We start from the raw sequence: 42,972 nt of genomic DNA, 5'->3' as shown, positions 1-42,972 counted from the left end.
GTTCATTCGTTGAATACCTTATGTTTGATTTCAAGAGAAAACTCCCCCTAAAGTAGTTTACTTTTTTAAGTGTCTACTTTAGGGGGAGCATATCATGGATGAATACGGGTTTTACTTATAATACTTTAATGTTTAGATCTTACCACCAGTTGTTAGCGTTACGGAATTGGATTGCTGCATCGACTGAACCATAACGCTTTTTAGCGTAGTTAAGCATACCAGAAGTCTGTTCTGCAACAGAACCAGTACCCCATGATTCTTTCGTTTGGCCTAATCCTTGGTAACCGTTCGGGCTTACTGCATTTGGATTACCGCTTGATTCTGGTAATACGATTGAGTTCCACATAGCTTCAGTGCCGCCGGCAGCTAAGAATTGTGATTTAGTTGATCCGCCAGTTGACTGCTGTGTTTTTTCAGCTGGTGCAGGTGATGCTGCTGCAGGCTGTTCAACTTCTTCTACTGCTGGAGCTGCTGCTTGTGTATTTTGTGCTGGCGCTTGTACTTCTTCAGTGTAGTTGCTGTATTGAACATTTTGTGTTTCTTCCTGTACTGCAGGTGCTGATTTTTCTACTGCTTGTGTTTGTGCCTGTGCTTCACCAGTTCCGCTGTATGCCCATGAGTAGTTAGTACCATCTGACTCGAAGTCGTAGTTAAAGTTTCCGTGGTTGAAGTTATAGTCGTAAGCACCTTCGTGTACTGCAGATGCATTTAATACTTCCGGATTGTTTTGAGCTGTGTGAGCAAGTTCTGCTTTATCTATAGAAGAAGCTTCTGCGTCCTGACCTGCAGCAACTCCTGTTACGCCTAAACCTAATGCTAATGTCGTAGCTAAAATTGTTTTCTTCATAAAATTTTCTTCCTCCAAAATATATATTATAAAAAGTAATTTTTTTCTCTCTAAAGCAAACCAAACTTTTATAAAGTCTTTGTTTTCCAAGACAGTTATCAATGTAACACACATATATTTTACATGTGTTACAGCTCAATAATAATAAAGTTACATTTAATATTTGGAATGTAATAATGACATCTGACTGTATTATTTCTGACTATTACCATTGAATCGACACATTTATGTAATATAAACATATAATTGTCATACTAAAAAGCCTGATCAGCTGAATTTTATTGACCAGGCTTTTATTTGTAAGTTTATTCTATACGCGTATTTTCCAGTTCTTCATAGTCTGTCAGATAGTATCGGCCATCCTGCTCAATCAAATTATAGCGGGCGTAGACTTCGAAAATACCATTAGTATTTATATGTGAGTATGTTCGGTAAGCATAGATATTGATACTGCCGTCAAGATTCTCCACTTCAGAATTGATAAAAACGGAATAAGTCATATGATTGCTGAAGTTTCCGGACGCTTTATTTGCAAACAAGGCGTGATAACCTGCTGAGTCAGGCTGGTAAAAGCTGAGTGCTGTCTCGTCATGGTTATTAAAAAATGCCGGCAATGAAAACAGATACTGGTGAACAAATTCCGACGGGTCGGAGATATCCTCCGGCATTTTTTCTGAACGCGGGAGGATTGAATAATTCACCGGGTCAGATTCTCCGTATTTTGCTTCAAAGGAATATTTGACGGCACAAGGCAGACAGTCGCTCCCGGGAGCTTCCGGCAGTGTGCTGTCAGCAACAAGGTCTCTGTATGCCTTAAACTGATCTTCAGGAGGAACGTTTTCGCATTCTGCCAGCTGGGTCATAATACAATGCTCAGCAGCAGTGTAATTTTCTTTAGACTCTTCATTATCAGCAGTATCTTCACTGTCCCTTGGCTGAGATTCTTCTTCCTCTGGCGGCTCTTCTGTTTCCAAATCTTGTTCTTCTGATTCTGCCGTTTCTTTTGAAGGTTTGGATACAGCATCTTCTGATGTATTGTTTTCCGGATCTTCCCCTGTCTTATCACCACTGCTGCACGCAGTTAAAACGACTGAGATTATTATGAATAACGGTATCATCCACTGTTTCATTAGATGCATCCTCCCTTCAGGATTATCTTGTCGGATTAAAAAAACTTCTTATTATAAAATATGCCCGAACCGGAGTGCTGGTAAACTAACCAGTGCAGACATAAGTTGTTTTATCCTATTAATCTGAATAAGCGTAGTGTTTTTCATTCCATTCTGAAACATCGGTTTCCAGAGGAATGTTTTCACTGCGGCGTTTTTTTGCTGAAACAAAGAATAAAATAGTAATCAGTACAGTAATTACAGCGCTGATTGCTAAAGAAATATCCATCGGAAGATTTAATCCGATAGGTGCGTTCACAATATATGTAGACACTGTCATCGTCATAAAGATAGCCGGCACGGCTGCAATCCAGTAGTTGCGTCTGCCGATGAACAGATACATTGCACCAATCCACAAAGCAATCATTGCAGTTGACTGGTTTGCCCAGTTAAAATACCGCCATAATAGCGTAAAGTCCATATTTGTCAGTATGATTGAAATGATAAATATCGGTGCTGCAATCCAAATTCTGCTCATTATTTTCTTTTGCGGCACGCGGATATAGTCTGCGATAATCATTCTGGCACTTCTAAATGCAGTGTCTCCGGAAGTAATGGGAAGAACTATTACACCTAGAACTGCGAATGTTCCAATAATCGGACCTAGCATCATCGTTGAAATTTCATTAACGATACCACCGGTACCGATTGTTGCTATCAGTTCATTCAAGGTAACCGGACCGTCAAAAAGACTCATAGCTGCGGCTGCCCAAATCATAGCAATGATACCTTCTGCAATCATCATGCCGTAGAAAATTCTGCGGCCCTGATTTTCGTTTTTTGTTGTTCTGGAAATAATCGGTGTTTGAGTAGCATGGAAGCCTGACAACGCCCCGCATGAAATCGTTAGGAACAGAAGCGGAAAGATTGCTGCGCCTTCCGGATGAGTGTTTGTAAACGACAGTTCTGGAACCGGCGCCTGGTTCCAGACGAGAGCAATCCCGATTCCCACAGTACTGAATAACAACAGTGCGCCTATGTAAGGATAGATTGTTCCGATAATTTTATTGATTGGCAGTATAGTCGCCAGCAAATAATAGATGAAAATTAAGACGACAAATACTACAGCAGGTACTGCTCCATTAACAAGATCGTAAAGTAAATCTGCAGGTGAAGCGACAAATACTGTACCGACGAGAAGCAGCAGCAGAATCGAAAAAGCATTAACAACATGTTTCATTGCTTTTCCTAAAAATTTTCCGGCAAGTTCCGGCAAGTGAGCCCCATTATTGCGTATAGAAATCATACCCGTCAGGTAATCGTGGACACCGCCGGCAAATATACAGCCGAGTACAATCCAGATAAATGCCACCGGCCCGTAAAGTGCTCCCATAATAGGACCAAATATTGGCCCCACTCCGGCAATACTGATTAATTGTATCAGCGCATTTTTATTTTTATGCATTGGCAGATAGTCGACCCCATCATGTTCTGTATAAGCTGGTGTCGCCCGAAGTTCTTTTGGCTGAAAAACTTTTTCGACAAACTTTCCATAAGTAAAATATCCTATTAATAACAGAGCGATTGCTCCTAAAAATGTAATCATTCTGCTCCCCCTATTTCTGAATGCGTTTTCATCATTATAGCTTACAAAATATACAAACAATTTTGGGAAGTTTCAGCTATCGTGTCGAAACAAGGGGTTCAAATGCAAAATAAGCGCTGTAACAGGTCTTTATTATAATTCTATGTGGTCACGGAGAGACTTTACATAATTTCGGCTAACCGGTATTTGAACATCTGTGCCTTCTAAGGTGAGCTGAAAAGCTCCGTTAAACCAGGGTGTCATTTCTGTAATTACTTCAGTATTAACGAGATAGCTCTTATGGACACGGAAAAATGAATGCGAAAGAAGACGGGATTCCAGCTCTTTTAACGTCTTTCTGCTGCTGAAGACTCCTTTAGACGAGACAACCGCTGTCGTATTGTTCTCCCGCGAAACAAACAGAACTTCAGCAGGGTTGAGATAAGTGATAGACTCTTCTCCTCCGACCGCGAGCTTGCCGCGGGCAGGTTCCCGTTTAAAGTCAAGCAGTTCAGAAACATGTGCAATTGCTTCTGCTAACTCCGTTTCATCAACCGGTTTTAGTAAATAATCAACAGCTTGAACTTTAAAGGCTTCAACAGCATACTCTGAATAAGCAGTTGTAAATATAATCAGCGGCGGGTTCTTCATCTTTTTCAATGTGGCAGCAAGCTCTATACCGCTCATTTCTGGCATATCGATATCGAGGAGCAGCAAGTCAAGCTCGTCAGCAATTATTTTTGCCAAAGCTTCCCGCCCGGTCGCAGCTTCTCCCGAAACTTGTATAGCCGGGTGTGTTCCGAGCAAATATTTTAATTCTTCACGGCTGTATTTTTCATCATCTGCCACGAGTGTTTTTATTATTTGATTCATTATTGAACGAGTCCTTTCAAAGACGTTAGGAAATTTTAGGTATGTTGAAATATACCGCCATACCATCATCCGGCCGGGACTTAAAATGGAGACCGCTGTCGCTGCCGAAAGTCATTTGAAGTCTTTTATTAATATTATATAAGGCAATCCCATTACCTTCTGTACTGCTGCTGACGTCTGCGGCTAAATTCACAAGTCTATTCTCGCGAACACCTGAACCATTATCTTTTATACACAAAGATATATTATCTTTATGGTCCCGGACGGTAATACTCAATTTACACTGATCAATTTTTCCTTTAAAACCGTGCTTAACTGCATTTTCGATAATAGGCTGGAGGGTTAAAGCCGGTAATTTATTATGCAGACAGCTGTCGTCTATATGATAGGAAACTGCAATTCTGTCTTCAAACCGTATTTGTTCTATCGACAAATACGCTTTTATATGCTCAACTTCGTTTTCCAGCGTTTTCAAAGACGCAGTTGTTGAATGCAGGTTCTGCCGTATAAATTTAGATAAAGATCTCAGAGCAGTTCTCGCTTTTTCAGGATTGATGCGAATTAGTGAAATAACAGTATTTAAAGTGTTAAAAAGAAAATGCGGGTTAATCTGGGCCTGCAGAATATTGATTTCAGCATCTTTAGCAAGATTATAGAGCTTGTCTGCCTCTGCCAGTTCAAGTTGGCTGCTCAACAGATTCGCAAGTCCGGATAATGTTTCTTTTTCTATAGATGTTACATCTTTTTGCGAATAAAAATAGAATCTCAAGGTGCCGATGACGGTGTCACGGCTCTTTAAAGATTCGATTACAGCTGCATTGCTGCTGCTGCCGATATGTGAAAGCTGATTTTCCGCATCATCAATTGTTGCGCCTTTAAGATTAAGCTCCTGATAAAGAATTGTACATACTTTATCAGCAGACTGCGGGGTTAAACCCGATTTTAAATGCATAAGTGTCTGTTCGGCAATGCGCAGTACTTTTTGTGATTGCAAAGCTGCGGCCTTTTCTTCTTCTTTTGCTACGCTTTTAATAATCAGGAGAAAAAGTGCGCAGCCAATTCCATTTGCTAGAATCATCGGCAGTGCGATGTGCTGAACAAGTACCAGTGCTTCCGTGTAAGGACGTGCTAAAAGAACAATTAAAGCCATCTGCAGCATTTCTGCACCGGCGCCGATTAGAAATACCAGCAGCGGTTTAGCTGTAATTTCCGGATTTTTAGTGCGAATCCAGGCTGCTGAAATACCGGCTGCAATGGTAGCGATACCGCAGGGAAATGCAGTGAAGCCCCCGAGCAGCATACGATGTCCCCCGGCAATCAGTCCGGCTGCAGTTCCCACTTTATATCCTCCGAACAGGCCGCCGAGCACAACGCCGATAACGCGGAAGTTAGCGATCGCTTCATGATTGAAAATATCTGTTTTTAAACGCTGCAGGAGGAAGGGTTCCGCCTGAAAAGTCACGCCGGAATAGGTGCCAATAATACCGAAAGCGCCAAAAAATATAATTGCTTTATACTGCTGCTTTCGGGACAGGGCAGCCGATGAAATCATATCTCTGAAAAAGCGCAGACGAGTTGCTATAAAGGCAAGCATGACAATTAATCCAAGTCTCTCGAGCATGATCAGCATGAGTTCGTACATCTGTATCTCCACATTTCTGTAATAGTATCATTATAATTATAGCAAATGGCAAAATATGAAGAGTACTTGTTATAAAACTGATAAAAATACCCCGCAAGCTGAATTAAGTTCAGCTTGCGGGGCAGACACTTTTAATTACAGGTCTCTCTCATCGACACCTGCTTCTTTTTGTTCCTGATACTCCCGTTCTTCTTTTTTAATATACTCTTCCATACGTTTGGAATTTGGAGTAATGGTCAGACCGAGATATTTTCTTTCTTCATTTGCATCTTTGTAGAATGAAATCATCATCATAATAATTACAAAACTGAAAGGCAGTGCTGCAATTATCGCTGCAGACTGCAGAGCTTCGAGTCCTGAGTCTCCGCCTGATAATAGCAGTATAAAAGCAATAGCTGACAAGCTGATGCCCCACACGACCTTAATACTTGCTGCAGGGCGAAGTGAACCATGTGATGTCTGCATGCTGAGTACAAAGGTTGCGGAGTCCGCTGACGTAATAAAGAAAGATGATACTAAAATAATCGCCAGAGTCGACAGAGGAACGCTCAGCGGCATCTCATTAAAAATAGCGAACAGCTGAGTTTCCGGGCCGAATTCAACCAGTGACGGCACCTTGCTCGCAACTTCAATGCCGGTAACACCAAATACAGTAAACCAGATAATACCGATAGAGGTCGGCACAATAAGCAGGCCTAAAACAAATTCACGTACTGTCCGGCCTTTGGATACCCTTGCGATAAAAATGCCGACAAAGGGACTCCAGCTGAGCCACCACGCCCAATAGTAAATAGTCCATGACTGGAGCCAGTCGTTTTTCTGATTGTTTAAAGGAGCTGCATCCAGCGTTCTCGATATAAATGTATTGATGTACTCGCCGGCAGCTGTCGGCAGCATATTCAGGATAAGGAGCGTCGGTCCCAGTATAAGAATAGTCAGCAGCAGGACAGCAGCGAGAAGCGTATTCAAATTGCTCAGGTATTTGACGCCTTTACTTAAACCGCTCCAGGCGCTGCCGAGAAACAATACAGTGACGACGGTGATGATAAGTCCCTGGATACTGATGCTAATCGGGACACCAAACAGGTAATTCAGGCCGCCGTTGATTTGAGTCGTGCCGACACCTAAAGATACAGCGACTCCGACCGCAGTTGCAAATACAGTCAGGACATCTATAAGTATTCCGACTGGTCCGTCTACTTTATCTCCAAGTATTGGACGTAAAGTTTTTGACAGAAGTCCTGATTCACCTTTTCTGAACTGAAAGTAAGCCAAGGCAAGTGCAACAGCACCATACATTCCCCAAGCATGTGCACCAAAGTGAAATATGGTTGCTCTGATTGCTTCCATTGTCGCTTCCTCTGTTTCGGGATCGGCAGTTGCCGGTGCGAAAAAGTGGGCGATCGGTTCTGATGTACTGTAGAATATCATCCCGATACCCATGCCTGCACTGAACAGCATCATCAGCCATGAACGTGTACTGAATTCAGGCTTGTGGTGCGGTTTTCCGAGTTTTAATTTGCCAATTGGACTGAAGATAAGAAAAATACAAAAGAATAAAGTAACGGAGGTGATTATCATGTAATACCATCCGAAGTAATTACTTACCCAGTCTGCTATGAAGCCTGCCACCGACCCGAATCCTTTTGGATTTATGGCGCCGATAACTACAAGTGTGCCGACTATCAGCACAGAATATATAAATACTTTCGATAATTTTTTACTGGCTGGATCTGAAGAATCCTTCATTAATGTGCTCCTTAATATTTTTAGGATGCGGATTATTCATCCGCGATTCCTTTTCTTTTAAATAAATAACCTATTGATAATATCAAACTTACACATCGAGTGCAATTTGAATATGAAAACAGCCGCATTTTCTGTAATGCGGCTGTTATAAAATTTAATTGTTAGCTGCTTTTTTATTACCGATTGACTGAGCCATGCCGGACAGGTAATACGAGTCTTCCACTGTACGGGTCCGCAGCACGGAGAACATTACAGCGAGGCTGAACGTTGTCCCTGCGCCGAGTCCTGCAAATATAAGCGCGGGAATGATGAGAAAAGTCGGCATAAATGCTATGCCAAACAAGCCGATAAAGAAAAAAAGCCCGCTCGGTCAGCGGGCTGAACTTTTAGTTTTCAAATTTGGCCATTTTATTCGCTTTTTCTTCATACTTAGGGAATTTATCTTTCAGCCATAATACTAACAATACGAGCAGATAAGCACCTGCAGCTATTGCTAGCAGGATATACATTATTGTGCTGAATTCCATGTTAAATGCCTGGCCGAAAATCGCATCTTTAAAGCTGGACACGACGAATGCCATCGGCAGGAATTCATAAAGCGTTTGATAGAAATTGTTTGCGGTTTCTATCGGGAAAGTTCCGCCGCTTGATGATAACTGTACAATCAGCAGCACGATTCCGAGGAATTTTCCGAAGTTGCCGAATATCATTACCAGCAATCCTATAATGGAAATGGAAACGAGAGACCATACAAGCATCGCAAAGTAAAATCTCCAGTGGCTGGCAATCTCAATCTGCATTACCCAGACAATTGCAGCATACAGCAGAGTTGTAATGATTACCGAGTGAGATAAAAACAGCAGACCGCGGCTGAGCCACTGGCTGAATACATTTTTCTTATTTTCGAATATTTTATTCATCGGATATACAACATTAAATGTAATAGCTCCGATATACAGGCTGACTGCAATAATTAACGGTGCAAAACTCTGCGCATAGTTTTGTGTATCCACCATGGACTCAATATCCAGGTTAACAGGACTTGCAATCGCTTCTGCTCCCTCATCACTGAAAACAATATTCTGCTCTTCTATTTCCGCAAGCAGCTCGTTAAATCTGGTATCAACCTCTGTAAGTGCTTCTGCCAATTCGCTGGAGCCTGCTTTCAACTCGCTGATACCGCCGTTCATTTGCCCAATACCTGAATTCAATTCAGAAGCCCCGCCAGCAAGCTGTGTGCTGGCTTCATTTAACTGGCCTGCTCCATTTTCAAGTTCTGACTGTGCACCTTGGACCGTCTGTGCGTAATTTCCAAGCATTGGTGCCAGCTGAGTGATCTGTCCTGTAAATTGCTGTTCACCATTATACAGTGTTCCTGCTCCCTCGCTGACTTGTGAAGCGCCGCTTTCAAGGTTGTCTGCGCCTTGTTTTAACTGCGCTGAGCTGTCCTCGAGCTGGCCAAGTCCATCGTCAAGTGTGACTGCACCGTTCTTCAGCTCAGCAATGGCATCTTGTGCTTCATCACTCTGGTCGGACAAACTGCCGAGTTCGCTAATCAATGTTTTGGTATATGTTTCTGTAATTTCTTTTTGAACTGTTTCGACTAAGACTGAACCGACTTGTTCAGACATAATTGAACCGATGAAATTGAATCCCGGATTTGTCTTTAGTTTAAGGTTTACATTTTCCGGTGATTCGCTTAAGAAGGTCATGGCATTATCAGAAGCATCTGCAGGGATTTCCAGATATCCGTATGATTCTCCGCTTTTAATTGCTTCTTCTGCTTTTTCCAGAGTGGAAAATTGCCAGTCCAGCTGGTCGTTATCTTTCAGCTCAGCTTCGATTTCTTTTCCGAGCTCTATATCCTCATTGCCTGCATCTTCATTTACTATATGGAACTGCATATCGCCTGTGCGGTCATATGGGTCCCACATTGCACCAAGAAATGTCAATGCATATATAACCGGAAATAATGAAATGAATGCAAGAGATACTAATAACAACGGTTTTTTAAATACAAATTTAAAATCCTGTAACATTTAATCATCCTTCATTTTTTTTGTGTTAAAGTTATCGTACACGATGTACAATAAACCATTATAAGGCGATTAAATTATTCTTCAATGGTTGATATATCCATGTTTGTAGGATAACCGACACATTTAAAAGAAAGGTTGTTTATTTTTGAAAAAAGATTTAAGAGTACAGAAAACATTAAACGCAATTGACAGTGCCATCATTACCCTGCTTGAGAAAAAGCCGTTCGAAAGCATTACTATCCAGGACATCAGTTCAGAAGCTATGATTAACCGCGGAACATTTTATACTTATTATAAAGATAAATACGAACTGATAGAGAGTTATCAAAATTCGATGATGACGGATATTGAACAGCTGCTCTACAAAAATATTACAGGCAGCAGTTTTAAAGATGTGGATGAGAATGATCTTAACAATACTATTTTGAAGATGTTCCAGTATCTTAAAGATAACCGCAGACGCGTGCTCGTTATTGCTAACAGTCTTGGCAGTGGAGAACTTGCGAAATATTTTTCACAGCATATGTTTGACTTTTATAAGGTGAAAAGCAGAGAATTCGGTGTTGAACTGGATTCTGAAATATTTACTGATTATTTGATTACTTACATCACGAACGCCCATATCGGTGTACTTTTAAAATGGCTCAAAGGCGGCTGTGAAGAGTCAATTGAAGAGATGGCAATGTTTATTGAAACATTTACGATAAATGGTGTATTCAAAACCGTGGGAATCTGATATGCTAATTTGAATACTTTTGCGGAAGGTAAAATGTGTAAGTATTGAAACCAAGGGAATATTAATAAATGAAGCGTAAAAATTGATATAAAACATAATTAATATTAAAGGATGTGTAAGCATGTATAAAAAGATATTACTGCCCTATGATTTTGGGAATTCGTTTGAAAATGTACCAGGCCAGCTGGCGAAAATGACGGAGAACAGTGAAGGTGCGATTATAACGATTTTTAACGTTATAACTGAAAATGAGATGTCCAGTGATGTAAAATTCAACGGCAAGCGGTTCAATCAAATAAAAGAAGATAAAATTAAAGAAATGAAGCCTTTTACAGACGAATTGGAAAAACGCGATCTGGAATATGAAGTCCGTTTTGAAGTTGGCCGTGTTATCAACGAACTGTTAACTGAAATTAACAACCATGATTATGAAGTGGTAGTAATGAGCAACAAACGTTCTAAAAGGGATATTAAACATGTCCTTGGTCATGTAACTCATAAGGTCGCAAAACGCGTCAATACACCTGTGATGATTATCAAATAACAAAAAATGCCTGCTTACCGGTCGAGTAAGCAGGCATTTTTTAATTATCTGTAATTCTTTCTCCAGTATCGAAATCAAAGAAATGTCCTTTATCCATATCAAAGGCAAAGGTCATTGTGTCGCCGGGTTTATTTTGGTTACGCGCATCTACCCTTGCTACAATCTCTTCTCCTTCAAGTTCGGAGTAAATCATGAATTCCGAACCAAGCAGTTCATTCACCCTGACTTTTATATCGAACAGTGATGCTTCTTCCGGCTTAGAAAGCTGCTGATACTCCTGAACATTCTCAGGGCGGATGCCAAATTTAATTTTCTTGTCTGTATACCCATGCTCTTTCAGTATATGCTTGTCAGCTTCCGCAACCTTAATATTTGTATTGCCGATTTTTAAACGTTCCCCGTCGAATATACCATCGAATATATTCATAGAGGGTGAGCCAATAAATTGAGCAACAAATAAGTTGTTTGGCGTATTATAAACTTCCTGAGGTGCACCCACCTGCATAATTTCACCATTATTAAGAATAACAATTCTCGTTGCCATGGTCAGTGCTTCGGTCTGATCGTGGGTCACATAAACAGTCGTCGTTTTAAGGCGCTGGTGCAGCTTCATAATCTCGGCTCTCATCTGCACGCGCAATTTAGCATCCAGGTTCGACAAGGGTTCATCCATTAAGAAAACATCCGCTTCTCTGACAATAGCACGTCCGAGCGCAACACGCTGTCTTTGTCCTCCGGACAGTGCTTTCGGTTTTCTGTGCAGATATTCTGTCAGTCCGAGTATATCCGCTGCTTCTTCGACCTTTTGTTTGATTTCCTGTTTCGGCCGTTTTTTAATCTTCAGACCAAAGGCTATATTATCGTATACGGTCATATGCGGGTATAAAGCATAATTTTGAAAAACCATGGCAATGTCGCGGTTCTTAGGTGCTATCCCGTTCATTTTTTTATCATTGATATAAAATTCACCGTCAGTAATCTCTTCCAGCCCTGCCATCATTCGGAGAGTAGTAGATTTTCCGCAGCCTGAAGGACCGACAAATACGATAAACTCCCCTTCTTCTATGTCCAGATTAAAATCTTTGACGACGACAGGTCCAGAACTGTCATATTGTTTTTTTATATTTTTCAAATGTAATTGAGCCATAATTTTTCTCCTTAAATGTAGTTATTTTTCTTCTCTGTCTCCGAGAATATTAGAGCCTTGTATAAAGTATTTCTGAAAAAAGAAGAATAATATGATGACTGGTGCCAGGATCAGCAGTGATCCGACCATGAGGTAATTCCATTGTGTCGTTGACTGTTCCTGGAACACCTGCAGACCGAGCTGTAAAGTATATAATGACTCGTCGTTTAAGTATAACAGCGGACCGAGGAAGTCATTCCAGACGCCGTTGAATGAAAATATTGCCACTGTAAACAGCGCAGGTTTAACCATCGGCAGCGCAATTTTAAAGAAGATTTGAAAATGGTTGGCGCCTTCCAGTTTTGCTGCTTCGATATAAGTATCCGGCACGCCTTTAAAAAACTGTCTTAAAAGGAAGATGTTAAAAGCACTTCCAAGCAAGTGCGGAATGATTAACGGATAATATGTGTTCACGAGTCCGATTTTAGCAAATATTACATATTGCGGAATTAAAGTAACAAAACCGGGCAGCATCATCGTGGATAAAACGATAATAAACAGTGCTTTTCTGCCTTTGAACTTTATCTTGGCAAAACCGTAAGCGATAAAAGCATTAACAAATACATTAGCCAAGACGACTATAACCGTGATGACGGATGTATTAAGAAAGTATGTGCCAAAAGGAATGACATTAAATATTTCTATAAAATTGGAAAATTGTATGTCGTCGGGTATAAATGAAAACTCCCCCCGGTAAATCTCATCCATTGATTTTAAAGAAATGGAGAGCATCCAAAATAAGGGTGCCATCATAAAGAGGCTGCCGGCAATCAGCAGCAGGAAGTTAAATCCACGCCAAAATTTCATATTTTTAGAATCATACATAATCAATCATCCTCATAGTGAACCCAGTATTTTGCAAACCTAAAGTTAATCAATGTCAGAATCAGCACGATGATAAACAGGATCCAGGACATTGCCATGGCATAACCCATATCGAACACATTAAATGCTTTAATCCACATATGCAGGTTAAAAAACAGCAATGAATTCTCGGGAGATCCAGCACTGTCGGAGCTCATAATGTATGCTTCCTGGAAAATCTGAAACGAACCGATGGTACTTGTAATGACGTCAAAAAAAATAATGGGACTGATCATCGGCAAGGTCACTTTAAAAAACATCTGGACTCTGGATGCGCCTTCCATGACTGCTGCTTCGTATAATGTTTTAGAAATACCCTGCATGGCAGAAAGGTATAAAAGCATCGCTCCGCCTGCACTCCAGAGTTTCATGAGAATCAATGAAGGTTTTGCCCATCCTGCATCAAACAGCCAGTTGGGACCGCTGATACCGAACAAGCTGAGGAAGCTGTTGATAAGCCCTGTGGAGGGGTCTAACAGCTGCATCCATAAAAGGTAGACACCGACCCCGGACAAGATGGCAGGCAGGTAAAAGACTGTCCTGAAAAATTTCATTCCCGGTAAGTTCTGATTAACAAGCACAGATATAAAAATAGCGGCAATCGTCGTTAACGGTACTGAAAATATTACGAAATACAGTGTGTTGTAGAGAGAAGTCCAGAACAGACTGTCATGCAGAAACATTTCCTCGTAATTTTGGAAGCTTACAAAGTCCATCGTTGAAGTCACATTATAGTTGGTAAAACTTCCGTACAGAGAGAAAAGCATCGGCCCGAGAATCAGACCTAAAAACCCGATTATCCAAAACAGGTAAATAGTTTTCATGATATTATAAGTGAATTAAGGGTATAATATTGCAAAAGTATAACGTTTGGCTTTAATATTAAATTAAATGAGGAATGTAACAGAGTTGTTTTTAATATTAGAAAGGATGTGTTTTTTTGTATAAAAAGATTTTACTTCCATATGATTTTGGAAACTCATTTACGAATGTGCCGAAACAGCTGGAGAAACTGACGGATAACAGCAAGGAGTCCATCATTACAATATTTAATGTAATAACAGAAAGTGAGATGGCGGATAATGTGAAGTATCAGGGCAAACACTTCGATGATATTGCAAAAGAAAGAGTCGAAGACCTTAAACCATTTACAGACAAGCTCGATGAGTGCGGTTTAAATTATAAAATTCATTTCGCCACTGGACGTATTCTTGCAGAACTAAAAAAAGAAATTGAAACAAATGATTATGAAATTGTAGTAATGAGCAATAAACGTTCTAAAAAGGACATCAAGCATGTTCTCGGCCATGTTACGCATAAGGTGGCAAAACGTGCAAATATACCGGTTATGATTATAAAATAACTTTTGATTAATAAAGAAGAAAGCTGGCTAAACATGGATAATAACTCATCTAAAAGCATCATATTAATCGGGGCGGGAATTATGAGTACAACACTCGGTTCCTTTCTCAGAGATTTAGAGCCCGGATGGAATATTAAACTGTTTGAACGGCTGGATGCTCCCGGGAATGAAAGTTCTCATGAAACAAATAACGCGGGAACAGGACATGCTGCATTATGTGAATTAAATTATACTGTTGAGCAAAAAGACGGTTCTATTGATATCGGGAAAGCGAAAGCAATTAATGAACAATTTGAGATTTCCAAACAGTTCTGGTCTTATTTAATTAAGAATAATTATATAAGGAACCCGAAAGAATTCATTCGCCCGCTGCCTCATATCAGTTTTGTCATGGGCAGAGGTAATGTAGATTTTCTAAAACGGCGCTATGAAGCCCTCATGACGCATCCTATGTTCCGTAATATGGAATATACAGAAGATAATAATAAACTGAAACAGTGGATACCGTTGATGATGAATGGCCGGGAATCAGGAGAGCCTGTAGCTGCAAGTAAAATCGATGACGGTACCGATGTTAATTTTGGGGAATTAACGCGTAAAATGGCACGCAATATTAATGAACATGATAATGCTGCTGTTTATTACCGTCATGAAGTTTTAGATTTTAGACAGCTGGAAAATAAGAGATGGGAAGTTAAAATCCGCAATCTTGAGGAAGATAAAATTGAATACCACACTGCAGACTATATTTTCATCGGGGCGGGCGGACATGCAATTCCTCTGCTGCAGAAAACAAAAATACCTGAAAGCAGACATCTGGGCGGATTCCCAATCAGCGGTGCTTTTTTAGTCTGCAACAATCCTGAGGTGGTCAGCCGTCATAATGCTAAAGTTTATGGTAAAGAACCGTACGGAACACCCCCAATGACAGTACCTCACTTAGACAGACGCTATATCCAGGGACAGGAGAGTCTGCTGTTCGGACCCTTTGCGGCCATAGGACCGAAGTTTTTAAAATATGGTTCGAATCTGGATCTCTTTAAATCCATCAATGCGGATAATCTTCTGACGATGGCTTCGGCAGGTGCTAAAAATATTCCGCTGGTGAAATATTCAATCCAGCAGGTGCTGATGCGTAAAGCCGATAGAATGAAAGAACTCAGAAGATTTGTTCCTGAGGCGAAAGACGAGGACTGGGATATTCATATCGCAGGTAAACGTGTGCAAGTCATTAAAGATACAAAAGAGCATGGTAAAGGTTTCATTCAGTTTGGTACGGAAGTGGTCAGTTCAGAAGATAACTCTGTGATAGCTCTTCTGGGTGAATCACCAGGCGCATCAGTGTCAGTTTCAGTTGTGCTCGAAGTATTTAGACAGAGTTTCCCGGAATACACTGAAAAATGGGAAACAAAATTAAAAGAAATGATACCCTCTTACGGACAGTCATTAATTGAAGACAGCGACTTGCTTGAGAAAGTCAGAAAAATGTCATCAGAAGAGCTGGAACTCAAATAAAAGCGAACCGGGACAACTTTGTCCCGGTTTTTGTATGATTTCAGAGTTTGGCCGGCCAAAGAGCATAGCTTTCACTTCTTCAGACCAGCCTTTATAAGATTTAACTGCATTCCTTTAAAATATAAATAGCATTTATAACTTATTCATTATATAATTTTAAATATTCAAACTATTTTAAGAGGATACAAAATTAAATAATATTAGGGGGTACTGCTATGTTTAAAAAGCTGTTATTACTGTTTACGCTGCTGGTCCTATCAGTCGCTGCGGCCTGTTCTAATGATGAAACTGCTGAGATAGACGGAGACGAATCTGCTGAAGAAGCTAAAACCGGCGATATCGTTGTTGGGTTTGACCAGGATTTATCGACTATAGATCCTCATGGAACTAACGATGTTAATGCGATACAAGTCAGGCGTCATCTGTATCAGACGCTTGTCGCTCGGGAACTTGATATGTCCCGAAAGCCCGGCCTTGCTGCAGAATGGGAGCAGACAGACGAAACTACGTGGAACTTTAAATTAGCTGAAGGTGTAACGTTTCATAACGGCTCTGAATTTACTGCGGACGATGTAAAGGCATCGCTCGAACGTGTACAGGATCCGAGCATCAGTGCTCCTACCGTGTTCCTTTTCGAAATGATTGAAGATATTGAAATTGTGAATGATTATGAACTGAATATTACTACCTCATATCCATTTGCCCCGCTGCCTGATAATCTAGCGCACACGGCAGCAAGTATTATGAGTAAAGAAAGTATCGATGCTGATTATCAAAATGCTATTGATCAGGCAGGATTAGAAATAACGGCAGAAGATTATTACGAGCTGCGTGATGCAGGCAGTCAAGAGTTTACAGACGTTTCCGACCAGATTTCAGAGCATACCGGCACTTATATTTCAGAAAACCCGGATGGAACCAACTATGTTAAGTTTAAAGCGAGAGCACCGGGACAGAATATAGAATTTGAAAGATTTGAAGATTTTTCAGGAGAAAGCAATATTGATAACCTGACATTTGTTATTATTCCTGAGTCAGGTTCGATGATGGCAGAATTGGAATCCGGCGGGATAAATATTACCACACCTGTAGATATGGCCATGATGGACAGGGTTCAAAACAGTGACAGCACTGAATTTGTTGAAGCGGAATCCTTGAGAACCAACTATCTTGGATTCAATACAGAAAAAGAACCGTTTGATGATGTGAAAGTGCGTCAGGCTATTGATTTTGCGATTGACAGAGAAGAATTAAAAGAAGGTATATATAACGGTCAAGCTGCAATTCCGAACAGCATGGTTTCCTCAAGTGTCTTTGGTTATGATGAGGAATTACCCGAAGTTCAACAGGATATGGAGAAAGCGCAGGCTGCACTTAGTAAATCAAATTACGCTGACGGCTTCGATGCAACTATCTGGGTCAATGACAGTCAGGATTTAATTGATTCGGCAGTGTATATTCAGGAACAGCTTAAAGAATTAAATATCAATATTACAATTGAACAATATGAAATGGCGACATTTATGGAACGTTTAGGACAGGGTCAGCATGATATGTTCCTGCTCAGTTTCACAGCATCTACCGGCGATGCGGATTATCTGTTATCTGCGCTGACACTCAGCACTAATAGAGGTTTTGGCGGCAACAGGGCATTCTATACGAACGAAGATGTTGATGCTGCACTTGAGAGTGCACGCAGTGCAACAGAAGATGCGGACAGACTGGCAAGGTATACAAATATCCATAATATGCTTCGTGAAGATGTGCCGTATGCACCTTTAGTTCATCCAAATATGACTTTGGCGTATAATACAGCTCAGCTTGACAATGTCGAGCTTGATGCAGCGGGTTATATCAGACTTGAAAACCTTACTTTTAAATGACAAAACAGCACTGCCGCCAGTTAGCGGCAGTGCTGTTTTTCTTAAGTTATGATTTACCTTTCAATAAGGCATACCAGTACATAATCGGCAGCATATTCTTTTTAAACTGATAAAAAATTATCTTATCATCAGCCTGATTCAGGAAAGTCGTTTCTTTCGGCTTCCTTTCATAACCGAATTCAGCAAGAATCAGCTCACCGTATTCAGTGGCGATGGGACAGGCTGTTCTGCCGTCATATTTATGAGTGGGTTCCTGATCACTCATACGCTCGATTAGATTATCGACGAGCACCGGCAGCTGTTTTCTGACAGCAGCACCCATTTTTACTGTCGGCAGGCTCGATGAATCGCCAAGGGAAAATACAGTAGTGTATTTTTTGTGCATCATCGTGTGTTTATCAACATCCACCCAGCCTTCTTCATCCAGCAGGCCGGAGTTTTTTAAAACTGAAGGACCATGCATCGGCGGTGTAATAACGAGCATTTCAAAAGGTAAAGTATGTGTTTCGCCAGTATGTGTATTTTTGAATACCGCCTGTTTCTGTTCACCTTTAACCTCAATCAGTTCTTCGTTCAGTTTGTAATCTATATGTTTTTCTTCCATTTGACTAATTAAACTGTCGTTATATTTCTTTACTTCAAACAGTTCTTCCCGCCCGCTTCTAAAGATTATATCGATGTTACGATTCTGCTGTTTGATAAAATCATCCATTGTAAACAGCGAGTTTTCTGCAGAAACACCGCCTTTAATTTTTGCTTCTGGCTTGGTTACGATGATGTTGCCGGATTTTGTGTTTTTAAGTGATTCGTAGGTGTATTCAACGAGATTATATAAATAATTAGTACATACGCCGTTGTGTCCAAGGCACGCCCGTGCACCTTTAATTGCATCGTAGTTAAGTTCGATACCAAGAGCGACGATTAAAAAATCGTAACTGATGAGGGTTTCATCAGCCGTTACTTCACGTTTAACAGGGTCTACCTCTTTTACTGCTGCCTGGAGCCAGCGTGCTCCCTTTGGTATGACTTTTTCCATTGGTTTCCAGGTTGAATCCAGCTTTTCGTCACCGCTGCCAACGAGCGGCCATGCAGGCTGGAAATAATGATAGTCGCCCGGTTCTATAATTAAAACATCATCTTTTACATCTTTCTTTTTAGAGAGTATGCGGCTTGCGGTTGAAATACCACCGGTCCCTCCGCCGAGAATAACTAATTTATAGTGCTTCCTCATAAGAACACCTCCGTGTTATTGGAAATATTCCCGTTTACACAGAGGTTATTCATAATATAATTTATTATTATGTTTTATATTTCCGACAATGCCTGATTCAGATCTTCTATTAAATCTTTTACATTTTCGAGACCGATTGATAAGCGCAGCAAGTTAGCCGGTGCTTTCGTCAGTTCCTGTTCTACTGAAGCCCTATGTTCTATATAGCTGTGTGTGCCGCCGAGACTGGTGGCCTGTGTGAAGATTTTAACTGTATTGGCTATTTGAAGTGCATCGGAATCATTTCCTTTGACCTGAAATGACATCAGGCCGCCGAAATCGCGCATTTGTTCTGCTGCAATGCTGTGCCCCGGATGACTCGGGAGGCCGGGGTAATGTACAGCTTCAACTTTTTCGTGCTGGCTTAAAAATTCAGCGATTACTTTAGCATTTGAACAGTGTACAGACATTCTTGCGGATAAAGACTGTACCCCGCGCAGTGCCAGCCAGCAGTCAAATGATGACGGTACTGCACCTTTCGCGTGCTGCCATGTTCTAAGACGGTTAAGCATCGGACTGTCTTCTTTTGCGACAACAGCGCCGAGTAATAAGTCGCTGTGTCCGCCGATATACTTGGTGACCGAATGAAGTGAAAAATCTGCACCCAGAAGAAGCGGGTTTTGAAGTACAGGTGTTGCGGTTGTATTGTCCACAACAGTCACTGCTCCTGCTTTTTCAGCTATTTTTACGACTTCAGCAATGTCAGTAACTTTAATTTGCGGATTTGAAGGTGTTTCAATCCAGACTATACCCGTTGCTTTGCTTTCTACTGCCTGACTCAGCTGGTCAAGATTTTTCATATCCACTGCAGTAATATCAAAGCTTTTGCCCAGATCAGTTTCTTCAAGTAAAGTGAGCACACCGAAATACATATCATCCGGCAGAATAATTCTCCGGGGTTTATCTTCAGGCAGAACTTCCATGATTGCTGAAATTGCAGCCATCCCGGATGAAAATGTTACGCAATCATGTCCTTGTTCAAGCGCGGTCAGACATTCTTCCAAAGAACGGCGGTTCGGGTTATCGCCGCGGCTGTACATAAAACCGTCGGTATAAGAACCGTCAGCAGACCGTTCGTATGTAGTAGACAAGTGAATTGGTGTTGTCACTGCCCCCGTGACTGGGTCGACTTGTCTGCCGGCATGGATTGCTTTCGTTTCAAAGCGCATATATATCCCTCATTTTTAAGTTTATATAAATCAGTATACAGATGACTTTTATAATTATCTATAAATTCAGACAAATTCGCTATGAAAACAGATGATTGTTTCTCGTGAAAAAGGGTAAACTAATAAAAATACCGGGAGGAGTTTTTTGATGGAAATTAAAAATATCAAACCGGAAGCAATACCGGACTTTGAACAGCAGCTGCAGCTTGAAAAAATAAAGTATTTAACACTGTGCACAGAAGAAGGCATCATCGCCTACCTTGCCGGTACAATCAGCCCAAACGATAATGAAATCGATGTGCATTATAATTTTACGGAAGACTTTAATGAGCCTGTAGCAAAACAGATGTACGACTCATTTATGAAACATAATATCAGTGAAGATATAACGTTTAACCCTCAAAGTGAAAAGGAAGAAGTCTTTATAGAATCGATGTAAATTAAAAGCTCCCAATTAAGGGAGCTTATTTGTTTTACCAGCCGATATCATTTAATTCAAGTACTGTCGGGATTAAAGCACCGGCATATTCTTCTTCAATAAATTCAGCAGTATCTTCTTCCTGATAAAGTTCTGCAACTCTGTTATATGTTTCATTCTCCGCATCTTCACTATTAGCAGCGATAATATTTACATAATCAGTTGCTGTGTCATCTTCGCGGTAAATAGAGTCGTTAATCGGGTGCAGATTTGCATCTTTGGCAATTCCGTTATTAATTACACCGAGATCCACATCTCCTAAGGCACGTGGAATTTGTGCCGGTGCGACTTCTTCAAACTGATAATCATTCGGGTTGTCAACGATTGCATTTTCAATCGAATCAAGACCGTTATAATCTTCGACGAGCGTAATTAAACCAGCATCCTCAAGCAGCATCAGAGCACGTCCCTGGTTGGATACATCATTCGGCAGTGCGATTGTGCCGCCGTCCGGAATGTCATTAACGTCTGTCAGTGAGTCAGAGTAAATGCCCATTGGGGCAAGATTCGTTGTGGCAATCGGTACTAAATCCAGATTTCTTTCCTGGATAAATTCATCAAAATACGCGACAGTCTGAAATGAGTTTAAGTCTATTTCACCGTCAGCAAGTGCAGTATTAGGCTGTACGTAATCATTAAATGAAACAATCTCGATTTCAATATCCTCTTCTGCAGCTTTCTCTGCTACATAATCCCATACTGCTGTGTCTGTTCCGCTGATGCCGATAGTGACTTTTTCTTTACCGCCGTCACCGCAGGCCGAAAGCACAATCCCTATTAAAAGCAAACTGGTAAATAAAATGACTTTTTTCATAATTTATATCCTCCTGTTATTATCTTCTTCTTACAACTCTTGCGAGCTTGTTGCCTGCTGACTGCAGACCCTGCACCATAATAATTAATATGACGACTGTAATCAGCATTGTGATCGTATCGAATCTTTGGTAACCGTACGTGATTGCCAGGTCCCCGATGCCGCCGCCTCCGACCGTGCCGGCCATGGCAGATGCACCGACCAGGCCTATAATGGAAATAGTGAAATTTACAATGAGAGAACCGAGAGCTTCCGGAAGAACGAATTTTATAATTGTCTGCATTGGTGTTGCTCCCATCGCATCGGCCGCTTCCAGTACTCCTTCGTCGACTTCAAGCAGAGAACTCTCCACGAGCCTTGAGATATAAGGTCCGGCAAAGAAAACCATCGGTACAATCGCAGCTTCGGTTCCGATAGAAGTTCCTACGATAAATTTTGTAACCGGAATTATTGCCACAAGCAGGATGATGAACGGCAGTGATCTGAAGACATTAATCACTGCATTCAGTATTGTAAAAACAGCTTTATTTTCTAAAATCTGACCGGGTCTAGTGACGTATAACAGAATGCCGAGCGGCAGCCCGAGTATAATCGAGAAAATAAACGAAATACTGACCATCTGCACGGTTTCTAAAAATGCCCCCAGTATTGTATTCCAGCTAACCAGCATATGTATTCACCTCACTGTAATGAACATTGTTTTCTTCTAAATAAAGTAATGCTTTTTCGAGTTCGGGGGCTGAACCGTCGAACTGAACGATTAAATTGCCAAACGGTATACCCTGCAGCTCAGTGATATTGCCGAACAGCACATTCACATTTAAATCGTAAAGCTTGCTGATTTGTGATAGGTACGGTTTCACTGCGAGCTGATTAATGAAATTGATTCTGTAAATATACTGACCGTCGCTTTCCTGCACCAGGTCTTGCACGTAATTCGGCAGCTCTGTCTGCATCACTGTATTAACAAACCGTCTGCCGGTTTCTGTTTCAGGGTTAGAAAAAACATCGAAGACAGAGCCGCGTTCAATAATTTTACCGTTCTCCATTACTGCAACTTTATGACAAACATCGCGGATAACGGACATTTCGTGAGTAATCAGCAAGATTGTAATATTGTATTCCTTATTAATCTTTCTAAGGAGTTCGAGTATGGACTCTGTTGTCTGCGGATCCAATGCAGACGTTGCTTCATCACACAGCAGAATTGACGGATTGGTTGCAAGTGCCCGGGCAATACCGACACGCTGCTTTTGGCCTCCGGACAACTGGTCTGGATACTGTGACGCTTTATCCGACAGGCCGACAAAATCAAGCAGTTCAGTAACACGCGCTTTGATTTCATTTTTCGGTGTCTTATTTAAAATTAGCGGCATAGCAACATTCGTATATATCGTTTTTGAATTTAAAAGATTAAAATGCTGAAAAATCATACCGATTCGTTTTTTTATTACTCTCAGTTCTGACGGTGTGAGTGAAGTTAAATCTTTACCGTCGACTATAACTTTCCCTTCTGTAACACTTTCCAGCTGGTTGACACAGCGGATCAAAGTACTTTTTCCTGCGCCGCTGTATCCGACGACACCGTATATTTCTCCGGCATCGACTTTGAAATTAATATTATCCAGAGCATGAACTGGTGCTTCGATGCCTGGATACGTTTTATCTACATCGATAAACTCAATCATTAAAAAACGCCCCTTAAACATAGTTAAATAGTATGAATTAAAAAATGTAATAAAAATACACCAGTATATAACAGGTGTTTTTTTTAAAAAACCAGATATACATTCCTGAAAAAGAAAATAACCTCTTCTTAAAATATAAGAAGAGGCCGATGTATATTCGCTCTTCTCATCTTTTAGCATGATGCTACAGGATTTGGCACAGTACATTAAGTCTGTTGCCGAGATTTCACAGGGCCAGTCCCTCCATCTCTCTTGATAAGAAAATAAGTTATTTGATTATTTAATTTAAACTAACTATAGGACACAGCAGAATTAATGTCAAGACGGAATCTGAAATTAATTTCAGATGAATTAAAGAGCATACTGTTTGATACTATTTATGACAAAGGTTATATAGCTGTTCTCATGCGGAACAAAATTAGCTCTGCTAATCAGTTTATCTTTAATATTGCTCGAGTATAATTCTTCAGACCACAGTTTTTCAAACACAGGCAATTCAATTTTGAAAATATCAGATACCTCGGCATCCATAAATACATAATCAGGTGTGGTATTTTCCGGAATCTTATATATAAATACATGGCATAGTTCTCTGTCGATAAAATCATCAATAATAATTTCATCCGGTACTGCACCTGTATAAATTAAATCGTTTAGTGTAAGACTAATACCCAGTTCTTCTTTAATTTCCCGGACACCATCTTTAACGTTTTCATCAGAATTTAAATGTCCAGCTGCTGTAATATCTAACATATTTGCAAAGTCTTTCTTGTCAGGACTTCGAAGCTGAAAGTGGATGAAGATTCTGCCGTCTTCTTTACTTAGGAACCAGCAATGAAATGTTTCATGCCAAAGACCTTTTTGGTGTACTTCAACCCTTGAAGCTGTCCCTTTTAATGTTCCTTCAGAATCAAATATCTTAAGAAGTTCGTTTTCCATATTGCACCACTCCCCGTAGACTAAAACATCTGTACAAAGAACAAACTGATTGTTTCCCAGTAATATTGAATGACTACGAATAGTACTGTAAATAATATCGCAGGCAGCATATTCGCGACTCTTATATTCATCAGACCGAGCAGTCTGATCCCAATCGCAATAATCATTACACCGCCAGTGCCTGTAATCGCGATAATAATATCATCCATCAGATCAGGCTGGATGAAGCGGTTGATTTGAGAGGCTGATAAGGCGATAGCTCCCTGAAACAGAAAGACAGAGATGGCTGAGAACATAATACCAACACCCATGGTGGATGTCAGGAAAATAGCGAGCACCCCGTCGATTAAAGCTTTTGTCAGCAGTACGGTGTGATCATTTCTGAGTCCGCTGTCGAGAGCACCGATAATACTGACAGCTCCGACGACATACACTAATGTAGCGGTAACAAAGGCAGCAGCTGCTCCGCCTTCTGTTGCTCCGGTTTTTGTTTCGAGCCAGATGCCGAAGTGATTCATTTTATCTTCAATATCCCATTTTTCACCCAACATGGAACCAAGTGCCAGGCTCGCAACAACGATAATAAGTATACTGTTGGCTTCTAGGGCCATATCAATTCCGATGACGAGTACGGTAATAGACAAAGCCTGGAGAATGGTTGATTTCATATTTTCATTAATGTTTCTCCAAAACAAACCGATGAAGCTGCCTAAAATAATAGCCAGGGCATCTACGATAGTTCCAAACAGCACCATGTCCAATTCCTCCTCATCTATAAATATCTAACTTAATATATCACAAGGAACACGGCGGTTATATATAAAATCAACTATCCGGAATAGTTGGACAGTTTATAAATATTTTATTTGATTTATAACTTTACAGTAATAATTTCGTATATATTTATATTAATGATAAAATTATTAATAGTTAATTAGACATCTGAGAGAAAGGTGATTATTATTCAACTGCTCTATCTTTTTATCACTGTAATGAGTTTAATTATAATTATTTCCCTGGTAATAAAAATATATGAGTTCTTTAAACTGAAGAAAGTTGTTAAGACTCTGTGGTACAGACAGGAAAGACTGAAGACAACTGCAGAATATTATATTCATTATCATAACTATTTCGTTAATATTATGGAAAATGAATATACTGCTGACAGAAACGTTGTGGATGATGAAACTTGGAATGATCTCGATATAAGCGAATTGATGGCGAAGATAAATTATACATTTACAACGATAGGAACGGAGCTTCTCTATGCAGTGCTGCGCAATTCAACAGAAAAGAATGTTATAAATGAAGACTTATTGCATAAAATAAAACACGATGCTGACTTTCGTGAAAAGATCTCATACCGCTTAGCGAAGCTTGGGAAATCGGGAAATTCTAACACGAGTAAGTTTATGTATGAATTAGTGCCGGTGAAACAATATCATCCGATATTTATACTGTTTTCATTTATGCCGATTATCGGCGTGTTTTTATTTTTTATCAATCCTTACATATCTTTACTGACTATCCTTTCAGGATTTGTAATTAATGCTTACTTATCTCATAAGCATAAAGGCGGAACCGGGTTTGATTACACAGATATTTTTTATGCTATCAATATTATTGTTACTGCGGGTAAATTAGATTCGAAATTCAACAGTAAAGGTCTGAAGCGGCTGTCGTTAATGAGTCCTCTTTTTGTTAACGACGACAGCGCAGGAGAAATGAATATGGCTGTTCAAGCTTTCTCTGCCTTTAAATTAATGTTCTTAGTAGATTATCATTTGTATCATCTGTTCAATCGTACGATTAACAAAAACCATGAGCTTTATAAAGAAGGATGGCATTACACAGCTGAGCTTGATCTTCATTACAGCCTGGCAATGTGGAGAGAAACACTGCCGTATTACTCTCTTCCGGAAAGAGAAGAAGCTTCGTATTTGCAGACTGAAGGACTATATCACCCGCTTGTAGTGGCTGCTGTAGATAATGATTTGAAGTTTGCGAATGATATTCTGCTGACGGGCTCAAACGCAGCGGGCAAATCAACATTTATGAAAGCGCTCGGCGTGAATGTCATAACGAGTAACGGACTGAACACTTCCACAAGTGAATTATTTAAATACACACCAGGTAAAGTAATATCTTCGATGGAAATTACAGACAGCGTTATCGAAGGAGACAGCTATTTTATCAGTGAAGTGAAAGCATTGAAGCGGATTGTTGATGAAGTTGAAGATTTTGAAGGAAAGGTTTACTGTATTATTGATGAAATATTTAAAGGAACTAATACGGTAGAAAGACTAGCTGCGGGTGAGGCTCTTTTAAGATATCTGCATGAGAAAGAGAACCTTTATTTGATTGCGGCAACACATGATATGGAGCTAACAGATTTACTGATTGGCGAGTTTGACTTCTATCATTTCAGTGAGGAACTTCTTGATGATGATATCGAATTTGATTACAAACTTAAAGACGGTATTGCAACAAGCTCCAATGCTATTGAATTACTAAGGTTATATGGATTTCCAGAGAAAGTGTATAAAGAATCGAGGAATAAAGTAGATAACACATAGCGTTACAAAATAACGCTATGTGTTATAACGGCTCTATGATGGGGTTTTAAGCTTTTTTATCTTGGAATCTTAAAGCGAAGTATAAAAAGAGTTTTAAATATAAAACATCCCAGACTTTTTATGTCCGGGATATTTTTGTATCTTATTTATTTTTTCGGCATCGGGTAAAACCCTTTGTCGAGCTGCCCCCATAATAATTCAGGAAGGTCGTATTTATCTTCTCTGTCCCGGTCAAAGTATTCAAAGATTTCATCTTCTCTGCCTTCTTTAATTTTACTGATAAAATTGTAATCGAGCAGTAAAACTCTGCCGAGCGCAATCATTTCCATATTACCTTCTTCTATTGCACGGAGTGCCTGGTCTGCAGTAAAGACTGAACCGATTCCAATGAGCGGCATCTGGCCGTCAATCCACTGATGAAGTAATTCTATACGTTCGATATCCTTATATTTTCCTTTACGTGTCTCAGAATGCACTTCGCTTAGTGAAGCGTGTAAATAATCAATTGGTTTTTCAACCAGCTTGCCGATCAGCTCTTTTGTAGTCTCCATGCGGATACCAGGAGTTTCTTTCTCTTCAGGTGAGAAACGGTAGCCGATGATGAAATCATCTTCAGCATATTTCTCTTTGGCTTTTGTTACTGCGTCGACAATCTCCATTGCGAACAGAAAAGGATCTTCGCCCCACTTATCAGTACGCTTATTAAAATACGGAGAAACGAACTGATGAATAATATAATGGTTGGCACCATGTATTTCAACACCGTCAAATCCTGCTTCAGCGGCTCTTCTTGTGGCCTCGCCAAAAGCTTTTATTGTTTCTAAGATTTCCTCTTCTGTAATTTCGCGTACTTCATGCGGTTCTGTTTCATCAAAACTCTGCATTGTCATTGAACTCGGTCCTGCAGAGTCAGCTCCTGGTGTTAAACGCGGAATCGCCTGAGCACCGCCGTGGTGGATTTGAAGAATAGCTTTCGCGCCGTTTTCTTTCATGGCATCTGCAAGACGTGTTAATCCTTCTATATCCGAGTCGCGGACCACTGACGGCTGGCCGGGGAATGCTTTCCCGAGGTCCTTTACGTTTGATGCAGCGGAAATAGACAGACCGACATCTTTAGAACGCAGGCGCATATATTCAATTTCAGTATCGGAAACCGTACCGTCATCATGTGAAGAAATGTGTGTCATAGGTCCGAGCGCAAATTTATTCTTTAATTCGACTCCATTTTTAAGTGTCACTTTCTCGAATAAAGTCTTGTATTTATTGTTCATATAGATAAAATCCTCCAGTAAGCATTAGTGAGATATTGTTACAGTTTTAAATCTTAACTAAATTAAAACTTTTATACTAAGTTTCTGCTCAAAAAGATGAATTTTTTATATATCTTTTAAGATGTTCTCTAGTAACTGAATTCTCTACATTTAATAAGCCTTCAGGTTCCCCGCTGTATAGTACTTTACCGCCTCTTAAGCCTGGACCGGGACCAACATCGATAATCCAGTCAGCATGGGTCATCATCGTCAGATTATGTTCAATCAGAATGACGGTGTTCTGCTGATTTATTAATTGTTCAAAACACGACAGCAAAGCTGGAATATCATCTTCGTGAAGACCGGTAGTCGGTTCATCGAAAATGAATATTTTATCTTTCGCATCACTATCTAAATAACGGCTGAGTTTCAGACGCTGAATTTCGCCGCCGGACAATGTGTCGAGCGACTGCCCGAGCGTCATGTATTGAAGACCTGTTGCTTCTAAATTTTGCAGACGCGATACAACTTTTTCATTGTTTTTAAACAAGGAAACAGCTTCTTCCACCGTCAGTGCCAGTACATCGGCAATGGAATAGCCGTTTACTGTAGCTTCAAGAACTTCTTTTTTATAACGCGTACCGTTACATACCTCACATATTTGTGAAAAGTCCGCCATAAAGGCCAATTCTGTTTTAATCACACCTTTACCGTTGCATTCAGGACATGCACCTTCAGAATTATAGCTGAACATGCTTTTCCTTAAACCGGTCTGTTTACTGAAAAAGGTGCGCACTTCGTCAAATAAATCCATATAAGTGAGTAAGTTGGAACGGCTGGTTGCCTGTACTGCTTTTTGATCTATAAATATCGCGTCTTCCGATTTGCCAAGGCCAGTTTTAATCAGAGTGCTTTTACCTGACCCCGCTACACCGGTTACAACAGACAAGAGATCTGCCGGAATATCGACAGAAACATCTTTTAAATTATTTTTAGTGATATTTTTCAGGTTTATAAACGATTCTGCCTGCCGCGGATTTTCTTTCAGCCGATGAGTTCTATTAAGCGCGAGACTGGTCGGCGTATCCGTCTGCATCAGCTCTTCATACGTGCCGTTAAAGATAATCTCCCCGCCGTGCTGACCGGCGCCGGGTCCGATGTCGATAACATGGTCAGCGATATGAATCACATCGGGATCATGTTCGACAATCAGCACTGTATTTCCTTTATCGCGGATAGAGCGCATAATTTCATTAATTTTTTCAATATCTTCCGGATGGAGCCCGACACTCGGTTCATCAATAATATAAACGAGATCAGTCAACGGACTGTTTAAGTGACGGATGAGCTTGATACGCTGGGACTCTCCGCCTGACAGCGTCGGGGTCTCCCGATTGAGTGTCAGATAATTTAACCCGATATAAGAGAGAGCTTCCATTTGTTCGAGCAGCGGTTTAACGATAAACTTCGCTTTTTCATCATCTAAATTTTTCAGGAAAACAATCGCGTCATCGATTGATAATGCAGTAAAGTCGGCAATACTCGCCCCGTTAATTTTACAGCTCAGCACCTTGTCATTAAGACGCTGACCGTGGCAGTCAGGACATTTCTGACTGGTCACGACACGTTCCACATCCGTTAAGAAACGTTTCTTTTCAAAGTTATCATTCAAAAGAAACGAACGTCTGAAGCGGTGAATCAGCCCTTCAAATTTGGCAGTCCGCGGCCAGTTATCCGGCGGGTTTTTAATTTTTCTCGGTTTTGTATAAAGAAATGTATTCATTTCTTCTTCTGTATAATCTTTCAGTTTTTTATCATTATCGAACAGGCCGCTGTATAAATAACGCTTGCCCCTCCAGCTGTCGGGTCTGAATGACGGAAATTTAATCGCATCCTCATTCAGAGACTTGTCGAAATCGAGCAGCTCATTTAAATCAATGTCTTCGACATAACCAAGCCCTTGGCAACGTTCGCACATCCCGCTCGGATTATTGAATGAAAAAACGTTAGAATACCCCACAAATGGTGTACCGACACGAGACCATAATAAACGGACGGATGAATATATATCGGAAATTGTTCCGACAGTAGACCGCGAGTTGCCGCCGAGTTTTTTCTGATTAATGACCATAGCCACTGGAAGATTCTCGATTCTGTCTACATCCGGCTTTTCATACTGGGTCAGCTGATGCTGAATGTAGCTCGAGTATGTTTCATTCAGAAGACGCTCTGACTCTGCGGCCAGTACGCTGAAAACGAGTGAAGATTTTCCCGAACCTGACCGTCCGGTAAAAACGGTCAATTTATGTTTTGGAATATCGACACTCACATTTTTTAAATTATTCTGGTTTGCACCATGCACGCGTATATACGACATGTAATTCACCTCTGTCTATAAATTTAACTGTAAGTACAGTTTAAGCAATACCCTGTTCTTCATGTATGAAATCAGTAAGTCGGTTTTTGTGTTTATTAAATGTTTCCGGCAGGAGTAATTTAGGAAAGTAATTGTTAATACAATAACAGGGAGCACATAAAATGAGAAATATTATTTATATTATCGGACTTATTGTAGTTATTTTAGCTGTATTATCATTCCTTGGATTAAGATAAGCAATATAAAGCCAAAATCGCGTGTATTCTCAATATTCATTTGAGATTACACGCGATTTTAATTTTTCAGCACACGCTGTTCATACTGCGTTCATATAGAAATTTTAGAATACTATTAAATAGTCATTAGAAAGGAAAATTTTATGAATAATCCGGTTAAACTATTACTTGTATTCTCAGGACTATTTGGACTGATCGGTTCTGTCATGGGCGCACACATGGCAGGGTCAGGATCATATGCACTGAGACCAATTCACGCTCATATTTTAGTTGTAGGATGGCTCAGTTTATTCTCGTGGTCTATTTTTTATAAAGTATTTGAAGTGAAATATAATGCACTTTCGAAATTTCACGTCTGGTCTGCAATTATCGGTACATCGGGTCTGGTTTTGGGAATGTTTCTGACAAACGTCGCTTCCTTTAATCTCCCTGAAGCAGTTACACTTATCGTTTATATCGGCGGCGGTGTGACCTTGCTTCTGAGTTTTACAGCATTTTTCGTACAAACAATACTTTATCAGCCTAAAAAATAAAGAAGCGGTTCAAAGTCCTTAAGACAGGATTTTGAACCGCCTTTTTGTTTGTACAAGTTTAATTCTGGTTGAATCAGTACTCTTTTAATGAGCATGTCTCAGATAAATTTTACAGGGCGTCACATTATAGACATATTTTATGGTAAAATGTGTACTAAATATAATATTAGAGTAAATTAACGCAGTATAAAGGAGATGTTGCTATGGGGAAAAAAGGTTTAACAATTTTAGGTGTATCCGTCGGCATTATTGCGGTTCTAGCAATCGGGGCATACATATTGTTCCAAACAATGATCAATAACCCGAAGAACAATTATTTAATGGCTGAAATGGACGAAATAGAGAATACTTTCGGGCTGTTTGAAGAACGTTTTGAGAGCGAGCTTGAATGGTACGAGTATGCTCAGGAAAATGCGATTGACTCTAATATAAGTATTACAGCGGAAACAAATGACCCTTCTTTTCGGGAGATGGGCTTAGATCAGATGATTAATAACTCTAATATTGATTTGAACGTGGGTCAGGATATCGCAAATGAAGTCAGCACGATGGGACTGAATGCTGATGTCGCAGGTTTTAGTATTTCAGATGTGAACGCCTATATTACAGGTGAAAAAGCAGGCCTCACTCTGCCATTCATTGAAGAGTATATGGTAGTGAATGAAGCGGATGCAGCATCATTCCTGAACACTCTTGATCCTGAAAGCTTTGACGATTCAGAAGAAATTGATTACTCAATGTTTTTTGAAAGCAGCGCTATGACTGAGGCTCAGCGCGAATACTTTAAAGATGAGTATTCAACTTTCGTCCGGGAGAATTTGCCTGATGAAGCCTTCGAATCAGCAAGCGAAGAAATTACTGTCGGAGAGAACACGATTAAAGCTGATAAACTCACGATGACTTTAACAGAGGAACAGATTCATACATTCTTAAGAGACTTGTTTAATAAAATGGCTGAAGATGAGGAGCTCGCAAATATTATTGAAACTCAAATGATGGCTGCAAACTTCGGAAATCCTGAAGCTCCTTCTGCAGAAGATACTGCTTCAGAGTTTAACGATTCATTGAAAGAAGCGGCAGAGAATATTGAAGATGCGGGATTCCCTGATGGTTTAACTTCTGTGGTCTGGACTGATGGCGATGACAACATTATTCAGCGGGACCTGGATACAGCAGTAACAGTTGATGATTCTACAGGACAAATTGCAGTTGATGGTACTGCGGACATTTCAGAAGACAGCAGAGTAATAAACTACGATATGACCTTCACTGATGACACTATGGAGTCGGTCCTTGGCTATACTGCTGACTTAAATGAAACTGAGTCAGGCTACGAGGATACAATTACTTTGAGAGCAGATTCTGAAGATTTATTTGTTATCAATTCTGTTAAAACAGAAGAAGAAGACAACGAAGTCTGGAATGCGGATATCAACTTCAACGAAGAGATGTTCGGATCACCGCTGACATTATTTATGGAAAGCAGCTCCGTGTACAATGAGGATCAGGCGACTGGAGATATGACTCTTTATGCTGACGATGGAGTAAATGTAACAAGAGATACTTTTGTGCTTAACTTAACAAGTGACAGCCAGACGGTAAATGAAATTGAACTGCCGGCTGCAGATAACGAGAAGAATATCGGCCAGATGAATATTGACGAACTTAATGCATACTTTAACGATGAAGTTGGTCCGAAGTTCGAAGAATGGATGAATGAAATCTTTGGTGCACCGACAGGATTTTAAGAAATAGAAAGGATGCGTTTGCGATGAGAACAATGAAGCATATATTTGTATTCATCGCTAACGACATCAGCAGACTTAGGAGGAAGTGGCTGACACTTCCTCTTATTTTACTTTCACCAGTAATTTTGGCAGCTCTTTTAATTTGGATGCTCAGTTCATTTCTGGAATTTGATGAAGAGAATAATATATCAGTGGGACTGGTGAATTTGGATAACAGTGAGGCAACAAGCATGATTGTTGCTGCCCTTGCTGATTCGGCTGAAGTGGCAGAAGGTCTTGAAATTATAGAAGTAACCGAAGCGGATGCCGAACAGAGAATTCTTTAAAATACACTGGCTGCTTATATAATATTTCCCGAGAAATTTACCGAAAAGATGATGCAGGCAGAGTCAAGTGAGCTTGAAGTAGTCGGCAATCCGGATATGCAGCTGGAAAGTTCTGTGATCAGCAGTGTGATTGATACAGTTGTCAGACACATCAGAAATTCACAGGCAAATATATTAACGATAAATCATTATGCCCGGGAATTTGGCATGGATGAGGAAGCCCGTGAGGAATTGATTTTTCAAGAATTTGTCAGCCAGTTTATACAAGTTCTTTCAAGTGATACCTTAATGAATGAACATCAGACAGTGCAGAATTTCAGTACGGGAAATATGTATTTCATTATTAACGGGCTGTTCGTTATTATGTCTGTCTGGATATACATGCTCTACATCGCACTGATGCGCGATATCAGCAGTAATCTTGAAGACCGGATGAGAGTCTTCGGAGTCACCTTTCTCTCCCAGGGTATAGCCAAAATTTTGACCATTGGAACGATTGTTACGGCTGTTGCCGCTCTTACAACTTTTGGAACATTAAGGCTCGGCGGTATTGAGCTCCCGGCTGAAAATCTGCTGCGTTTGCTGATTCTGCTGGCATTATATATATTTACTACAACAATAATTATGATTATTATCGATTGGCTGATTCCTTCATTTAAAATCAGTGTGATTATTCAGCTCACAGTACTGCTGCTGGTTGTCTTATTCGCAGGCAGTATTCTTCCGAGGATATACTTTCCGCTTTATCTTGATTCATTATTTGAGTATATGTACAGTCATCAGGCATTATCGTGGATGGAAGAAATTATTTTAAACGGCAGATTTACGATGGAAATTGATATTATGACAGCGACGCTTGCAGCATTGGCAATCTTGTTCCTTATAGCGAGCAGCCTGAAGGAGCGGCGATTATTATGATGGATATGATATATGCGAGGTGGCTGCTTTTAAAACGGCAGCTGCCGAAAATACTGTTGTGGTCAATGCTGCCGCTTATTCTGACACTAGCTGTGACGATGCTGTTTAACAGTACAAGCGATGATTTTAGAGTGCCTGCAGCAGTCGTTGTGAATGAGCAGAGTGCTGAAGCGGAAACCTTTACAGAAGAACTCGCCAGCAGCAAATTTATGAACGTCGAAGTATTTGATGCAGAGAACAGAGCTGCAGCTATAAGACGGCTTGAACAGTACAGCTTTGACAGTGTATTTATTTTACCTGAAAATTTTGATGAAAAGATACAAACAGGACAGCGCAGAAATGTAATTGAAACCTATTATACAGATCGCTCGATTTATTACGAACCAGCTAAAGAACTGGCTGCTGCCATTATTCAGGAAAGAATGGGAGAATATGCGGCTGTTAATTATGTGCTGGAACTTCAGAATAACATGCTGTTTGAAACTGCAGTGAGCGCTGAAGATATCGCTTCTGAACGTCAGCGTATTGAAAATGAAACGAATCTCGTAGAACAGTCGTTTTATTTCTTTGGAGAGACTGAGAATGAAGAACAGACGACGAATTTAAATCCATGGATGGTATGGGCTTATATCGCTCTCGCAGTAACTATTTTTACATTTGACTTTGTTACACGTGAAACTGTCAGCAGTGCCAGAATCAGATTTAATTTTATGAAGCATTCTTATAAGCAGTTTATGATACTGACATTCATCATCATAACCGCAGTAATGCTGATAATCGACATTATTACTTACATGTTGATAAATGAAATGCTGGCGGCGGATATTGATTTGCTGTCACTCGTTTTATATAGATTTATTATAAACGGAGCTGCATTTCTGCTTGCTTCTTTAATGAAATCACCAATGAAACTGTATCAGTCAGCAGTTGCATTGACTTTTTTTCTGCTTGCTCTGCAACTCGCTATGACGATTATAGTGTCGGTAACAGGGATGCCTGTCATAATCAAGCTGCACCCGGTGGAGATGCTGATAGAGAATCAGCTTAATATTCCATGGGTCATTTTACTTATAATTTTAACGCTCATCTGGGTCTGGAGGGGTAACAATGCTGGAAGTTAAATCAATTAGTAAGCGCTACAGCAAACGTCATGTACTGGATAATTTCAGCATGACTGCTGAACGGGGAGAAATAGTCGGTCTTGTCGGTGAAAATGGTGCAGGAAAGTCAACATTGCTGAAGATTTTGGCCAGTTTATCAAAACCAGATAAAGGAGAACTCTGTTTAAACGGTAAAACATACAAAAAACATTTTAAAGAACACCGTAGGACTATCGGATACGTTCCCCAGGATATCGCAGTATGGGAAGATTTAACCGTCCTTGAAAATATGAAATTCTTTGCCAGGTTGTCACCAGTTAAAAAGTCTGTATCTGAATTGAAAGATTTGCTTGATAATATACAGCTCGGCAGGTATGGCACTAAAGTCAATAAATTATCCGGCGGAATGAAACGGAAATTGAATCTCGCAATCAGCTTAATAAATGAACCTGAATTTCTGCTGCTGGACGAACCGACAGCAGGTATAGATTTGAAATCCAGAATAGAAATTGGACAGTTCTTAAAAAATCTGGCGGTAAACAAAGAGACATTAATAATATATACTTCTCATGATATGAATGAAATTAAAGATGTGTGCGACCGTGTTATTGTTATCGGTAAAGATTCATTCTACAGAGATTTGCTAGCGGATTATATTAAATAATGCTTAGCGTTATTTTGTAACGCATAGCGTTACGGTTATTGTCCTTAAGGTTTTCCTAAAGAATGAGTGAATCACAAGTAATTAGGGTATGCCAAGGATAGTAAATATTTTAGTTTCGAAGGAGAGATGGATATGCTTGCTTTTGTTTGGGCTGAAGATGAGAACAGGCTGATTGGCAAAGGAGATACATTACCCTGGCGTCTGCCGGCCGACGTTGCTTTTTTTAAAAAGATAACGATGCGGGGTGATATGGTGACCGGTCGTAAAACTTATGAATCTATTCCGAACAGACCGCTTCCCGGCCGCCGGAATATCGTGCTGACAACTCAGCGGGACTACGAAGCTCCGGGAGCGATAGTCGTGCATTCTAAAGAAGAAATACTCGAACTGGAGAGGACCGGTGACAAAGATCTTTATATTATCGGCGGGGCTGTGCTCTTCAAAATGTTTGAAAATGAAGTTGACGAATTATACCGTACAGTTATTCACAGTGCTTTTGAAGGTGACACTTATTTCGATGAAGATTTTGACTATAAAAAATTTGAACTGGTTAAAACAGAAAAAGGCAATGTAGATGAGAAAAATTTATATGAACACACTTTTGAGCTTTGGAGAAGAAAGAAACAGGATTGACCCGGCGGCGATAATGAGTATAAAACTAGAAGTTTTTAGTTCTTATTATTCAGCATAGAAGTCATCATTGTTGTGACACCCTGATTAGAAACTTCTTCTACAAAATCAGCGAGTACGTTTTCATCCATGCTTTCATTTTTTTCAAGCCACAGCTGAAACATGCCGATTAAGGCGGACAGCTGGTATTCAATAATATACTCGATTTTCTCAGGTTCTTTTACTTTAAGTTCATATACGTAGTCCATAATTATCATACGGATTCTCATTTTAAATTCATGAACGAAACTCGGATCTCCTTCCGGCCCGATTAACACAGCAATTTTTTCGCTGTGTTCTTTAACATAATCGTTTGTCCGGTCCAGCGTTTCAAATATATTGCCGCTGTTTTTATCGAGCATCATGAGCGGCCCGAGAATCATATCTTTAGTAGGTATCAGGTTTTCCTTCAGCAGCTGCTGTATTTCATTTATATCTTTAAAGTATGTATAAAATGTTCCGCGGTTGTAACCTGCTTTATCCGTAATTTCCTGCACTGTAATTTTTGACAGCGGCTTTTCTTTGTAAATATCCCAAAATGCTTCGATGAGATTATTTTTAGTAATTTCTTTCTGACTCATTTTAGACACTTCTTTCCTATTTTTAACACAATCATGATTATTGTTTATTGATAGTATTCAACTGCTTTATTATGATTATAAGGGATTATACAACACGTTGTCGGCTTTCACAAATAAATAATATATACAAGGAGAGTACTTAATTTGAAATTATCGGATTTTTCCATAAGACGTCCTAAATTTACAATCGTCGTTATGATTATACTTATGCTGCTTGGAGTTGTCTCTTTAACAAGACTTCCGCTCCAGCTTATGCCGAATATCGAACCGCCTATTGCGGCAGTGGCTACTACTTATCAGGGCGCCGGTCCTGAGGAGGTTATGGAAGATGTAACCAAGCCGATAGAGTCGGAATTGTCATCCATTAACGGATTGACAAACATATCTTCCCAGTCACAAGAAAGTTCTTCAGTTGTTATTTTAGAATTCGGTTATGATATGACAATTGATGAAGTAGAAAGTGATATTACAAGAGCGCTCGAAAGTGTTCAGCTGCCTGATCAGGCCGGAGACCCATCTTTCCTTAAATTTGATATTTCGATGATGCCGAGTATTCAGATGGCTGTCACATCAAGCGGTGAAAACGTCTCAGAATATCAAGGTCAAGTTGATGATTTAATCACTGAACTTGAAAATATAGAAGGTGTCGCTTCGATTTCACAAAATGGTTCAGTAACCGAAGAAATTCAAGTTAATCTTGATGTCGATGCTTTATCGGAAATCAATATGAGCCAGAGTGATGTTGCGGACTTGATTGAAGCCAATAATATATCAATTCCAAACGCAACTATAGTTGATACAGAAAGCCGCACAGCGATTTCTACACGTACAGTAAGCAATATCGACGGTATTGAAACACTGCGCGAATTGGTGATTGCTGATCTGCCTGACGGCGAAACCTTGACACTCGATGATATTGCTGATGTATCAATTGAAGAACAGGAAAGTAATTCAATTACGAGACTGAACCAGGATAATGCACTCTCTATCGATGTTATGCTGGCTTCCGATGCTAATGCATCAACCGTAAACACCGAGTTCAATAACGTACTCGATGAAAAGCTGGATGAAGAAGAATTCAGCAACTTAACAGTCGAGACATTATATGATGAAGGTGAATATATCGATCTTGCGATAAACAGTGTATATACATCGCTGATCAGCGGTGCCGTACTGGCAATGGTAATACTGTTTGCTTTCCTTCGAAATCTTAAAGCGCCATTAATTATCGGTCTGTCGATTCCTTTCTCGGTAATTACTACATTTGCTTTGTTATTCTTTACAAATATCAGCATTAACTTAATGACACTCGGTGGTCTTGCGCTCGGTATCGGGATGCTGGTTGATAATTCGGTCGTTGTAATAGAAAATATATACCGCCACTTGTCCATGGGGAAAGATTCCAAAAAAGCAGCAAGCGACGGCACTAAAGAAGTGGCATCGGCGATTATTGCTTCAACACTGACGACTGCAGCTGTATTCTCACCGGTCGTCTTTGTCAGCGGCTTAGTCGGGCAGCTGTTTACACCGCTCGCAATTACAGTGGTATTCAGTTTATTTGCTTCATTGTTTGTCGCTTTAACTGTGGTACCGATGATTTCGAGCCGGATTTTAGAAGCGCCGGAAGAAAATATTGAAAAAGCGCGCAGTGAAAGACCTTACATGAAGGCACTCAAAAGATTTACCCGCTGGACTTTGCAGCACCGCTTTCTGGTAATAATTATCACTTTATTACTTATGGCAGCAGGTATTATAGGTATAATCAATCAGGGTATGACTTTAATGCCTGAAAGCGATGAAGGTGCCATTACAATTGAAATAGAAAAAGAACAGGGCACGATTTATGACGATACTTTTGAAACAGTTCAAAGTATTGAGCAACAGCTTGAAGATTATTCTGAAATAGAAATGTACTTAAGCAACGTCGGTTCACTTCAGCCGATGATGTCCATGTCGGAAGAAACAAACAAAGCGAGTATTACAGCTACACTAGTGGATCAGGATGACCGCAGTGTTACAACAAATGAATTTATAAACAACATTGAAGATGACATTGCAGCACTTGATGAGTCGGCGGAAATCAATGTGATTCCAATGTCCCAGTCGGGGATGAGTTCGGAGCCGAACACGCTGATGCTGAGAATTTCTGATGATAACGCTAACCGTCTTAAAGAATCCGAATCGATTATTATTGACGAACTGGAAGCAGACGATGAGATTGAAAATGTCGCTTCAAGCCGTGAAGATATGGTCGAAGAAATGCAGATCAGAGTTGATAGAGATGCAGCACGTGAAAATGGTCTGCAGCCTGCACAAATCGGTCAGGCATTATATCAAGCTTCAAATGGAGTAGAAGCGTCTACTGTTGAAGCAAACAATGACTATCTCTCAATCAATGTAAAATATCCGGATGAGTATCTCGACAATGTTTCAAACTTTGAATCTATCGAGATTCCAAATGCAGAAGGGGACTATATTGCAATCAGTGAAGTTGCTGAACTTGAAGAAGCTGAAATGCTGCCGCTGATAACACGGGACAGTCAGGAAGAAACAAGTGAATTAACGGTTACTTACTCTTCGAATATGTCTCTTAATCAAGCAGGTACACATGTTGAAGACATAATTGAGGGAGCAGACTTCAGTGAAGATACTCACTATTCGGTCGGCGGAGACCTTGAAATGCTTGGTGATGCTATTCCTCAGCTGGCACTCGCAATAGGATTAGGCGTAGCATTTATCTACCTTGTAATGGTTGCACAGTTTGAATCATTCAGACATCCATTTATCGTTATTATGGCAATGCCGCTCAGCATTGTCGGTGTTATGGCTGCGCTGGTCATTACCGACAATCCTTTAAGTGTAATATCATTCGTCGGTATCATTATGCTCCTCGGTATAGTGGTCAACAACTCCATACTGCTTGTTGACTATACGAACCAGCAGAAAGAAAAAGGAATACCGACAATCGAAGCTCTTGAACTCAGTGTCCAGCACCGTTTCCGTCCAATTGTTATTACAGCACTTACGACAGCGCTTGGGATGCTGCCGCTGGCAATCGGTCTCGGTGAAGGCGGAGAGATGATTGCACCTATGGGGACTGTAGTTATAGGCGGTCTCGTCAGCAGTACATTCTTTACACTTTTCGTTATTCCGATATTCTACAGCTATATCGATAAAGAAACGCGCAATATGCATAAGAAGTACATGACACCGGAAGGTGAAGTGATTACGCAAAAAGAAATTGATGAAAACAAACGCCGGGAAGAACAGGCGGAACAGATGAGTATTGATGAAGTTGATGAAGAAGAACAAGAACGCAGCTACATCGACGAGATGCAAAGATTGATTGATCAAATGAAAGATTATAACAACAGAAAATAGTAAATGAAAAATGCCTCTCCGGAATTATTCCGGAGAGGCATTTTTATATTATTACAGCAGTTCCTGTATAAAGCTGTTCATCTTTTCTGGTTCGTCCTTAGGACCAAATCTTTTTACGACTTCACCATTTCTGTCTATCAAAAATTTAGTGAAGTTCCATTTAATTTTACTGCCGAACAAACCGCTTTTCTGTTCTTTTAAATGAGTGTACAGCGGATGTTCATTCTCGCCATTAACATTAATTTTTTCATGAATAGGAAAAGTAACACCGTAATTGATTTTACAAGCCTCAGCAGCCTCTTCCCCGCTGCCCGGCTCCTGATTGGCGAACTGGTTACATGGGAAACCGAGAATGATAAACTTCTGGTCTTTATATTGCTGATACAGCTTCTCAAGACCATCAAACTGTCCGCTTAAACCGCATTTTGTCGCCGTATTAACAATAACTATTACATAATCTTTATACTTCTCAAGCCTATAAGTGCTGTGGTCTTTATTTTCAACTTCTATATTATAAATACTGTTCATTGATTATCCCGCCTTTTTAATTTATATACCCGCTTGAAAGTAAAAAATAACAGCTTTAAAAGCTTCTCAAGCGTTCCATATACATGTCACGCATAATTTTTAATTGAACTTCTGTGCCTGGTTCCTTTTCCAATGTCATAATATCCTTCATCAGTGCAAGCTTCCGGGCGAAAAGACTGTAGTTATTAATCATAGTCATAATTTCATCTGTGACATCTGCACCTGAGGGCAGTGTTTTATCAGCTTGGCCGTCGTTTACTATCCGGCTGACAATATCAGAGATATTATTGCGAATCTTAAAGTATTCTTCAGCTTCTATTACAAAGTTATCAAGCTCGCCAATATTTGATTCAAATATATCAATAAACTTTGATTTTTTCAATGCGTCCGGATTTCCCAGTCTGTTGACTCTGGTGAAAATTGCCTCGACTTTCCGAATGCCTGCTGCATCCATGAGATTGACGCTGCGATAGAAATCGAGCTCTTCTGATAATATCTGACTGGCAACTGCGATAATAAGCATCTGCTTTTTCGGGAAGTATCTGAAAAGCGTTGCGACCCCAACTCCCGCCTCATTTGCAATATCCTGCATCTGCACATTGTCCCATGTGCTTTCAGTCAGCATTTTTTCGGCAGCATCGATGATTGCCTGTGTACGTCGCTCTTTATTTTCCAGCAGTTTTGACATAGAAATTTCCCCTTTCACTTAGTTATTATAATACATGTCTAAATATTAGCCTATCAGATAAATTAGCGTTATAATAATATTGAGAGTCAGACTATCAATATATGGAGGCAATCAATATGGAAAGATTATCAGGCAAAGTTGCAATTATTACAGGCGGAGCCAGAGGTATGGGGGCAGCACATGTACGTCGTTTCGTTGAAGAAGGCGCTAAAGTCGTATTTACTGATATAAACGAAGAAGTTGGAGAGAAACTGGCTTCGGAGCTCGGTGATAATACCTTATTTGTAAAACACGATGTAACTGATGAAGCGGGATGGCAGGAAGTTATTGAGACAGCAGAAGCAGCTTTCGGACCGGTTAACGTACTGGTAAATAATGCAGGAATCAGTATGAGCAAGAGTATTTTTGATATGTCAGTTGATGACTATAAAAAAATTATCGATATTAATCAGGTATCTGTATTTCTTGGAATTAAAGCGGTACTGCCTTCAATGCAAAAAGCTGAAGGCGGTTCAATCGTGAATATTTCATCGATGAACGGTATTGTCGGCGGTGCAGTAGGCTATACAGACTCTAAATTTGCTGTCAGAGGGATGACAAAAGCTGTGGCATTGCAAGTTGGTCACTTTGGTATCAGAGTGAATTCAGTACATCCCGGTGTGATTGAAACACCGATGGTTACTGAAGGCGATGCAGTAGAACAGATAAAAGAATTTGCAAAACAAATTCCGATGCGCCGTATGGCTCAGTCGGAAGAAGTAACAAATATGGTGATTTTCCTTGCATCAAGTGAGTCGAGCTACTCTACAGGATCGGAATTCATTATTGACGGCGGCTTAACAGCAATGTAATTAAATTTTAACAATTTGGAGGAAGAGTATGAGATTAAAAGATAAAGCAGTCATTATTACAGGTGGTGCCGGCGGTATAGGGAGCGGCATGGCAAGAGCAATGGCAAAAGAAGGAGCCAGAGTTGCCATTGTCGACTTAAATGAAGAAGAAGGTAACGCGGTGGCAGCAGAACTGCAGGAAGTATCGCCGGATTCAATATTTATCAAAGCAAATTTAACAGAACGTGAAAGGCTGCATGAAATTGTCGATACT

General features: G+C 40.2%; 40 protein-coding genes and 1 riboswitch (1 of these 41 running past the window's edge). Of the genes, 17 read left to right on the top strand and 23 right to left on the bottom strand.

Annotated features, from left to right (window positions below; translation table 11 throughout):
• Nucleotides 1-139: 139 nt before the first annotated feature.
• From DFR63_RS06125 to DFR63_RS06095, 8 genes are all read right to left on the bottom strand, one after another.
• Nucleotides 140-847: an aggregation-promoting factor C-terminal-like domain-containing protein gene (locus tag DFR63_RS06125; protein ID WP_115885061.1), complete on the bottom strand. Its 708-nt coding sequence runs from the start codon at nucleotides 845-847 to the stop codon at nucleotides 140-142.
• A 305-nt stretch (nucleotides 848-1,152) separates the two neighbouring features.
• Entirely contained in the window at nucleotides 1,153-1,977 is an 825-nt protein-coding gene (locus DFR63_RS06120) for a hypothetical protein (protein ID WP_115885060.1), read from the bottom strand.
• 118 nt (nucleotides 1,978-2,095) lie between these two features.
• Nucleotides 2,096-3,562 carry a carbon starvation CstA family protein gene (locus tag DFR63_RS06115; RefSeq protein WP_115885059.1) on the bottom strand — a complete coding sequence of 489 codons (1,467 nt, stop codon included), beginning with the start codon at nucleotides 3,560-3,562 and terminating at the stop codon, nucleotides 2,096-2,098.
• 132 nt (nucleotides 3,563-3,694) lie between these two features.
• Nucleotides 3,695-4,414, bottom strand: coding sequence for a LytR/AlgR family response regulator transcription factor (locus DFR63_RS06110; RefSeq protein ID WP_115885058.1), 720 nt, complete (start codon nucleotides 4,412-4,414; stop codon nucleotides 3,695-3,697).
• A 25-nt stretch (nucleotides 4,415-4,439) separates the two neighbouring features.
• Nucleotides 4,440-6,056: a LytS/YhcK type 5TM receptor domain-containing protein gene (locus DFR63_RS06105; protein ID WP_115885057.1), complete on the bottom strand. Its 1,617-nt coding sequence runs from the start codon at nucleotides 6,054-6,056 to the stop codon at nucleotides 4,440-4,442.
• A gap of 135 nt (nucleotides 6,057-6,191) precedes the next feature.
• Nucleotides 6,192-7,805 (bottom strand): BCCT family transporter, encoded by a 1,614-nt coding sequence (locus DFR63_RS06100; RefSeq protein WP_115885056.1) that lies wholly within the window; start codon nucleotides 7,803-7,805, stop codon nucleotides 6,192-6,194.
• 154 nt (nucleotides 7,806-7,959) lie between these two features.
• Nucleotides 7,960-8,130, bottom strand: a complete 171-nt coding sequence (locus DFR63_RS11635; protein WP_147302200.1) for an MFS transporter — start codon at nucleotides 8,128-8,130, stop codon at nucleotides 7,960-7,962.
• Nucleotides 8,131-8,191: 61 nt separating this feature from the next.
• The gene (locus DFR63_RS06095) at nucleotides 8,192-9,844 is read right to left on the bottom strand and encodes a YhgE/Pip domain-containing protein (protein ID WP_115885055.1); all 1,653 of its coding nucleotides are present in this window, start codon (nucleotides 9,842-9,844) and stop codon (nucleotides 8,192-8,194) included.
• Between the two features lie 145 nt (nucleotides 9,845-9,989).
• Between DFR63_RS06095 and DFR63_RS06090 the strand changes: the two genes are divergently transcribed.
• Together DFR63_RS06090 and DFR63_RS06085 are read left to right on the top strand one after the other, a co-directional pair.
• The gene (locus DFR63_RS06090) at nucleotides 9,990-10,580 is read left to right on the top strand and encodes a TetR/AcrR family transcriptional regulator (RefSeq protein WP_115885054.1); all 591 of its coding nucleotides are present in this window, start codon (nucleotides 9,990-9,992) and stop codon (nucleotides 10,578-10,580) included.
• A 121-nt stretch (nucleotides 10,581-10,701) separates the two neighbouring features.
• Nucleotides 10,702-11,124 (top strand): universal stress protein, encoded by a 423-nt coding sequence (locus DFR63_RS06085; RefSeq protein WP_115885053.1) that lies wholly within the window; start codon nucleotides 10,702-10,704, stop codon nucleotides 11,122-11,124.
• A 40-nt stretch (nucleotides 11,125-11,164) separates the two neighbouring features.
• Here the strand turns inward: DFR63_RS06085 and DFR63_RS06080 are convergent, their stop codons facing one another.
• Genes DFR63_RS06080 through DFR63_RS06070 form a run of 3 tightly spaced genes read right to left on the bottom strand, consistent with a single transcriptional unit; the run spans nucleotide 11,165 to nucleotide 13,998 of the window.
• A complete protein-coding gene (locus DFR63_RS06080) occupies nucleotides 11,165-12,271 on the bottom strand; it encodes an ABC transporter ATP-binding protein (protein ID WP_115885052.1) in 1,107 nt (368 codons plus the stop codon).
• Between the two features lie 21 nt (nucleotides 12,272-12,292).
• Complete coding sequence (locus DFR63_RS06075; RefSeq protein ID WP_115885051.1) at nucleotides 12,293-13,135, bottom strand: carbohydrate ABC transporter permease; 843 nt, start codon at nucleotides 13,133-13,135, stop codon at nucleotides 12,293-12,295.
• Between the two features lie 2 nt (nucleotides 13,136-13,137).
• The gene (locus tag DFR63_RS06070) at nucleotides 13,138-13,998 is read right to left on the bottom strand and encodes a carbohydrate ABC transporter permease (RefSeq protein WP_115885050.1); all 861 of its coding nucleotides are present in this window, start codon (nucleotides 13,996-13,998) and stop codon (nucleotides 13,138-13,140) included.
• A 116-nt stretch (nucleotides 13,999-14,114) separates the two neighbouring features.
• On the opposite strand from DFR63_RS06070, the gene DFR63_RS06065 reads away from it, so the two are divergent.
• The 3 genes from DFR63_RS06065 to DFR63_RS06055 all read left to right on the top strand — a co-directional run bounded on the left by DFR63_RS06065 (nucleotide 14,115) and on the right by DFR63_RS06055 (nucleotide 17,935).
• Nucleotides 14,115-14,537 carry a universal stress protein gene (locus tag DFR63_RS06065; RefSeq protein WP_115885049.1) on the top strand — a complete coding sequence of 141 codons (423 nt, stop codon included), beginning with the start codon at nucleotides 14,115-14,117 and terminating at the stop codon, nucleotides 14,535-14,537.
• Between the two features lie 33 nt (nucleotides 14,538-14,570).
• The gene (gene mqo / locus DFR63_RS06060; RefSeq protein ID WP_115885048.1) at nucleotides 14,571-16,052 is read left to right on the top strand and encodes a malate dehydrogenase (quinone); all 1,482 of its coding nucleotides are present in this window, start codon (nucleotides 14,571-14,573) and stop codon (nucleotides 16,050-16,052) included.
• Between the two features lie 215 nt (nucleotides 16,053-16,267).
• Nucleotides 16,268-17,935: an ABC transporter substrate-binding protein gene (locus DFR63_RS06055; RefSeq protein ID WP_115885047.1), complete on the top strand. Its 1,668-nt coding sequence runs from the start codon at nucleotides 16,268-16,270 to the stop codon at nucleotides 17,933-17,935.
• A 46-nt stretch (nucleotides 17,936-17,981) separates the two neighbouring features.
• Here the strand turns inward: DFR63_RS06055 and DFR63_RS06050 are convergent, their stop codons facing one another.
• Together DFR63_RS06050 and DFR63_RS06045 are read right to left on the bottom strand one after the other, a co-directional pair.
• Nucleotides 17,982-19,166 carry an NAD(P)/FAD-dependent oxidoreductase gene (locus DFR63_RS06050; RefSeq protein ID WP_115885046.1) on the bottom strand — a complete coding sequence of 395 codons (1,185 nt, stop codon included), beginning with the start codon at nucleotides 19,164-19,166 and terminating at the stop codon, nucleotides 17,982-17,984.
• Nucleotides 19,167-19,240: 74 nt separating this feature from the next.
• The gene (locus DFR63_RS06045) at nucleotides 19,241-20,374 is read right to left on the bottom strand and encodes a trans-sulfuration enzyme family protein (RefSeq protein ID WP_115885045.1); all 1,134 of its coding nucleotides are present in this window, start codon (nucleotides 20,372-20,374) and stop codon (nucleotides 19,241-19,243) included.
• Nucleotides 20,375-20,522: 148 nt separating this feature from the next.
• Here DFR63_RS06045 and DFR63_RS06040 point away from each other — a divergent pair, with 148 nt between their 5' ends.
• Nucleotides 20,523-20,813, top strand: a complete 291-nt coding sequence (locus DFR63_RS06040) for a hypothetical protein (RefSeq protein ID WP_115885044.1) — start codon at nucleotides 20,523-20,525, stop codon at nucleotides 20,811-20,813.
• A 34-nt stretch (nucleotides 20,814-20,847) separates the two neighbouring features.
• Here the strand turns inward: DFR63_RS06040 and DFR63_RS06035 are convergent, their stop codons facing one another.
• The 5 genes from DFR63_RS06035 to DFR63_RS06015 all read right to left on the bottom strand — a co-directional run bounded on the left by DFR63_RS06035 (nucleotide 20,848) and on the right by DFR63_RS06015 (nucleotide 25,048).
• Complete coding sequence (locus DFR63_RS06035; protein WP_115885043.1) at nucleotides 20,848-21,666, bottom strand: MetQ/NlpA family ABC transporter substrate-binding protein; 819 nt, start codon at nucleotides 21,664-21,666, stop codon at nucleotides 20,848-20,850.
• 19 nt (nucleotides 21,667-21,685) lie between these two features.
• Entirely contained in the window at nucleotides 21,686-22,336 is a 651-nt protein-coding gene (locus tag DFR63_RS06030; RefSeq protein WP_115885042.1) for a methionine ABC transporter permease, read from the bottom strand.
• Entirely contained in the window at nucleotides 22,326-23,354 is a 1,029-nt protein-coding gene (locus DFR63_RS06025; protein WP_115885041.1) for a methionine ABC transporter ATP-binding protein, read from the bottom strand. The genes DFR63_RS06030 and DFR63_RS06025 overlap by 11 nt, the downstream gene beginning before the upstream one ends.
• Nucleotides 23,355-23,517: 163 nt before the next feature.
• Nucleotides 23,518-23,616: riboswitch (SAM riboswitch) on the bottom strand.
• Between the two features lie 89 nt (nucleotides 23,617-23,705).
• Entirely contained in the window at nucleotides 23,706-24,293 is a 588-nt protein-coding gene (locus tag DFR63_RS06020; protein ID WP_115885040.1) for an NUDIX hydrolase, read from the bottom strand.
• Between the two features lie 20 nt (nucleotides 24,294-24,313).
• Nucleotides 24,314-25,048 (bottom strand): DUF554 domain-containing protein, encoded by a 735-nt coding sequence (locus DFR63_RS06015; RefSeq protein ID WP_115885039.1) that lies wholly within the window; start codon nucleotides 25,046-25,048, stop codon nucleotides 24,314-24,316.
• A gap of 198 nt (nucleotides 25,049-25,246) precedes the next feature.
• Here DFR63_RS06015 and DFR63_RS06010 point away from each other — a divergent pair, with 198 nt between their 5' ends.
• On the top strand, nucleotides 25,247-26,869 hold the full coding sequence (locus DFR63_RS06010; protein ID WP_115885038.1) for a MutS-related protein: 1,623 nt from the start codon (nucleotides 25,247-25,249) through the stop codon (nucleotides 26,867-26,869).
• 146 nt (nucleotides 26,870-27,015) lie between these two features.
• Here the strand turns inward: DFR63_RS06010 and DFR63_RS06005 are convergent, their stop codons facing one another.
• On the bottom strand, nucleotides 27,016-28,140 hold the full coding sequence (locus tag DFR63_RS06005; protein WP_115885037.1) for an NADH-dependent flavin oxidoreductase: 1,125 nt from the start codon (nucleotides 28,138-28,140) through the stop codon (nucleotides 27,016-27,018).
• Between the two features lie 88 nt (nucleotides 28,141-28,228).
• Nucleotides 28,229-30,496: an ATP-binding cassette domain-containing protein gene (locus DFR63_RS06000; RefSeq protein WP_115885036.1), complete on the bottom strand. Its 2,268-nt coding sequence runs from the start codon at nucleotides 30,494-30,496 to the stop codon at nucleotides 28,229-28,231.
• A 379-nt stretch (nucleotides 30,497-30,875) separates the two neighbouring features.
• Here DFR63_RS06000 and DFR63_RS05995 point away from each other — a divergent pair, with 379 nt between their 5' ends.
• The 7 genes from DFR63_RS05995 to DFR63_RS05965 all read left to right on the top strand — a co-directional run bounded on the left by DFR63_RS05995 (nucleotide 30,876) and on the right by DFR63_RS05965 (nucleotide 36,654).
• Nucleotides 30,876-31,265: a hypothetical protein gene (locus DFR63_RS05995; RefSeq protein ID WP_115885035.1), complete on the top strand. Its 390-nt coding sequence runs from the start codon at nucleotides 30,876-30,878 to the stop codon at nucleotides 31,263-31,265.
• A gap of 203 nt (nucleotides 31,266-31,468) precedes the next feature.
• Entirely contained in the window at nucleotides 31,469-33,013 is a 1,545-nt protein-coding gene (locus DFR63_RS05990; protein ID WP_115885034.1) for a DUF6583 family protein, read from the top strand.
• 23 nt (nucleotides 33,014-33,036) lie between these two features.
• Nucleotides 33,037-33,339 (top strand): ABC transporter permease, encoded by a 303-nt coding sequence (locus tag DFR63_RS05985; RefSeq protein WP_115885033.1) that lies wholly within the window; start codon nucleotides 33,037-33,039, stop codon nucleotides 33,337-33,339.
• 6 nt (nucleotides 33,340-33,345) lie between these two features.
• The gene (locus tag DFR63_RS05980) at nucleotides 33,346-34,257 is read left to right on the top strand and encodes an ABC transporter permease (protein WP_342767903.1); all 912 of its coding nucleotides are present in this window, start codon (nucleotides 33,346-33,348) and stop codon (nucleotides 34,255-34,257) included.
• On the top strand, nucleotides 34,254-35,378 hold the full coding sequence (locus DFR63_RS05975) for an ABC transporter permease (protein ID WP_115885031.1): 1,125 nt from the start codon (nucleotides 34,254-34,256) through the stop codon (nucleotides 35,376-35,378). Before DFR63_RS05980 ends, DFR63_RS05975 begins: the two co-directional genes overlap by 4 nt.
• Nucleotides 35,365-36,021, top strand: coding sequence for an ABC transporter ATP-binding protein (locus DFR63_RS05970; RefSeq protein ID WP_115885030.1), 657 nt, complete (start codon nucleotides 35,365-35,367; stop codon nucleotides 36,019-36,021). The genes DFR63_RS05975 and DFR63_RS05970 overlap by 14 nt, the downstream gene beginning before the upstream one ends.
• Nucleotides 36,022-36,153: 132 nt before the next feature.
• On the top strand, nucleotides 36,154-36,654 hold the full coding sequence (locus DFR63_RS05965; RefSeq protein ID WP_115885029.1) for a dihydrofolate reductase: 501 nt from the start codon (nucleotides 36,154-36,156) through the stop codon (nucleotides 36,652-36,654).
• A gap of 35 nt (nucleotides 36,655-36,689) precedes the next feature.
• On the opposite strand, the gene DFR63_RS05960 is transcribed toward DFR63_RS05965, so the two are convergent.
• A complete protein-coding gene (locus DFR63_RS05960; RefSeq protein ID WP_115885028.1) occupies nucleotides 36,690-37,271 on the bottom strand; it encodes a TetR/AcrR family transcriptional regulator in 582 nt (193 codons plus the stop codon).
• Between the two features lie 144 nt (nucleotides 37,272-37,415).
• Between DFR63_RS05960 and DFR63_RS05955 the strand changes: the two genes are divergently transcribed.
• Nucleotides 37,416-40,652: an efflux RND transporter permease subunit gene (locus DFR63_RS05955; protein WP_115885027.1), complete on the top strand. Its 3,237-nt coding sequence runs from the start codon at nucleotides 37,416-37,418 to the stop codon at nucleotides 40,650-40,652.
• Between the two features lie 51 nt (nucleotides 40,653-40,703).
• Here the strand turns inward: DFR63_RS05955 and DFR63_RS05950 are convergent, their stop codons facing one another.
• Together DFR63_RS05950 and DFR63_RS05945 are read right to left on the bottom strand one after the other, a co-directional pair.
• On the bottom strand, nucleotides 40,704-41,180 hold the full coding sequence (locus DFR63_RS05950; protein WP_115885026.1) for a glutathione peroxidase: 477 nt from the start codon (nucleotides 41,178-41,180) through the stop codon (nucleotides 40,704-40,706).
• 55 nt (nucleotides 41,181-41,235) lie between these two features.
• The gene (locus tag DFR63_RS05945) at nucleotides 41,236-41,868 is read right to left on the bottom strand and encodes a TetR/AcrR family transcriptional regulator (protein ID WP_115885025.1); all 633 of its coding nucleotides are present in this window, start codon (nucleotides 41,866-41,868) and stop codon (nucleotides 41,236-41,238) included.
• 116 nt (nucleotides 41,869-41,984) lie between these two features.
• Between DFR63_RS05945 and DFR63_RS05940 the strand changes: the two genes are divergently transcribed.
• Both DFR63_RS05940 and DFR63_RS05935 read left to right on the top strand, forming a co-directional pair.
• On the top strand, nucleotides 41,985-42,719 hold the full coding sequence (locus tag DFR63_RS05940; RefSeq protein WP_115885024.1) for a glucose 1-dehydrogenase: 735 nt from the start codon (nucleotides 41,985-41,987) through the stop codon (nucleotides 42,717-42,719).
• Nucleotides 42,720-42,747: 28 nt separating this feature from the next.
• Nucleotides 42,748-42,972, top strand: the 5' portion of a protein-coding gene (locus DFR63_RS05935; protein ID WP_115885023.1) for an SDR family NAD(P)-dependent oxidoreductase. 528 nt of this gene lie beyond the right edge of the window; only the first 225 of its 753 coding nucleotides appear in the window; the start codon lies at nucleotides 42,748-42,750; the stop codon falls past the right edge of the window.

The sequence above is a fragment of the Jeotgalicoccus halotolerans genome, assembly GCF_003387165.1.
In the GTDB taxonomy this organism is placed as follows: Bacteria; Bacillota; Bacilli; order Staphylococcales; family Salinicoccaceae; genus Jeotgalicoccus; species Jeotgalicoccus halotolerans.
Note: the sequence above shows the minus strand (reverse complement) of the source record. Positions and strands in the feature narration are given on the sequence as shown.

Bases quoted from the DNA above. Each gene is read 5' to 3' on its own strand.
- DFR63_RS05995 (WP_115885035.1), top strand. From the start codon at position 30,876: ATGAATAATCCGGTTAAACTATTACTTGTATTCTCAGGACTATTTGGA.
- DFR63_RS05960 (WP_115885028.1), bottom strand. From the start codon at position 37,271: ATGAGTCAGAAAGAAATTACTAAAAATAATCTCATCGAAGCATTTTGG.
- DFR63_RS06125 (WP_115885061.1), bottom strand. From the start codon at position 847: ATGAAGAAAACAATTTTAGCTACGACATTAGCATTAGGTTTAGGCGTA.
- DFR63_RS06100 (WP_115885056.1), bottom strand. From the start codon at position 7,805: ATGAAGGATTCTTCAGATCCAGCCAGTAAAAAATTATCGAAAGTATTT.
- DFR63_RS06115 (WP_115885059.1), bottom strand. From the start codon at position 3,562: ATGATTACATTTTTAGGAGCAATCGCTCTGTTATTAATAGGATATTTT.
- mqo (WP_115885048.1), top strand. From the start codon at position 14,571: ATGGATAATAACTCATCTAAAAGCATCATATTAATCGGGGCGGGAATT.
- DFR63_RS06030 (WP_115885042.1), bottom strand. From the start codon at position 22,336: ATGCTGGTTAGCTGGAATACAATACTGGGGGCATTTTTAGAAACCGTG.
- DFR63_RS06025 (WP_115885041.1), bottom strand. From the start codon at position 23,354: ATGATTGAGTTTATCGATGTAGATAAAACGTATCCAGGCATCGAAGCA.
- DFR63_RS06015 (WP_115885039.1), bottom strand. From the start codon at position 25,048: ATGGTGCTGTTTGGAACTATCGTAGATGCCCTGGCTATTATTTTAGGC.
- DFR63_RS06110 (WP_115885058.1), bottom strand. From the start codon at position 4,414: ATGAATCAAATAATAAAAACACTCGTGGCAGATGATGAAAAATACAGC.
- DFR63_RS11635 (WP_147302200.1), bottom strand. From the start codon at position 8,130: ATGCCGACTTTTCTCATCATTCCCGCGCTTATATTTGCAGGACTCGGC.
- DFR63_RS05990 (WP_115885034.1), top strand. From the start codon at position 31,469: ATGGGGAAAAAAGGTTTAACAATTTTAGGTGTATCCGTCGGCATTATT.
- DFR63_RS06040 (WP_115885044.1), top strand. From the start codon at position 20,523: ATGGAAATTAAAAATATCAAACCGGAAGCAATACCGGACTTTGAACAG.
- DFR63_RS05950 (WP_115885026.1), bottom strand. From the start codon at position 41,180: ATGAACAGTATTTATAATATAGAAGTTGAAAATAAAGACCACAGCACT.
- DFR63_RS06000 (WP_115885036.1), bottom strand. From the start codon at position 30,496: ATGTCGTATATACGCGTGCATGGTGCAAACCAGAATAATTTAAAAAAT.
- DFR63_RS06045 (WP_115885045.1), bottom strand. From the start codon at position 20,374: ATGCGCTTTGAAACGAAAGCAATCCATGCCGGCAGACAAGTCGACCCA.
- DFR63_RS06095 (WP_115885055.1), bottom strand. From the start codon at position 9,844: ATGTTACAGGATTTTAAATTTGTATTTAAAAAACCGTTGTTATTAGTA.
- DFR63_RS05940 (WP_115885024.1), top strand. From the start codon at position 41,985: ATGGAAAGATTATCAGGCAAAGTTGCAATTATTACAGGCGGAGCCAGA.
- DFR63_RS05975 (WP_115885031.1), top strand. From the start codon at position 34,254: ATGATGGATATGATATATGCGAGGTGGCTGCTTTTAAAACGGCAGCTG.
- DFR63_RS06075 (WP_115885051.1), bottom strand. From the start codon at position 13,135: ATGTATGATTCTAAAAATATGAAATTTTGGCGTGGATTTAACTTCCTG.
- DFR63_RS05970 (WP_115885030.1), top strand. From the start codon at position 35,365: ATGCTGGAAGTTAAATCAATTAGTAAGCGCTACAGCAAACGTCATGTA.
- DFR63_RS06005 (WP_115885037.1), bottom strand. From the start codon at position 28,140: ATGAACAATAAATACAAGACTTTATTCGAGAAAGTGACACTTAAAAAT.
- DFR63_RS06085 (WP_115885053.1), top strand. From the start codon at position 10,702: ATGTATAAAAAGATATTACTGCCCTATGATTTTGGGAATTCGTTTGAA.
- DFR63_RS06035 (WP_115885043.1), bottom strand. From the start codon at position 21,666: ATGAAAAAAGTCATTTTATTTACCAGTTTGCTTTTAATAGGGATTGTG.
- DFR63_RS05965 (WP_115885029.1), top strand. From the start codon at position 36,154: ATGCTTGCTTTTGTTTGGGCTGAAGATGAGAACAGGCTGATTGGCAAA.
- DFR63_RS06080 (WP_115885052.1), bottom strand. From the start codon at position 12,271: ATGGCTCAATTACATTTGAAAAATATAAAAAAACAATATGACAGTTCT.
- DFR63_RS06070 (WP_115885050.1), bottom strand. From the start codon at position 13,998: ATGAAAACTATTTACCTGTTTTGGATAATCGGGTTTTTAGGTCTGATT.
- DFR63_RS06105 (WP_115885057.1), bottom strand. From the start codon at position 6,056: ATGTACGAACTCATGCTGATCATGCTCGAGAGACTTGGATTAATTGTC.
- DFR63_RS06050 (WP_115885046.1), bottom strand. From the start codon at position 19,166: ATGAGGAAGCACTATAAATTAGTTATTCTCGGCGGAGGGACCGGTGGT.
- DFR63_RS06120 (WP_115885060.1), bottom strand. From the start codon at position 1,977: ATGAAACAGTGGATGATACCGTTATTCATAATAATCTCAGTCGTTTTA.
- DFR63_RS05945 (WP_115885025.1), bottom strand. From the start codon at position 41,868: ATGTCAAAACTGCTGGAAAATAAAGAGCGACGTACACAGGCAATCATC.
- DFR63_RS06020 (WP_115885040.1), bottom strand. From the start codon at position 24,293: ATGGAAAACGAACTTCTTAAGATATTTGATTCTGAAGGAACATTAAAA.
- DFR63_RS05985 (WP_115885033.1), top strand. From the start codon at position 33,037: ATGAGAACAATGAAGCATATATTTGTATTCATCGCTAACGACATCAGC.
- DFR63_RS06055 (WP_115885047.1), top strand. From the start codon at position 16,268: ATGTTTAAAAAGCTGTTATTACTGTTTACGCTGCTGGTCCTATCAGTC.